Here is a 57671-nt window from a genome sequence, read left to right as displayed (position 1 = left end):
GCATGAATTGGCAAAGAAAAAATATCTAGATTCATTAAATGCGCAGAGAGACAGTAGAAAAAAAGAAATTCAAAAGATATTGGAGTCTATGCTTAATAATGAGCTGGATAAAATGGAAGAAAATATGGATGGTAAGACTGAAGATGAAATGCAGAAAGAAATTGATAACCTGACTGACGAAAAGTTTAAATATGGTATAAAAAAAGGCAACTACAATTTTGGAGAAATTCCTTCTTCTATGTTTAAGATATTCGTCACAAATGAATACGGTAAGGTTAAGTTTGTGAAGAACGAGATAGACGATAAAGATGAAGAAATTGACCGAAAAGTATTACTCAGGTTTGCACTACACACACTAGGCAAGAAGGCGCTCAAACATGAATATTGGCAATATGTAGAAATGCTTCCGGAAACAGATTACAGGAATATATTTTATAAAAAGCTTTTGGAAGCCTTACCAGAGGACTCTTATAAACTTGGTGATGCACAAATGCTTTATTTTGATAAGCTTTTTGAACATATTGATGATTATTCAAGTCCAAGGCAACTTAGAGATAGAATGTATGAACTTGAGAAGGAGTTTCCACAATTCTATGAAGGAGGTAAGCTTAAGCGTGGTGCGTTCGAATATTATTATGATCTTATGGATGCATGGAAAGAAGCTGAAAGAGTTGCATTAAATTCTGAACCTATTCAGAAACAGAAATACGACAAATTATATAATGAGTTACATAATCATAAGAAGATGGAAATTAAACTTACAGAGGATGTTTATAAGGATGAGTATCAAAAAAAATGTTATATAAAAAATGGCGATACTTTCGAACCTCAATTTTATGATAATAGCTGTTATGCTACATGTTCTGCATATTTGCTAAATAAGTTCTTTATGGAAAACCCAGATTTGATAGATATCAAAAGATTAGATAAATATCGCAGTAAGAATAGTCCATTTGGAAAGGGAGAAAAGGGTGTTTATGTAAATCAGGAGGATTTTAAGCTTGGAAAATTAGAAATAAATGATATTGCAAAGGCGGCAATAGATGGCAATGGTTCATTGGAGAACGATGAAAATATGATGATTAACGTTGCCTATAAGGACTTTTTGGAAGAATCAAACTCTCAAAATGACCTTGAACGGGACATATATAAAATATCTGATAAGTTTATTAATATGTCTAAGAATGTATGCGTAAACTGCATAGAATTTGAACCATTAGCGGATTTCTATACCGAAGCGCTGAAAAAGGATAAAGAGAAGGATAATCTACCTTTCAGCAACAGCGTTTTAGATCCTAGTGTCGAGAAGCTTGATTATACTCCACAAAAAAAGAAGCACTTTACTCCTTATATGAGAGATATTAAAGCAAATTATTTTCAAACTGTTGTTGGAAAGATAGAAGAGCTTATGAAAGAAAGGCCAAATACTCCTATTGCTCTTTTGACTGCTGATTATGGAAAGGCCGGGCATTACGTTGTAGTAAAGGGAACTACTAAAGATGGCAGACTAATTATTATGAATCCAAAGCATAAAAAAGTGGATGAGCTTAATACTTCAGAATTGATACCTGATATGCTAATGGATGTGAACAAATTTTTTGGCTATGGTGGAGCAAAACCTGGATTTACACTTACGTGGCTGGAGAAATTTGACTCAAAAAAAGCACAAGAGATTGAAGAGAAATGTGATATGAAGGGAGCCTCTTATAACGAAAAAGGAGAACTTGTTAACTCTACGGCAGCTGAAAAATCTAATTTGAGTGATAAGGCTTCATGGCTTGCACATAAGAATGGTGTTTCTTTTGAGGTTAATAAAAAGTTAAAAGGAAAAAATGGAGATTTGTTCAACCATCATATTTATGTTCCAAAGACCTATGATCCAAATGTGAAGTAAAGATGAAAAAGTTATCATAAAAGTGTATACTTATAATAGAGGATAACGCACATATGGTTACTGAGATCTATAAGCAGGATGTTAGGAAATTCATACACTTGGTTGATGACCGTATATGGAAAAAGGCGATTGAGAAAAAATACCATATGCTTGGAAGCATATGGGAAACAGAGATTGGCATGCTTCCGGCCGGAGTTATGATCTACGATATCATAGATCATCCAGAGCACGTAGGAAACTCTTTTATACACATTAAATGGGTATATGTTTCGGTTGCGGCTAAGAGGCCGGAAGCGGTTTACGATGATTTTTTTGAAGAAATTTATAAAGTTGCTGTTAGACGTAAGATAAAGCAAATATCAATAACTATTCCCAAAGTTAAGGAGTATAACTTTGAACTGTTGTCTTCTTATATTGGGAACAGAGGCTATATCTTAATGGAAGGCAGTTCAGGAAATGTAAATGCTATTCTGAAACTGCCCTAATGCAGGAGGCATGCTGAATGCTTGGTGGTGACGATCAAAACAGTTTAAATAAGTTCAAAGAAAATAATCAGAACATAGTTGCTCCAGAAAATCAGAATGTAGAACAAAAAGCCCAGAACGTTGAAATGCTTAATAAGGGCCTGTATTCTTATGCCGAAGGCAAAACAATAGACAAAATGAAAAAAAAGTTTGGCCTTGATTCGGAGTCGGGATCAGAGCATAAGGAAAACGAGCTAAAGCATGTAGTAAAGGTTCCAAAAGAAATTGCAGATGAGGATAATAGCAATGTGCAGGTAGCAGCAAATGCTATGCTTGCTAAAGAGGTGCTCACTGCACCAAAAGAGATAGAAAAAATAATACAAAAATTTAATGCCGATGGGTTTATTGACCTCATCTCTGATTGTAATGTCCTTATAGCAGACAAAAACAAGATAGACACAAATGTGCTTGCAGAGTTTAAAGAAGCAGCAGATGAGCTGGGTGCTGTTGCCAATAAATATATGAAAAATACTGCTGCAGCAACACCTGATGACTATGATGCCTTTGTAAAGGGGCTTATGCGCCTTTATGAGGCTGTTTCAGGATTTATTAGTGTGACCGGTTCAAAATCAAAAAATAGAGAAATGGCACAGAATATTTATAGCCATATTACCAGTATGCTTTTGGCAGCTGATGAAAATGAACTTGATGCCGTTGCTAAAGATAAATCTCCTGAAGGCGTAAAAAAAGCACAGCGTGCAAAAAAAGTACTTATCAATTTAAATGAAAACTATATCAGATTTACTAAAGAGCTTGCAGAGAATCCGTATGATACTCCTGAAGAAAAGCTTAATAGAAAACTGAGTCTTTTTAATTCCCACAAAGCATATTTTGATGACTTTTTAGCCGGGTATAAGGGTAAAATGCCGGCAGAAATAGAAAGTCTTTTGGCAGAAAGGAAAAGACTTTTCTGCGAACTTAAATTTATGGCTATGTGCACTGAAAAAAGCACGGCTTTAAAGAAAGAAGAAAAGAAATCTCTTTTTGATAATAAAAATGAAATAAAAGAAAGAAATGAAAAGCTTGATGAGGGCCTTACCAATGAACAGGAGAGAGCAGTTGCAGAAATCGACAGATGGCTCCTTAGAAATTATCAGAATGGTGGCATAGTAGGCGGTTTTAGAAATAAGGTAAAAAAGAACAGGTCAGAATTTATACTCAGCCTCTTATCCATGTCAAAGAGGGAGAGACTCTTTGTCTATTTCATGGTGGAGTCAAGAAAGCGTGTTAAGCCTGATGAAAAGGGCAATGACATGATATATTCTCAAAAGCATTATGTTCCTGATCTTGATAAGTTTAAGGGCAGGATGATAGCTTCAAAGTGGATCTTATCCAAGCGTTTTACAGGAGACTATGTTTATTGGGATAAGATTGACAAGGCTGTTTCTTTGCTTGGAAGCGAGAGTAACAAGAAGGTACTAAATGAGCAGTACCTTGATAAGAGTGTCGAAAAGGTCGATGTTGACGAGGATTATGAGCCGGTTAAAAAGGAAAGCTTTTTCAAAAGTAAGCGGGTAAGTACTGCAAAAAGTGAATCAAGGGAAACGAAACAAAAGGCTGCTTACATTAACCTTGTTGCAGATATCCTCAAAAAAAATAATATTTCCTTTGTTGAAAAGAGCGGAGTACAGTTTGGAAAAAGTATAGTGAATTCGGCGATTTACACTCCGTTTTCATTGTTTGGTCTTTTAGATAAGGTAGTGGAACAGTGTAAAAATGGTAAATACTCCGGTACGCCTGAGCTACTGAATGCCATTATTGACGTTTTGGTCTCGGGTGGTAGAACAGTTAATTCTGTTCTGTCATCTGTGAAGAGCATTGGAAATCAGATTGCTAAAGGCGGCTTTAAGAAGTTTAAATTTTTGGAAAAACTCGGCAAGGTTTTAGGTATTGTCGATGTCGGTAACAAATTATTGCAGGGCGGAGTATTAAAGTTTAGAAGTAGTAAGGCTACAAGTGCTGTAAAGGCTATAAAAAATAAATATAAGGATCAGCAAGGGGATGAGAATCTCACCAATGAGCAGAAAAAAGAGAAAAACTATGACCAGAAAATCGCAGAGCTAAGTAAAAAAGTAATGGGGTATAAAGCAAAGACTCTTGTTTGCGGATCAATAACTTCAGGTCTTGCTCTTGCATCATCTTTTCTTCCGGGGTTTGGAATACCGCTTGCAGCAGCAAGTGCTGTTTATGCAACAGTTACAAACATACTTGATGCTACAAGAGAGAATAGTATAGCGAAGTGGATTTTTGATAAATACTATGACATAGAAAACAGGTATAAAGAAATTGTCCAAAAATATAAGTATGGGCGTCCCGATGAATACAAACTAAAGAGAAGACTCAGGGAAAAGGTTGCGGCTGAAAACAAGTTCACATCAGTTCATTCGGCAGTTTCATCTATTGGAAAAGACTATGCCAGATTCATTATCGATAAGGTCTTTGACGGGACAGATATGAGCAGTCAGGAGAAAAAGCCTTATATAAATATCATTAAGGCATGTGGCCTTAAGATACACGAAGCAAAAAAAGATGGCGAAAAGAATAAGCCTACGGTAGAAACTTTGTCTAAAAAGATTATAGGAAAATAAATAGCGGAGGGCTAAATGGATAAAGAGAAAATCAGGCAGCAAAGAGAAAAGCTGTTACAAAGAGCAAACGAAGAGCTTAAAGATGAGCTTATACCATCTGTGCTAAAAGATAAAGAAGAATCCGGAATTGAGGATGGAGTACTTGCTATTCTTTTTGATGAACTTGGCTTAAATGATGATGAAGCCTTTGGAGAATTCTTTTTCTCACCGGTGATCACAGACGATGATGAAGTTCAGTATTTTAACTGTGTCATTGTGCTTACTCAGGACATTGACAGGGAAAAGCTCCCATTATTATATGAGGCATTTGCTTATATAAACTTTTACATTCCCTATGGCTCTTTTGCTATTGACGGAGATAATGAGAGCATAGTTTACAGATACACTCAGGCCCTTCCGATCAGGATGAAGGATGAAGACCTGTATGCGCAGATACAGATTGCAATGGGAAATGCTATTTCCATGGCAGACAGCAATATAAATCTTGTTCTTAGTCTTGAGGATGGGACTATGGATCTTGAAGATGTGAGGGATATTTTTATTTCAAGCGGCGACGAGGAATGATTTTTCTTTTTCTTATGAGGATAAAAAATGCCTGGATTTGGTGAAGATCAGGAAGATAAACAGGTAATTGATAATAATATAGAGAATGTTGAAGAAAATGAGCAGCAAGCCTCCCTGGAAAATGAGGAGGCTGATTTTGCTGGTCAGGAAAATGAAAATGAGAAACCTTCTGAGAAGGAAGGCTCTGCTGATGAAGCCAAAGAAAATAAAGTTGAAGTAGAAGCTCAGATTGAAGAGGACATTGAGGTAGACTCCGGCTTTAACCTTGATGCAGGTCAGATCATGGAGTCTGAACTAAAGGGAGAAAGTGAGCCTTTGGAGGTGGAGGACTTTAATACTGAAGGCAAGGATGGCGAAACACTAACCGCTGCAGCTAAAGGCATTTGTGAAGATATCAATGAAGAATCAGAAATCATAGATGATGTCAAAAATTCCGCCGAGTACAGCAGGAAAAAATCGATTCTTGAAGACAAGATACAGGAACATGAGAAAAATAGGAAAAAGCTAGAAGAGTGGGCTAAAGGGAAGGATGAAGATGAAGTTTCAAAAGGAATCTTTACTTACTACAAGGAGCAGATAAAACTTGATGATATATCAAAGGCTTTTGACACTCAGGCTGAGATAGAGGCCAAAAAGAGGCTTGCAACGAAAGACGCCCTTCTTGATTTTGAGGATGGGAGACTTAAAGAGGCACGGAGCGGTGATAGCGAAGTAATAAAAAAGCTCTTTGACTATGCCTATGATAATGGGATCAAGAACTTTGAAGAGGTAAGGCCCGATTTTACAACTTACTGCTATACCATTGCAAAGCCGCTGGTGGAAGGTAGAAAAGTAGAGGATGTATCTGATGAAAACATTATAAAACGAGAGAGAGAGAGGATAGACAGGGAGACCTTTGAGGGAAACGAGAGAATAAAACTATATGAGAAAAAGCTTGAAGAGCTCGGGATAGCAGATGACAAGCTTGATACTCCCAATAAGGATTTTGCCAGATTTTATAAGGATAATGGCGGTAGCCTGTTTTTTAAAGAAGCCATAATAAACGGCCTTGTTGATGTTGAAAAGATAATCGACATAGAGCTTTCGGAGCTGAAAAGGGACAGCGCTACAAAGAAAGCCTATGATATCTACCAGATGCTCTTAGAACAAAAAAAAGAGTATGAGACTTTGGAGGAACCGTACAAAAAGTCGAGCCTTGAAACTGCCAGAAAGCGGTTTTTTGGAACGGAAGGATTTAAGCTTTCGGATGTGGTCGCAGAGGCCTACAGAATGGCTAGTTCAGAGGAAATTATCGATTATGAGGAAAGAAAGGTCGATCGGATTGAGAATGACCTGTTTTCAGGCAAAAGAGTAGATGAACTTCTTGCAAGTATTGATTATACGGGAATCAGCCAGAAGGTCTTTTCACCTGATAATAATAAAAGAAAAGAAATAATAAAAAACAATGTTGAAATTGATACACTCATAAAATATGAGGATGAGCAGATAGCGTATTTTGAACGTGTCAGAGATGTAAAAGAGGAACAAAGACATCGCAGCAGACGAGGATATTTATCAGGCCTTTATAGTGATATTAAAAAGCTTGAAGAGGGTGAGATAAAAGATGCTGAGATAAATGCCTTAAGAGCAGATTACTTTAAGGGAGTTTTTGACTATAAGGGCGAGAATATGGGGGATCTGAAAATAGCCCCTATAAAGGACTTTTTGGATGCTGCTGTGGAGGGAAGATATATAGCTGATGATCAGCAGATATTGGAGGCTCTTAAGAAGGAAATAATAGATAGTCATTATTCCAAAGAGTTTATTTTTTCAGACAATCACGTTCTTATTTTGAAAAAGTTAAAAGACCTTAAGGCAAACGGAGCTTCAGAAGATGAGATTATGGACTTTTACAGAAAAGAAAGGGGTATGAATATCTCGCATTTTTCTAAAGATATAATGTGGGACAGATTAGATCTGAAAGCATTTATTTCTTTTGATGAAATGATCAATTTTACCAGGAGTAAGTTAAGAGACCTTTCAAAGCTGTCCTGGGCTACCCGCAAGAAAAAGGGAATTGGGGATAAGGAGATAGCAAATCATTTTGACAGGATAGAGGCTCTGGCAAAGCTCCGTGACAGTAAAGAATATACAGAGCTTCCCGAGGATGAACGCAGAAAGAGGCTTAAGGAGTTCTATATTGATGAGCTTAAAGCTGGTGGAGCTTTGAACAAATTTGTTAGTGATACCGACAATACGCAAGCTACTCCGAAAATGATAATGGATTATGAAAGAAGGCTTGTCCATGAGGAAAATGAGAAAAAGCTAAAAGAGTTTGAACTATTGGTGAGCGGAAGAAAAAGGGAGTATAAGGCCGCTGCTGAGGGGGATGATAATGTCTTTGTAATATGGGCAAAAGATGTATTCAGGAAGACTCATGGCGAGAAAGAGCTGCTAAAGATCGAGCCAAAGGATATAATCGATAACTTAACACCACTTGATATTCTGGAATATCAGTATGATTATTTCAAGGATGCAGGCTCTGAATACAGTAAGAGAGTAGCATTTCTTAAAGGCAGTAACATAACGCAGGAAAATGCCTATGAAGAATATGATAAAAAATTTGGAACCGGGGATTTCTTTAAGGCAAAGGCAGAGCAGCTCCAAAAGCTGAAGGTGTCTCTTTCAAAGGCGTATATGAAGAAAGGAACCTTTGGGCTTGATAAGCTCGTTAAGTTTGAACAGGACAGAGAAAATCTCTACAAAAAAGAACTGGAAGCACTCCCTGATAAAGAAATCGCAAGGAGTAAGGAAAGGTTACAGAAACTAAACAATAATTATGAAAAGATAAGAGCTGCCATAAGAAAGCTTGGTGAATCAGGTTCCAGTGAGGAAAAAAATAAATCATAAGGAGAAACTATCAGATGTTTACATGGGGTAACTTAAGCAGGGATCAGAAAATTCTACTAATTTCATCTTGTGTTTTATATGTACTTGTAATATTTGGCTTTTTTAATTTTGATCTTTACCTGATCATAGTTCTTTTTGTTCTGCACAGCATTTCGCTTATTCTTTTTACATATGTGTCACTAAGCACCAAAACGGATGAGGATGACCTTGATGATCTCAGACAGGAGATCGGAATAATGCGTGCTGAGAATGCACAGACTGTAAGGGACTGCGATGAGAAGGTTGCATCCATCAAAAAAGAGATGGATGATCTTGAGCTCTGTCTTGAGGATGAGAGAAACAAGAATAAGGAACTGTCTGATGCTCTTGAAAAGGAAAGAAATAATAAAGAACCTGAGAGAGTAAATAGTTTTAATGATGATGCTTTTTCATCACTCCTTCCTCCGGCAGCAGATGGAGAGGAAAACCGGGTAGTGGATATTATCGCCATTGCAAAAGAGACAGCTGAGGAGTTTAAAGAATCTGCCCGTCAGGCAGGACTTACAATAAATGTTGTGGCCACAGAAGAGACACTTGAGGTAAGAGCAAGTGCCAGACGCATTAAGATCATGTTCAAGAACATCATAGATAATTCTATAAAGTACATGCAAAAAGAGGGTACTTTAGTTATTACGATCTCAACTATAAATGACGATATATTTATAGTACTAAAAGACAGCGGAAATGGTCTTTCAGAAAATGAAACGAAGCATATATTTGAACTCAATTTCCAGGGAAGTAACAGGATAAGCGGAAATGGGCTTGGTCTAACTCAGGCAAAAGCGATTGTAGATTATTATGGTGGCAATATTTATGCAAGAAGCAGCCAGGGAAAGGGTATGGGCGTCTATATCCAGCTTCCTGCTGAAACTGCAAAAGAAGAATGAGGTAGGCTATGAAAAAAAATCAAAACTATTTAATATTCATGATTGTTTTTTATGTACTTGTTGCTTTTTTTGCATTTGCATTTCTTAGCAGGGACTTGTCTGTATTCAACAGAAAGTACGCAGATGAAGTCATAGAAGCCAAAGATACTGAGACAGTAGTTGGAAGAGTTGAAAAGGCCGAGGAAAGTACAAAAGAGGCTACAGCTGAAGTTGAAACCAAGACAGAAATTGAGGAAGTTGTAGCTGCAATTGAAGCTACCAGTCAGGCGCCTGTAGAGCCTGAGGCAGAGGCTGCAGAAAAACCTGCAAAAGAGCCCGAGCCAGAGCCTGCAACAGAAGCAGAAATTGTTTACTACTCCTATGTAACAAATAATACAGAATCAAATCTAAGAGTCAGGGAAGAACCTTCTTTAAATGCGAAGGTTCTCAAGAGGCTGTACCCGGGCTCCAAGGGGTATGTTCTTGAAAAAGGCGATGAGTGGTGCAAGGTTGTTGCATCAGGAGATACTATAGGTTATTGCTCGACAGAATTTTTAGACTTGGAGGAAATTGCAAAGGAAGACTTTCCGGCAGAGTATGTTGAACTTGTCACAAGCACCAGATGATCAGGAGGAGCTTTGATGAACAGAATTAATATGCTGAACAAGAAAGCTAAAAAAGCCTTAGCCATATGCATGGCCACAGCGCTTGCCTGCACGACTACAAGTATAGGGACATTTATAGCGGAGGCGGATGATCCATATGAGGATATGTATATTACTGACTTTGATACACTTCCGGAGTCAGTTGCATATCAGAAACTAATGGTTGGTTCATCTGAATCAGACATAGTTTTCCCAACATCACTTAGTGTTACTTTTTTATCTTTTGGTAAAAAAGATTCATCAAGTGGTGCTTCAAGTGCAGCATCAAGTGCGTCAAGTGAAGCTTCCAGTGCAGCATCAAGTGCATCTACAGAAAGTTCAAGTGCGGCAGGTTCTTCATCAAGTCAGGAAAGTACAGAAGGAACGAGCGAAAGCTCTTTAAACGGGGCATCAGCTGCAAGCGCTGCAGATAATAGCGGCGAAGTAACAAATAAAGAGGCAGCATCAGGTGAAGCAACAGTAAATGAAGATGCTGCAACATCAGGTAGTGACGTTGATAACACCGGATCTGATACAAATACTGAGACAACTGCAGGACCTGCTAGTAATTCTGAGACTCCTGTAAATGGTGCAGAAACTCCTGCTAATACAGAATCAGGTGATAATACAGAAACTCCCGCAAATACAGAGCCGGAGACGACCTTTGAAACTGAACAGGAAGTGCCTGCAGAGACGCAGCCTTCTTCTGAACCTGCACCTTCTACAGAGGAGGTTCCTTCGCAGCCTGAAAATGCAGAACCTGAAAATTCAGAACCTGAAAATACTGACGGCACAATAGTTGGAAGTGCCATTGAATCAATTAATAAAGTCAGAGCTATGTCCGTAGTTTATGCTATGGAAGATGAAGATGACTTAGAAGAACTATCAGAGGGAACAAGGGCAATACTTGAAGATATAACCTGGACTTTGGATGAGAGCGCAAGTTCTCACAATCAGTTCCTTTCTTTTAAAGAAAATGTGGGCGATTATTACACTTATGTGCCAGTTCTTGATGAATACGAGATTTCAGAAAATGCAGTTCTTCCTCGCATCAGGGTAACTATTATCACTGATGAAACTGAAGAAGAAAAGCTGTACCCATTTAATGAGAGTGTGACAATTGACGGAATCACAATTTCAGTATCAGCTCCTGAGGGAGTATTCCCTGAGGGCGCTTATCTTGAAGTATCAGCCCTTGGCGGAAGAGATGACCTTGAGTATATAGAGGGCGAGCTTTCAGGACGAATTTCTGAAGATAAGGAAATTGAGGATCTGATATCTTTTGATATAACGATATTTAATGAAGATGGAGAAAAAATAGAACCTGATACAAGTTATGGAGATGTAAGTGTTACATTCTCTCAGCTTGGTATGGCCCAGGGTGTTTCAGAAGATGAAAATGCTGAGCTTAAGGTGTTTCATTTTAGCGATGACAGCGGCAGTGTAGATGAAGTTGGAGCTGATGTAAATGGCGATACAGTAGAATTTACAACAAGCAGTTTTTCTACTTATACCATAATCAAGATCACGGATTCAAAAACAAATGCGGAAATAGATATCTCTGTTACAGGAAATGACTCCATTTATGACGGCCTTGAGCACACTCTTGTAACAATAGGAGATTATGACGCTAGTAAGATCACTATTTCAGATTTTGCTATAAAATATACTGACACTTCAGGTAAGACAACATCTACAACTTCCCAGAGTATTCCAAAGGGCATAGCAGCCGGGCAATATGATATTACTATCAATTGCAAGGACAGCGCAGGTAAGACCTCTGCCAATGTAGTTACAGCCAATATTGTGGCAAAGAGTATCTCTACGACTACAATGGAGCTTACACCCTCTGATGGAAGCAATCAGTTCTTTAAGTATAATAACGGAAACGAAGTAAAGCCTAAAGTAACTGTTACAGACTACATTGACGGCACAGAATATGTTTTAAAAGAGGGAACAGATTATACTGTAGCTTTTTCTAATAACAAGGAGAAAAAGCTCTCTACCGATACTGATGCGCCCAAGGTAGTAGTTACTGGTAAGGGCAATTATACAGGTTCTCTATCGCAGACTTTTTCGATAGGTGATGAGATAGCAGCAAGCGAGATCCTTGTAACAGCCTGTGACGCTGAGTATACAGGAGCATCAATACCTCTTGTTACATTAAATGGAACTTACCCTTCGGGAAATATCACAGCTGTAAAGTACTCAGTTGAAAAAGAAGCAGAAACTGATACAATTCCTGAAGCCATTAATGCGGATATATATGAAGTTAAGGTAAGATTCTGCGGTAAGGAAGGGTATTGCGACTATGTAAAGACACTTAACTGCCGGATCAGGCCCAAGGACATATCAGGTATGACGGTAGTACTTGTAGAGTCATCTGAATCTACAAAGCCTTTAGAGGAATATGCCTACACAGGGTCCCCGGTTGAGCCTATTGCCAAGGTGACTGATGGGACAACTGAGCTTTCATCAGGAATCGACTATATCATTTCCTATGAAAACAACACTGCAGTTGCTAAAAAGACTGCTGCCAAGGCGCCTACTGTAGTAGTGACAGGTAAGGGCAACTATACAGGAGTTATCAAAACGAAATTCTCAATTGTTGGAAGCAGCGGCGATATCACTGTTATGTATAACAGCAGCACTACCAAGAAAGACTGGTACACCGGTGACGTAGTAGTAACAGTTCCAGGGTATAACTTATCTACCGCATTTGATGGTGCCTTCCAGCCTAAATACACCATAACAGGCGAAGGTATGGTAATAGGTGCGGGGCTATATCTAAAGAATACTTTGACAGGTGAGGTTCTTTCATCGCCTATAACAGCCACCGTCAACATAGACAGGACTGCTCCTAAAGGAAAAGTTGTTGTCGGTGACCATACATCAACAGAAATCAATACTTCCACAGAAATTGCTTTCTATACAAGAGAAAGAAAAGAAATCAGTATTTCATCTGAGGATGTTTTGTCAGGCATTTCAATAGTTGAATACTTTACTTCTCCAAAGCTTTTGTCAGATTCTTCTGATATAGAAAGCCAAGGTAAAAATAAGTGGATTAAATATAACGACAGCAGTAAACCTAAGCTATCTGACAACGATGCAAGCTTTGTATGTGTCAGAATGCAGGATGTTGCAGGAAATATCAGCTATATTTCTACAAAAGGTATTATTCATGATACCCAGGGACCGACCATTAAGACTATGGCGGTGGTACAGGATGGTGATATTGCTCATATCAAGGTTGTTGCAGAGGATAAACTAAGCGGTGTTTCCAAGTACTATCTGATCCAGTATGAAACAACAGCAGCTCCCACAGATAAGCCCAAGGCAAGCGCTGTAAGAGAAGGGTATTCATCTGAAAAGGGAGAGTTTGATATCCCTGCTTCCAGCACCAAGAATTATATTTACTATGCTGTGGCTGAGGACAAGGTTGAAAATCTTGGAGAAGTATATAAAAAGGGTAAGAATGGCAGCGGTGCCAGTACTGCCTCATCAAAACCAAACAGTGCTGCTACATCTCTTGCAGCAACTCCAAATGGTATAGCAGGAGGTGGCGCATCAGGTTCAGGCGCAGGCGGAAGCTCGCAGGGCTCTAAGACTTCTGGAAATAAGAACAGCAGTAAGGAAAAATCTTCAGGATCGTCAGATAGCGGAAAGCTCGACCTTAGTCAGATTGAGATAAAACGTGATCCTTATATATATGATGCCACAGGCAATGTCCATATCGGAGAGGAGCTTACCAGCACCTGGCCTTCAATTTCATCTGAAGTTAAAAGAGCTGATGAAGGTGCAACAATTTCTATAGATATGAGGGGAACAAGCAATGTCCCTGCTACATTTATCTCAAATCTTCAGAATAAGGATGTGGATGTTATCCTTAGGATGTCGGACGACTATAGATGGACCATTAATGGAACAAGTGTTACAGAAATAGAAAGTGATGGAGTTGACCTTAGAGTTACAGCCAATTCCAGAAATATCCCATCCAGCCTTATCAGCCAGATGGCAGACAGCTATCCGCACTATGAATTTAATGTAGCCCATGATGGTGAGTTTGGGTTTACCGCAAGACTTACAATGAATGTAAATAAGGTAAATGCAGGTCTTTACGGAAATCTGTATTATTATGATCCTTCTAAGGGAGAACTTAATCTTGTAGATAGCTGCAAGGTTGATAATAACGGAGATGTATCCTATGAGCTGGGACATGCCTCTGACTATACAGTAATAGTAAAACCAACTGTAGCAGGAGCAATAGGTGATCCACAGGAACTTGGAATAGCAGGCACTATAGAAGACTACACCAATGTTCCCACAACCAGGAGCACAGGACTTCTTTCTGCAGGCAAGAAGTTTGAGGGAATAAGAAACTGGCTTATTGCGATTACTCTTATAAGCATAGCACTTGGTGCATCAATTCTCTTTATTCCGGCAATGCAGGATGAGAATTTCAGGTTCACAGACCTTTTTCTAAATACTGCTAAAAGATTAAATTTTAATAAACAAAAAAAGGACCCTTGGGATCAAATGCTGGATGAATAGCAGAGTACAAGCGATTTTCAGGCAAGGCGCGCATTAAAATGATGCGCGCCTTGTTTATGCTATGACAAACATAAAAACGCTTAATTATGATAAAATATATATGTGATTTTGCATTAAAAAACGGTATCGAGGGCATATTCTTGGAACAAAAAACAGACGACTGGCGAGGATTTGTGCTTGACCTGATATCTTTTGCCAATGGAGGGGTAGACAATCGAAAAAATAGGGATTCGCTTCGAACTTGTTTTGACAGTCTCTACGAAAACAGTAAAGACCTGGGACTGTCAAAGATAAGTTTTTTTGCGCTTATTTTCTATGTCTGTAAAGACCTCTATGAGTCGGTAGACAATGCCTTGTCCAAAAAATCCTTATCATATAGAGACATTTGCCTTTATGCCGGATTTATCTTCCCAGAGAACTCTTTTGTATGCGAACTCCTATCGGAAAACAGCCTTATTAATGAAGTGTTTATGGAGCCGATTAAGGAATCGGAAGGACTCTCACTGTCGGCACCAATGAAACTCGAAAGTGGGATAGAGAGCTTTATATGTGAAAAAATGATACCTCTTGGTGAGGCAGAACTTTGTTGCATAGAAGAATCCTATGAGGATCTTTTGAGCATTGATCTTGAAATGCTTTCCCATAAAGAAGAGCTCTTTAAAGCCTGGTCTGTTGTGCAGATGCTTGGTTTTCGCAGGGAAAAAGGAATCATTTTCTTTGAAGGTACAAAAGGCATTGGAAAGAGATTCGCAGTAAGGCTTCTTGCCTTCCAGATGAAAAAAGGCCTTTTGACACTAAACCTTAAAAAATATCTGGCACAAAAGGAACAGATAAGGCAAAAGATACTAAAGAGAATTCTTCAGAAAGCATTTCTTGAAAAATATCAGATATATATAGACTGTAATAGCGAAAATCCAGATGATCAGGGAGTTTTAAGGGCTCTTACCCAGATGATCTCTTACATGCAAAATAAAGCAGATATCCTTATGGCAGGATGTGAAAAGAAAATTCAGAGAAGTATTTCTGATCTTGAGTCCTATGTGATCAGCCTTCCCGGACTTGACGAGACAGAGCAGATTGCCATGTATAAATATTTTGCTCAAAGCGAAGATATTTATTTTGCTGATGACGTGGATTTTGACAAGATTACCTCGAAGTACAGGTTAAATTCCGGTCAGATAAAAGAAGTTTTAGTTAATTGCGTTAAAGATGTGATAAGCAAAAATGATGCCGAGGAATCTTTTGAGGACGGATTTATTGTTGAGAGACAGGTCCTTGAAAAGAATATCAGAAGCGCCTGCAATGTATCTTTTAACGGCCTTGCGACCAGACTTGAAAGTGCATATACCTTTGAAGATATAGCCCTTCCGGATGAATCCTTAAACAAGCTAAAAGAGGTGATAGACAGGGGTATATATAGAAACACGGTTCTTGATAAGTATGGTTTTTCCAAAAAGCTTCCCTATGGAAGGGGTCTCGTACTTGCACTCTATGGGCCACCTGGCACCGGAAAGACCATGGCTGCCAATGTTCTTGCCAATGAACTTGGGCTTGATATATACAGAATAGACCTCTCGCAGATAAGCAGTAAATATGTGGGAGAGAGCGAAAAGAATCTTGGGGCAGTGTTTGAAGCCGCAAAAGATTCAAATGTGGTTCTTTTCTTTGATGAGGCAGATGCCCTGTTTGCCAAGAGGACAGAAGTTTCATCCTCTAATGATAAATACTCTAACTCAGAGACGGCTTTTCTTTTGCAGAAGATGGAGGAATATGAAGGAATTTCGATCCTTGCAACCAATGTAATGCAGAACTTTGATAATGCATTCAAGCGAAGGATAACCTATATCATAAGTATCGAAGCTCCTCAGGAAAAAGACAGACTCCTTATGTGGAAGAAGGTATTTCCAAAAGAAGTTAAGTTGTCTAAAGACGTTAAGTTTGAAGTATATGCAAGATACGCAGATATGCCGGGAAGCAGTATAAAATCTGCTGCCTTATCTGCAGCTTACAAAGCGGCCGCAGGAGATGGAATCATAAAGCATGAGGACCTGTGCAGCGCTATTGATGAGGAATACAAGAAAACCGGTCATACCAGTATTCTTAGAGAACTATTATATGGGACTTTGTAAATAGGAAAAAATAGAAAGGACTAAATAATGGGTAATAATCGTCTGTATCCATTTGAAAAAAACCGTTACTACAAGGGAAAAGAGCTTGCCAGCGCTGATTTTTTGGCAGAACAGAATTACAGCGTCAACAAGTCCAGATTCATGAACAGCCTTATGTATGGATCCGGTATTGTTTGCGGACTTGGAGTGTTTAGTCTTGATGATCTGTCTATCCTGGTTGAGAGCGGAGTGGCAATCGACGGGATTGGCAGAGAAATTGTAGTTGACAGCTCTGTTGTTTTAAAGCTTTCATCCATAGAAGGGTATGAAAATCTTAGAACTTCATCTGCCAGTCTGATCATTAAATACAAGGAGACAGAGGTTCATCCTGTGTATTCCGTGAGCCATAAAAACGGTGAACAGGAATATGAGAACAACCGCATAAAAGAGGGATACGAGCTGTCACTTATCGACAGTGAGGACTATGAGGAAAATTACGATCTTGAAACAGAGTTTCTGGCTACAGAAAATCTCTTTTCAAGTGAGAACTATATTGGAAATATCATCATTCCGAACACAGCCTGTAAGGGACGCAATTTCAAGATAACTGTTGAGATCAAAAAGCTCACAAATAATCCTTGCAAGATCTCATGCAAGGGAGTGCTGGAGCTTCCTGCTTTTACAACTCCTGATGATGAGAAAACTCTGGATATAGATATTGATGATCTCAGGCTTTCAGCCGGAGAGACCTTCGTAAAAGAGTACTGGGTAAGACTTGATAAGACAAGTGCCATCGATTCAGAGATTATCTTAAAGAGCGGGTCATGCTCAGCTTTTGAAGATGACAGGGCAGTGCCTTGTGCCAGCAGCTTTTCCATAAAGTTAAAACTCACAGACGCTTCTCCGATGGAGCTTGTAAACAGAGCTACGGCCATTATGAACCTGGAAATGAGGAGTGTTGAAGCAGGCGAAAACATCAAGCTTGCAGATATAAGCCTTGTCAGATCTGAAGGCACCTACATTATTGATAAGATATCCGAGATAGGTATCAAGAACTATATATCAGCGCCATCACAGGAACTATTAAAAAACAGGTATCTTGAGTACTTTGTGAAAGACGTTGACATTAGAGAAAAGAAAATAAAAGAAAGCTTTGTAGCTGATACAAAAGATAGTTCGGCTCAAAATGCTGACCTTGGCAGATATCTTGCAACAGGAATACTTGAGATTCCTCTTGGCAAGAATGCAAAGGCAGGCGATATAAGGTATTCAGGAGAGATTGCTCACGGGCTTGGAAAGGGAAATATCTATGTTTCTATAGGTTATGAGTATATTTCACAGGACAAGACTCTTGGAGCCAATGCCAGAAATACGATCTACGGTAATCCGGAGCTCTTTTCCAAAGAATCAGGCCAGTCGGTTGATGCTGAAACTGCCGTAAGGGTTCTAAATGACAAGGGAAGCTTTGTAGTTGCAGCAAGACTTTTAAGAGATGTTGAATACCTGGTTCTCACCTACAGATGGATCGCCATTAAGTTTGCATCAGGCGATGAGAGTGATGTGGTTGATTACTACTATGACAAGTCAATTACCGCTGAGACTCCGACAATTGTTATGGGACCTAAGACCAACCACTTCTTCGGAGTAAGGTTTAATAACATGAAAAATTGCAGTATAACCTATGAACTTACGTCCCCTGGAAGCGGCGAGATCACTGCGGATGGTATTTATACTTCACCTGCCAAAGAGGGCGTATACGAGATAAGAATCTATTGCACTGATATGCCTGTTATCTGCACATACGCTTATGCAATTGTTAAAAAGGAGCAGGAAAATCCCGATGCTGAGCCGGTAAGTGCCCCTGCGTCGGAAAATAAGGTAGCTGAAGGATTTACGCTGGATGTACCGGAACTAAAGATGAAATAGTTCTTAAGGAGTGCCAATGATTTTTGAGTCTTCAAAAATGAAATTGGAAGTCATTAGTACAAAGCTTATAGGAGAAACTAATGACTGCTACATATGTAAAGACTTAAAGTCTTCCGGTGGAAGTCTTTATACAGTTATTGTGGTCAAGGACCATGAATGTATAAAGAATGTTCTGGAAGCTTTCAGGCGCCTTGACCTTGTTGAGAACTCCGCCCTTGTTGACAGCTTTGCCTGTGAAGGAATCCATGTACTTGTTTTCCCATACAGGAGGGAAAGAAATCTATTTGATTTCTACGCAGGAGATCTGTACAGCTTAAAGGTATGTGAAGACATATGTATCAACACGATCATAGCCTGTATGCAGCTGGCACTTCCTTATCAGTTGTTGTATCTTCTTTTGACCCAGAACCAGCTTAATCTGTCTTCGGACAACAATATATTTATGAGCTATGCCATAGACCTTAAGGATTTTGACCTTAATATCACTGAGAAGGATTGCGTAGTAGAGTGCGCGAGAATAATCCTTGTACTTCTTGAGGCAAAGGCTTCACAGAAGGCCAACAGCTTTATTCTTCTTCAGAAAAAGAGCGCCAACAGAAGCTATTCAAAGTTCTCGGAGCTTTATAGGGATATTACTATAGCGGCAGTTGGAGATAAGAGAATAACACTGTTTGGCAGAATAAAACTATGGCTTTCACTGTATTCGAATTATATATTCGGTGTTCTCTTTTGGATATGTGTGATACTTGGTATTGTTGCACTGAGTCTTATCTTATCAAGATTTGTGCTTGGAAATGGCTCGTGGCTTAGGGTCATATTCAATAATTTCAAGAATATTGGAACAGAATCGCTTGTACAGTAATTCGTGGTGAGGAATAGCATGAATATAAGAAAGAGGTTGTTACCAATAATTTATATAGTGAGTATAGCTGTATCAGCGGTTATCTTTGCGTTTGTCATGTCCAAAAACGTCCATGATACAGAATACACATCCTATACCAGATCTCTTGTTACAAACGAGGGAATCTATTTTAGTGAAAATCTTGAGGATTTTGCGCTGCTGTACAGACTTACCAGCAAGGGCAAAGTCAAAAATGTTTATAACAGCGCAGATATCGATCAGGAAAGGATCCTCGCTCTTACTGTTTATGACGGAAACCTTTATGCTGCTTTTTCCAAGACTGAAAATGAAGACGAGTACCAGGATGGCAAGCATTACGAGTACTGCATCGGAGAGTTTAATACAAAGCTGAATCTTTTACGAATTTCTAGTGAATTTCATTTGGATGAAGATATACTTTCATCCATTACAGTAGACAACAGCGGAATTTATGTGACTGCAATCTCAAAGGATGGCGGACAGGTAAGGGTAGTATCTTTTTCACATGACAAGATGGCAAGCCCGTCAGAAAGAGGTCACGAGATCCATGTCACAGAAAATGTGATGATAAGAAAGGCAGATCCTGAGAGATTTTTTGTATCTGCAATTTATGAAAACGGCGGCCTTACTATCAGAACCGACAAGGATGAACCATCAGGCTATTTTGCGCAGGATGAAAGAGTTTCAGCTGCAGTATCATCCATGTCTTTGTCAGCACCTGCTGAATTTATAATGTACAGAGCCTACTTCATCATATGGATAGCGGGTACTATCATCTGGCTCATCATTGTAAGACTTGTTTACAACATGCTGAGAGCTTCGAATAGGACCATGTACTCCTTTGTACTGCTTGAGTTTATTCTGGCAATACTTGTTGGATGCAGTATCTATTACATAAGCGGTCAGTACATGGCAGCCAGAAAACAGGAGCACGTCAGGTTTGGAATCATTTCAATGCAGGCTCTTGCAGATGAAGCCGGACTTACAAGGTTTATTGATTATGGTGCGCAGGACTATTTTGATAGTGATGATTATATTCAGACACAAAATGCTCTGACAGATTTCCTTAAAAGAGATGGCAATTCTTCAGTATTTTACGATGTTCTTATCGTAAGGCTTGCTGATGGAATGGTTGTTACAAGCGGAAGCGGAAGAAACAACGAAAGTGCGGTATTTCTTTTCGGCAATGCAATTTCTGATGTTATAGATGATCTTCATAACAGCACAGCAATGTATTCGGTCTGCGAGCTGTACCTTGGAGGAGAAGACGGTTTGGCAATAGGTGTAGCGGATGATGATTTCATCTCTGACTATGCAATCGTTGGAATAATCGATGATACAAGGGTGAATGAGAGATTTAATAAAAGTAACTTTTTCTACATAGTTCTCTTTATAGCCCTGTTTGCTGTTGGAAGTCTGATACTTTTGGGTATTTACTATCTTAATACAAGAGACTTTAAGCACCTCGAGGATGCCCTTCGTGAGTGTGCACTTGGAAGAACGATTCCTGACAGACCTGCGACTGTAGGAATTGATCTTAAAAATATGTGGGATTCTCTTTTTGAAATTGGAAAGAGAGTAGATGAGATCAACTATAAGAGATTTAAGGTATTTGAAGCATATTTTAAATATGCCCCAAAGAATATTGAATTTGCTTTGGGCAAAGAATCAATCATGGATGTCAAAAACGGTGAGAGGACAAAGATTGACGGAAGGCTTTTGACGATCCAGCTTGGTGAGGGACTTGAAAAGGATCTGCTTTTATCTGTGACAACAGCCCTTGAACAGAGACAAAAAGGAAATGACTGTATCATTGTAGGAAATAGTACAGACCTTTCAAGACTGCAAATGCTGTTCATGATGTCGGATAAACCTATGGTGGACTACGCAGCAGAGATCATTCATGACATTAACATGCATGGAAATGTCTTTAACTCAGCCTTTGTTTTCTTTGACACCTTCGAGTTTGGAATAGTTGGAAATGACGGGCTTGCACTTACATATCTGGACGGTGACATATCAAAAGAGTTTACAGGTTATGTTGAGTTCTTTAACAGGCTCCACTTAGGACTTGTTATAACTGAGTACATCTATCTTAGAGAGTATGAGGACAGGTCAGTCAGGTACATAGGCTATATCAAGTGCGAGAAGTACACAGAAAATATAAAGCTATATGAAGTAATGGATGCCTGCGGACAAAGCGAAAGGCATGCCAAGATCCACACATCAAGACTCTTTAAGGAAGCTCTTGAGACTTATGAGAAAAAAGATTTTTATCTGGCAAGAAATATGTTTTCAGATCTGCTAAAAGCGGCTCCGGGTGATGAACTTTCAAGATGGTATCTGTTTGAAAGTGAGAAGTACCTAAATAACGGAATTGCTGACGAAGCTACCTTTGGGGCACTTCATTTGTAATAGAGGAGAGGGTTCTTAGTGCAAAACCTTTTTACTGTTTTAGTCCAGACAATTAAATCAAGATGGGCCGGCCTGGTATCCAAGTTAAAACTTCTTACTAACTGGAACTTTATCAGGACCAAGATAATAGCCAAGATCCGTGACTTCTTTTACAGTTTCCTTAACTTAAAGCCACGAAACAAAAATGATTATATAACGATCTTTGGCTGGATGATATCAAGGCGCCTTGTCCATGCAATGATCATTGTGATAGGTGTTTTAAGTATTTATTACATTGCATCGGAGACCTCCATTTTCAGGCAGTTCGGACAAAACGGAGGTATCAAGACCTACAAATATGATTCTGTGAGACTAAGGCTTGTCAGTGATAACGTCAGGATTACCGGAAAGTCAGGGTATCTTGCCTATGAGGGGCAGGTCGAAAAGGGATATGTTACAGGAAAAGGTACCCTTTATAGCAAAGAAGGAAATGTTGTCTATGAAGGTGATTTTGTAAACAACAAGTACGAGGGACAGGGACTTTTAAATTATTCAAGCGGCAATACCATGTACACAGGGCAGTTCCACGATAATCTCTTTGACGGAGAGGGAACCTTATACAGAGAAGATGGTACCTTTGAATACATTGGAGAGTTTGATCTTGGTGAAAAGAACGGAAAAGGTGTCCTTTATGACAACGGCGAGAATGAGATCTACTCAGGAGCATTTTCAAGCGACAGCATAGTTTACAGTGAACTTTTGGGCAAAACGGTTCAGGAGGCTGCGGACTATTACAAGGGCAGTCAGGTTCTATATCAGATGAACGATGACATTGCCGTATATATGAAGCAGATCGGCGGTGTCTATTACGGAAAGGGAGAGGATGATTCCCTTGATGACAGCATCAAAATAGAATCTGTCTATGTTTTAAAAGATTATTTTGGTTATGGCAATAACAATATCGATACCATCACAAAGCTAAAAAGTATTTTTGGAGACCCAATATATGAGGGCAACTCCACAGTTGTTTTTCCTGAGGTTGTATGTATAAACAAGCTCAACGAATCAGAAAATTCCCTAAGCGGAAGGGTAACCGTATCCACAACTGAAATCTATTCAGATGTTATCGAAGTAAATGAATTTGATAACAAGTACGTTGTGTATATCTATTCCTTCAGAAGAGGAGACCTTATTTATTCCTTTGTCTGCAAGGGACAGGGCGAATACTTTGATTTTTACTACGTTTCTGCAGCAGATGCTTAACATTTTTTGTTTTCGTTCGTATCAATATAAAAGTTTTTTGATTTTGAGGTATACATGATAAGAAGCAGGGGAAAGAGGAGCTTAATATTATATCTGGTAGCTACAATATTTTTCGTGGCTGTTTCATTTTACCTGCCCTCAGGAAGCGAAACTTCTTTTGCCAAAGATAAAACTCTGACCCTTAAAACCTGCAAAAATCTGGCTATCAGAAACAGCAGTAAATATGAGTCTGCAGAGGACCAGGTGGAGGCAAAAAAGGCTAAGTATGAAAGCTCTGTAAAGTCACTGAAACTAAAAAAGAAGAACCTTACAACCTTTAGATGGTCACCTTTATTAAACCTTAAATTTCCTGAAAAGCTGACACTTGATCAGGACTCAGAGTTTGAGTTTAAGCCCATCTCTCTTCAGTATGATATTGACGTTGCCAAGCACAACATAAACGATGTAAAGCTCACTGAGTATCAGGAAGTAAATAATCTTTATGTGGAAATAGTAACACTCCAGAAAATGATCTCTTTTAACGAACTTAGAGTAGAGACCTTAGAGGACGGAGTAAAAAGAAACACAGCAAAACTTAAGCTGGGACAGGCCAATCAGGCAGATGTAGACACCATGACAGCAAAGCTTAAGTCTGTAAACAATACGATAGCTTCTGACAGACGAACACTTGAAGCGGATTTAAAGAAAATGACAAAAAAGGTCGGAATGGATGTGACAACTGGTTACATCTTTGAAGACCCATATATAGATACAAGGCTTAACAGAGACATGCTTGAACCTCTGATCGAGTACACCCTTGACAGAGACGAGACCTATTATGAGGCCTGCATTGAGGAAACAAGAGCAAGAGTGCAGCTTCAGACCAATTTTGATCTGATGAAAAAGCACTACGGCGGCGATACAAATATGATCGCATCCTATGTGAATATGGCAATAAGTGGCCAGGAGGTCAATAAAAAGGGCTTTAAGGCTGATTATAAGAAATTTCTTGAGAAGGTAGACAGCTACTGGACGGGCAAGAAAAAGATCTGCTGGTTCATCAAGATCCCAAGGTTATGGCTCAAGGGATCAATAGACGGAACAAGATATGTTGAAGATGATCCAAATGTTCTTTATCAGGATGTTTTAGATTATGTGAGCGCCTACAAGGACAAGGAAGCGGCCGAAGATGATGTAAGGCAGGCTGTAACTGATTCTTTTAACAATTATGTATCAGTTAAAAACTCCTACGCCCAGTATCAGACAGATGTTAAAGATGCAAAAGAAAACCTTGATAAAAGTTCTCTTCTTAATAAGACAGGAAAGCTCTCATTTTCAGAGTACGATGCGGAAATGAATACCTATGAGGAACTTCAAAAGAGCCTTATAGACACCATGAAGTTATATACAAATACACTTCATGCTCTTGACAGAACAACCTGCGGCGGAGTGTCTGCAATCCTTGATGGAAATGACGCAGATCTTCAGACAGCAAAGCCCGGTGAGAGCTATATAGAAGAACAGACAGCAGAGGGCGCTTACTACTACATCAAACAGATCATTCAGAAGACGGAATTTGAAGTAAATATATATATTCCTGAGGACTTTGATGTGGAAGTGACTGATTACGAGCTTTGGGTAGACAACATACAGATTGGAAGCAAAACTCCAAAGGATGGAAAAATAAGACATCTGGCACTTACGCTTGATGATATAGAGCAGGTAAAGATAAGGCTTTATAACGGTGACGAATTCATAGATGACTGTGAAATAGATCCCCAATCGGTTTCGGGGCCTTTAAATGTTGTAACAGGCTATGACATTAAGACTGTTGAGCTGGAAGAATACGGAACCTATGAAGCTACGATAAACGAGGGCACGGGCCTTGTGGATATAACCATATCACCAACTTTAGATGATATACAGTTCTTTGTCGTTAAGAATGAAGAGGGCATAGCCCTTGGAAGCGGTGAGCCTGCAAGCATCCAGAACGGCTTAAAGCATTTACAGCTTGTGGCATTTGACCTTGATAAACTCACAATTGAACTTATGAATGAAGATAAAGAAGTAATTTATAATGCAAGATTTGATACTGCAAACCAGAAGGTGGTAAAAGCCATCACCCAGTAAAGGGCTGTAAAGTATGAAAATGCATGAGTTTAAGAGGAAAATTTCATACCTGATAAAAAGACTTCCGGTGGTCCTTGCTGTGATCCTTTTGATCACCAGTATTCCATCTGTAAATTCAAAGGCAATCTTTGATGAGAAGGATGCCATTAAGTTTCGTGTGTTTAAGAGCAGATATACCATCGATAATTCAGTTCTTTTCATCGGAACCTATGTCCTTCATATAAATGCCATGACAGATGATCTGTATGAAAAGGCCTCTGAATCAGCAAGCCAGTCGGGACAGTCAGAAGTTTACTACAAGTCAGAACTTGCAGACGGAAGCTGGTTTGACATTGGAGATATACAAAACGGTGTTGAAGGAATATCAAACAGCGGAGTTATCGTGCCTGAAGAAGAACTTGATGAACTCTATGTTCGCTACTATGCAGGAGCAGATGGCATCCTCATTGACCTGTTAAATGACAAGGGAGTTAATCCCTTTGATATTCCCGATCCTTATGATCTAAAACAGCTTGAGGAGCTCAATCCTTTGTGGCTTCAGTATACCTACTCTACTGAGAGCCAGGATATTTCCCAGGAGGATTTCCTGACAACCAGAAACTCCAAGGATAGCGGGAATTTAAGAAGTGACGTTTATTACTATCAGATCCTTAGTACATTCTTTAACCTGAATCTAAGGGATGAAACTACCAATAAGTATGATAAGCAGCTGGCAGCTCTAAACAGTATATATGCGGGCTACAAAGCAAATGACAATCAGGATGAAGCAGAAGTTGTATATAAGCTCATGAAAAAGGTCGATTCTGCAAGAAGAGCAATTGTTTTTGAAAAGCTCTCTCAGCTTGATGTAAATGCTCTTGATACTTTGTTTTCGCTGGCAAACGGAGCTTATTATACAGCATCAGGAAACTTTAAGGATTCGTCATCAGAAAACAATGCAGGAAGTGAGCCATCTTATGTGAGAGAAATGCAGGATTCTCTCCAGTACGATTTTGAGGCATCATCGGGTGCAAGCTGGTTCCAGGGATGGATGAGGAGCCTTGGACTATCCCAGGACAGTGAGGGATGGTGGAGAGTACTTGAAGAAGCAAATTCAAGTGACAGCGATGAAGACGACGATGAGGATGAAGAAAAGAGTAAGGACAAAGGAGATGCATTTAAGGTTGACAGCGGCATTACCGAGGCAATAGTTACTTGTATTTCCAACTGTTCAACAAGCTATATCAAGTATTCTTCAGACGGATTAAATGACATAGATACAGTTCTTGGACATGCAGAATATGAATACAGCACTCAGGTTTTAGAAAATACAAGCGGAGCGGAGCTTGGAGGACCTGTAGAGTATCTTAAGCACATATATAACATAAATGACGGAATTATAGCTGACGCTGATGGAGAGTGTTCTCTTTTGGAAAATTCTCTTTTGGGACTTGCAAGGAATAAGTATTCTTCAATGGTAAATGGCGGAATCGATCCTGAATACAATTCAGTTCAGGGGGAGAGCGCAAAGCAGTCAGTACTTGAAAACCAGACAGCAAAGACTGACGGATTATGTGCTGAACTAAAATTTATCCTTGATGCCATAAAGAACAGAAAGGCAGCTGCCGACTCTCTGACGCTTGTATATGAGGTCACGGACTGGGCAGAGGGACTAAAAGCAGGAGTTGTGCAGGATGATTACAGCTCTGCAGCGTATCTTTCCATCGAAACATTTTTAAATTATCTAAAGAAACTTGCAGAGGAAATAATAGCTTCAGATGAGAGCCTTCGCTCGGAACTTGATAAGCTGCGGGATAAAAAGAGCGAGCTTCAAAAGGAGCGGGATAAGTGCCTTGATAATAATGATCTTGCGGGAGCAAAGAAATATGATGCCATGATAGCGGCAGTTGATAAGGATATTGATTCACAAAATGGCAGTGGAAGCGGCGATGGTAGTGGCGATGGCAGTGGTAATGGAAGCGGTGGAAGCGGCTCATCAATTTCAGATGACCTTTTGGCAAAAGCCGTTGATTCTCTTCAAAATGATGCCAATGCAGATCTGTCAGATATAGCAGAGGCTTTATCAGACCTTGGAGAAGATGAGGCTTTGGACGATCTCTTAGACCTTGCTGAAAAGTCAGGAGCAGGAGATGACACTTTAGATGGTATCAGGAAAGCCAAAGATAAGGATATGGCCGGAGGTTCTTTATCTGAAGATGATCTTTTATCTCTTTTGGAGAGCTTTTTTGGCAAATCTCTTGATGATCTTGATATGAAGGAGCTTGCAATTGTTACGGTAGCTCTTTCAAGGTTCTACAGGATGGGAAATGCACCGGCTGCGGCGATTGCTTCAAGGCTTGCGACCAAGGGAGTAACAAACAATAACATTTATTTTTATAGTCAGTGCAAGGGAACCCAGAGCAGTGAATACGTAAGTCTTAAATCCATAGGAGATGTGACTGCTTTCAGGTATTTCTACGATGATACAAAGAAGATATCGACTATGACAAGTGGTGCAAAGATATACATCTTTACCAACGGAAGTGATGTGATGTACAAAAATTCTTACGGCGAAGATGAGGAGAAGATGAACAGCCAAGTTAAGCTTTCAGGCGTTCCTCACATATCAGAAGCAGATTCAGTCGTTTATTTCAAGATAGAGACCGAGTATGTTCCAAGCTCATCCTACGCAGTATGTTACACAACGCCTATGAAGGCAAGGGCAGAAGAATTTTTGGAACTTCTAAATAGTCAGTGATAGGAGCAGTGTATGGCAGATTATCCGATCATAGCAGATGTAAGTGCATATATTGTAAGGACTCTCAGGGAAAAGATGTGCCCTGAACCTATACCATCCCCAAACAATATAGAGATTTCTTCACCTGCATCTCAGGACGTTGACTATATTGTAGGACTTTACCTTTACGACATAAGGGAGGCAGTTCAGCTGTCTACTCCCAACTATGTGCAGAGAGGAAGAGTCCAGTTATCAAAGCCGCCAAGGCCATATGAACTTTACTATATGGTCTTCATAAACGGTTCCTCCCAGATGGGACTAAAGGCACCGGATATACAAAAGATCATTGGTCGTGTTGCTCAGATCGTAAATGACAACAGCTCTGTACGACCCAATGAGTTGCAATCCTGGCTGGATACCCAGGAACCTCCAATAGTGCTGTCTCAGGCGAAGATAAGTCTGGAGGAGAAAGTAAGGGTGTGGCAGGCTATCAGCAAGCCCTATCAGATAAGCCTGTTTTATAAGGCGGCACCCGTAATGCTTTCAAGCGGTGAGATCATCACCACACCTCGTGTATCTGAAGCTGAATTTGGATTGTATTCAGTAGGAGAAGAAAGGAGGGAATAGCGTAAGTGAGTGCTTCTGTTATTCGTGTAAAGATTGACCTTGTGCTAAGGCTTATCGACACGACCACAGGGGCGGCAGCCTCAGAAATGAACGTAAAGTTTATTGAAAAGGGCTGCGAGATCAAGCCCTTATACAAGGGCGATGGTACATTCATATTCATAAATAAAGGCAGAGAGAATACTCTTATGCAGATCAGGGCTTATGGATATGAGGATATAGATATTGCCGTGAATTATGAAGAGCTTGATGAAAAAGCCCCTACCTGTGATGTCTTCCTGATACCATCAGAGAAAGTCATTAGTGGTGAGCCGGTGCTTGGCATATCCGGAAACCTCCCTTCTCTAAAGTCACTTGATGCAATAAACATCATGCGTCCTGTATGCTCATTAAACGAGTTTGAACCCAAGAAAAAGCTACTTTCAGTATTTAGCTTTGTTGCAGGTAAAAAGATAACTCTCGATGATGTGTACTATGGACTGGCATCAACTGATGAAAAAAGCTATGAAGAGTTTGTTGTTACAGATCAGAGCGGTGACAACAAAGTGGTTTTGAAAGATCTTATCCAGACTGAAGTTAAGCCCAATCGAAAAATATTCAGATTGCTCTATGGCAATGTGAAGGAAGATGGAAGCTTTATTTTCAGGATCAGAGATGATGCGACGGTACTCAAATATCTTATCCGCTTTAGGGCGGGGGATGAGACGTACTTTAGATTCATCGATTTCAGAGAAGAAAATGGAAAGATCGATCTCATGGAAAAGGCCGAAAGATTAACTGATCCGGAGCCAAAGGAGGTGGAAAGTGAGTGAACTAGTAACGGCTGGAGCTACATGCATGTGTTCCTTTGGAACAGCACCTGCTCCACTAAAGGTTACCTCGCAGCTAAAGGTTCTTGCAAGCGGCAAACCTGTGGCAACTATACAGGATTGTCAGGGACTTGCAAACATAGGACCCTTTGGAATGTGTACAACTCTTACCAATCCAATGGTGGCATCAGCCACAGCAGCTGCTTTGGGTGTACTGACCCCCCAACCCTGCATTCCTGTTCCGGCAGGAACATGGATACCAACTCATCCCAAGGTATTAAACAGTGGTAAGCCTTGTCTTACATCTGACTGCAAGATGATGTGTGCATACGCAGGGCAGGTTTCAATTGTTAATCCAGGCCAGATCAAAGCTACAGCTAACTAAAAAATAGAAGGAGAAAAACTATGCCAGAATATTTATCACCAGGTGTATATGTGGAAGAATATGATAATTCTCCACGGAGTATAGAAGGTGTGGGCACCAGTACTGCAGGATTTATCGGTCTTGCTGAAAAAGGTCCTATAGAGGGGGCACCACTCCTTGTAACCAACATGAAGTCTTTTAAACAGCAGTTTGGCGGATTTCTTCCTGAATTTCTCTATGGAGAATATAGATATCTTGCAAACAGTGTTGAGCAGTTTTTTGATAATGGCGGAACAAGATGTTATGTAATGCGTGTTGCTCCTCCAAAGGCAAAAGTAGCAAAGAAGAAAATGGGTATTTTATCTGTTGAGGCTGCTAACCCCGGTAAGTGGGGAGATAAGATCCAGGTCTTTTTCTCAACCGGCAAAAAACATAAGATGCAGCTTATCAAAAAGGTTGATACCGGCTATATTGCAAAGAGCGTTGATGGATTCAGAGAAGGAGACATCGTTGAATTCAATGGAACCTACAACAAGATAAAGACTATCTATGACAATGTAGTAGCTTTTGAAGAAGATATGCCAAAGGGCGTTGTTGACGATGCTATCGTTCCAAAGTCACTTGTTTATCTGGTTACTGTAGATGTTAGTGTCAGATATGGCGATGATGTTGAGAATTATTCAGAGCTTTCTTTTAACAGAAAGTCCACAAGATACATCGAGTCAAAACTTTCGCTTAGCAATATCGTAAAGATCACCGTTGAGGACATGAAGGGCATTGGTAACCCTGTAGAAGCAATCCTTGGAGATGGCAATACTGACGGAATGTTCTTCCTTGAGGGCGGTGATGACGGCAACATTTCAGGTGTAAATGCTGCAACATTCATAGGTGAGGACAATGGCCCCGGAAAGAGGACAGGTCTTCAGGCATTTAAGGAAAACAACGTGATAAGCATGCTGGCAATCCCGGGTGTAACAATTCCTGAAGTAATTGTTGCCCTTGTTGGTCACTGCGAGAACTTAAAGAGCAGATTTGCAGTTATCGATATGCCGGGTGACATGTATAAGACAGCTGATCTTATCGGTTACAGACAGATGATCGACAGCTCCTATGCAGCTATGTATCATCCATGGATCCAGGTATTTGACAGATCCTCAAATAAGCCTGATTTTATCCCACCATCAGGTGCAGTGATGGGTGTTTACTCAAGAACTGATATCAACAGAGGTGTTCATAAGGCTCCTGCTAATGAAACAGTCTTCTGTACAGGACTTAAGGTTAACTACACCAAGGATGAGCAGGACATCTTAAATCCTGAGGGCGTAAACCTTATAAGAGCTCTTCCCGGACAGGGAATCAGGATCTGGGGTGCAAGAACAGCATCCAGCAATACCAACTTCAAATATGTCAACGTCAGACGTCTGTTCATATTTGTTGAAGAGAGTATCAAGGCAAATACCAACTGGGTTGTATTTGAACCAAACGATGCTTCACTGTGGCAGAGAGTCAGTCTTACAATTTCTAATTTCCTCGATACCTTGTGGAGAAACGGAATGCTGGCAGGAGAGTCCATTTCAGACAGCTACTTCGTAGAGATCGGACCTTCTACTATGAGCCGTGAGGATATTATGAACGGAAGACTTATCTGTAATATCGGTATCGCTCCTTCAAGACCTGCAGAGTTCGTAATCTTCAGGATTACACAACACACTGCAGAAGCAGGCGGCGAATCTGAAGAATAATACAAAGAGAGGATAACACATTATGGCTGATGCATATAAGAATGATAAAAACTCTGATTATCCGTTAACCAAAATGAACTTCCTTGTCACAGTTAATAACATCGCAGGAACAGCAGCTTTCAGCGAGGTGACAGGAGTAGAGTCAACGGTAGAACCAATCGAGTTCAGACAGGGTAACTCAGCTTCACTGGCACCGGTAAAGATCCCGGGACTTGTAAAGCACGGTAACGTTACTCTTAAGATGGGCTATATCATCAACAGCCCGTTTAAGACATGGATCCAGGAGTGTGTAAGTGAGACAAGAGGTCAGATTCCTCGTCAGAATGTGACTATTGAGCTCATTGACATAAATCCGGGAGCACCGGCTCAGCTTGTTACAGCTGCAACCGGAACAAGGCAGTGGACACTAACAAATGCCTGGGTAACCAAATACTCAGCACCTGATCTTGATGCAAAGACAAGTGATGTAGCAATTGAGAGTGTTGAAATTGCCTATGAAGAACTTGTAATACCTAACTAAATTCATGGAGGCAGGGGCCGTTTTTGGTCCCTGCCAATAAACACATATAGAGGAGGCACATGATGGAAACAGTATATGAATTCACACTCCCTAAGGGATATGTTGATGGAAATGGGGATGTTCACAGAAAAGGCAAGATGAGACTTGCAACAGCAGGTGATGAGATCACCGCTACAAGAGACCCGAGAGTCCTTGCCAATCCGTCCTATCTGACAATAGTTATTTTGAGTAAAGTCGTAACAGAAATAGAGGGACTTGATGCTGTGACGGCTACTTCGATCGAGAGGCTCTTTACTGCAGATCTTGCTTTTTTGCAGGATATGTATCAGAGAATAAATGATATAGAACCTCCTGTAATGCAGTGTGTCTGCCCTGACTGCGGCAAGACCTTTGAGGTTCCATTAAATTTTACTCAAGAGGGCTAAGGCTTTATCCAAAGGACGAGCTCTTTAAAGAGATGTCTTTTATCTCATACTACTTCCACTGGAGCGAAAAGGAAGTCCTTGAAATGGACCATTCAACGCGCCGAAGGTGGTGCAGTGAGATATCGGAGATAAATAAGAGTCTTAATCCCTCTAAGGAGAAAAAAGAAAAGAGTATTTTTGAACTTAAAGCTGACAGATAGAGAGGTTAGTTAATGGGTGTATTAGATACTATTGCTAAAGGCATAGATAACATAACAGGTAATAATAAAGCTGAATTTGATCCCATACCCAGTTTTAACTTTGTGCTGTGGGTTGAGGGTGTTTATTTTCTTCCGCTTAAGTCTGTACATGTATTTACCAAGGAAAATGAGTTTGAATACATTCAGGAAGGCGGGGTCAATGACTATGTTCAGATGAAAAGAAAACCTGTGTCCAAGCCCTTTACATTTCAGGTTGAAAGATATGTAGATACGGGCTGGTCTAAGTTTTTGGACCCTTTGGCAAACGGTACCGAAATGATGCTCCCTATGTCTCTTTTTGTATATAAATCCAATGCCAAGCAGGGCTTTGCCAGTGAAAAGAGTGCAGAGGCCTGGGCTTCGAGGTTCTACGTTTTTACAGGCTGTGTTGTGACAGCAAAAGAGTATGGAGAACTGAATGCAGAAAAAAGCGGACTTTTAGTAGAAACAACGACCATAGCCTACAGAGAGCTAATGGTTGTAAATAACCCTATAGATGACTCCACGACGGATGGAAGATGGGATAAGTTTGACGATGACAGCGACTTTAAGAACAGCTTTGATCCGCTTACCTGGAGAGGGAAAGATGGCAGATTTGGAAAGACTCTTGAGCATACAGACAGGGTAAGGGTTTCTAAAAATGATATAAATCAGGAGTTTGGTGCTGAAACTATAAACGGCGGAGAGCCAAGAGTAGAAGCTGATGGAACCATAAATGTATCCCCATATGCGATGCCGGATGATTTTGATGCTTCCAAGAAAACAATAAGTACTTCGCAGTTTGCACCAACAAGTCCAAACATTGTGACATCAAAAAATGATGTTACTGAGAGAAAGATAAACGGAGAAAAACAGTCAAACGGAAAAACTTTTGAGATGAAAGGTAAGGCGGATACGTCACCGGTTTCAGCCCATATTGCAGTTTCAAAGCAGGATAAGGAGACCTGGAAGGTAAATGATCAGGTGGCACAAGGGGCCTTTGACATGAAAGATGTCGATTTAAAAAAGCCAAAGCCACATACAAAGAACGTAGCAACGTCGCCTGTTGATGGCTCAAAGCCGGCACCGGTTAAATGGCCGCCCACAAGAAGAGCTCTTATGGCAGATATGTTATCCAAAAAGTAAGGGAAAAAGATCTAATGAGGGGAAGCAAAGGTAAATGCTTAAATTACTCGCACCAATTGAAATAACTGCAAAGACTACAATTGTAAATGATAATGAAAGCTTTACTCACAGCATTATGGCAGGCTATGACCTGATGAAGACAAGGCTTGAGAAGACAGATCTTTTGCATGTGGTAAATACGCCTCCTGAAGTGTACATAGCAGAAGGGGATGGCTTTACCAGCATCCTTAACCAGAATAGTTCCAATCAGGTCAATTATGAAAAGATAGAGATAATAAACAATCTCATGAACAGCATAGTAAACAGCGCAAGTGTGGATCTTACTTACCAGATGAGGACCTTTGTGACAGATGCGCTCTACAAGCTTGGAATCCGGGATGACAGGAAATTCATGAAGAGCTTTTATGAGATTGTTAATGAGTATAAGGAAAAAAACAAGCTCGTTGATATGTTTTTTTCTGAAAATACTGAAGTGGAAAATATTAGAAACTCCCTGACTGAGCTTATAAACAACAGGGAGATGAGTGACAACAGAAGGTTTGAAAAAACTGAGAATTTAAATCTTTACGAATCAATTTTTAACAGACTTCAGACAGGGGCAATCTACCAGATAGTTTCAAACTTTGCACATACTCAGGAGACGAATCAGATAAGTGCAGAGGAGTTTTTAGTTTCAGAGCAGAATAATACAGCTCTTAACATGCTTATAAACAATATTGCTCAAAGTGCTGAGTTTAAAAGCCCCGAGATCATATATAACTATGAAAATGAATATGAGCAGGAATACGCTGAAGGAAATGTTACAAATGAGCAAAATACCAGCCTTGTAACTTCTGCGGTATTTCTTGATATGATAAGAAACCTTTATAACACAGGTTATGACAGATTCAGTACCAGTAGTAATACTTACTATGATTTTACAAGCACCATCTACAATTCATCAAATAATACCTTTCACAGGCTTTACAATGAGACCTTTGTGGACAGGACAAGTAACAGACTTGTAGAGGAGTATGAAAATACCAATAAGGCAGAAATCGTAAATACTTACGAAGATAAGTCACAGATGAGCAGCGATGAGGTGCTTGTATCGGTACTTAATGAGATAAACATACAGAATGAGGAAAGACGTAAACAGTACACTCAGCTTATAAATCAGATAGAGAGAAAGTATAAAAACAAAAAGAAAAAGTTAAGCTTCAAAGAGACAATAAAAGATGCAAAGCTAGCCCTGAATGACAAGGACAGACTCATAGAAAAGCTTGAAGAGAGGGAAGAGGAAAGTGCCCTTCTTGATGATCAGATGAGGAAAGAAATTGAGCTTATTTTCCCTGATGAAGCAGGAAAGATATTTGAGACTGTTGCTAACTACTATAAAAATACCACAGAGGCGGGCGTATCCCAGATGACCCAGCAGAGCATCAGTATGCTGATAAGCAATATCGAAGAAGTACGTCACCTTAATGAAGCAAGCTATCAGGAAAATGTTGAGATAAAAAATGAGATAAGTGAAGGGGCAAAGATAGTACACAACATCATTGAAAATGGCAAAGAGAATATCAGAACAGTTGAGACTGTAAAAGAAAATGTACCAAAGATAGAGAAAGTCCACAGAAAGAGCGAGACCATTTCCAGTGAAGATATAGCAGAGACACTAAATCAGTACAGAAGAAATATTACAAGAGAAATAAAAAATGAGGTGAAGCAGGAAACAGAGAGCATACAGAATACAACTACAAACAAGGTAATAAATACCATAAACACAACGAAACAGGAAATAGAAACTCCTGATATCCGCAGGATGGTACAGGAGGGAGTTAACGCTTCGCTGGGAACCATAAGCGATAAGGTATACACAAAAATAGAAAGGCGCCTTGCGAGCGAGAAAAGTAGACGAGGTTACTGATCATGGGTTTTGCAGATTTTATAGGCAGTGCGGCGAGCTCAGTTGGCAACTTTATAAAAGACAATACTTCTACAAAGAAGGCAATATTGTGTATGGTCAATCCTTCTTTGGCCAATGAATACAATACTTTTTCCATAGGACCTCAAAAGCAGAAAAACAATGTAAAGCTCTTTGAGCTTGCTGAAAAGGCCAATGAAAAGGAAAAAGAGCTTTTGGCAAATGCAGAAAGCGCTTTAAAGATATCCGATGTGGCCGGGAAGCTGCCAGGTTTTCTAAAAAAAAGTGATACTTTTGTGGAGTTTGAGGTTCAATATAATCCCAATTCCCTCAGGTTTGAGGCAACTGCAGGAGAACAGGTCTATATTCAGAACACTCAGAAATCAGCCTATGCAGATGAGCTTAAAAAGATCAATTCAAAGACCACCATATCGCTTGATTTTCAGCTGGTTTTTGATGATCTTCAGATAGGCGATGCCTTTTCACTGGATACAGGAAGTCTTATATCCAATACAGCAGCAGAAAAGGTAAAGGATTTTACCAAGGCGGTTCAGGGCAAGAGCACTAAGCATACGGTGCAGCCCCAGATGGATATGCTGGTGGCAGCCATTGCAAGAGCATCAACAAGGCAGGTTATCTTTTTCTGGTCAAATATGAGCTTTAGAGGCGAGATCACAATTGTAAATGCCAGATATACCATGTTTAACACCAAGGGTAATCCTATAAGGGGCGTCATTGACTGCAGAATTGTCCAGAATGCTGAGATGGCCGAACTTAAATATGATGACAAATACTGGAATAAAAAATTTGACAAGGTGTTTAAAGAGGGAAGTCCAATTTCAGCTTCAGCTTTAAATGATGGCGGAGAGATGATGAAGAAGGCTCAAAAGGCTACAAAGTTAAGCTCCGGTAATTTTTTAAACAACAATTTCTTTAGCTTTTAAGATTTTTGTAAGGAGATGCCTATGGGTTTAGGAAGCATACTTTCAAGTGCGGGAAGCGCCATAGTAGATTCCCTTGAAGATATAGCGGGATTTAATGAGAAAGCCATTATAGAAATCACAGATATAAGTGACCGCAATCTAAAGCAGGAGGAACTGGAGAAATATAAGACCGGTTCTATGAATACAGGCTTTAGCAGCAGCTTTGCGGCCAATTATATTCAGTCTGACATTATGAGCAATGTATCTTCCGTACAGGGAAAGCTTTCTCAGATTGCAGGAAATGTTTTGGAACTGTCAGATGAACAGCAGATAGCATCGTATCTGAGTGCAGCAAAGAGCAGGCAGTTTGTTGTTATGTTTAATCCCAGCGAGATATCTCTTTCAGCTCATGGTGGAGGTCAGTTTCCAAGTGAAATTTTTGAAGATTCACCCACAAAGCACACAGATCTTCGAAGCTCATCAATCCTTCCTGCAAAGGCCAGAGTTGAGTTTTCAGTCAGACTTCTTTTTGACAGAACAGATATAAGGGAAGCATTTATGGCAGATAAGGCAACTCTTTCAGGTTCAGGACTTGTTAAGGAAGGAATAAATCTGGTCAAGAAGGCAGCAGGTAAGAAGAAGGAGACTTCGGTTCAGAAGGAAGTGGAAGCCTTTATAGGAGCCATTAGAAACCCTAATACGAGACTTATCTCTTTTAACTGGGGAGATATGTGCTATGAGGGAATACTATCAAGAGTAAATGCTGATTACACCATGTTCAATATGAATGGTGAGCCATGCAGAGCCTTTGTGACAATAAGGATACTGTGTGTATCTGACAGGTATAAAGAGTCTGCGAGCGTCTTTGGTCAGAGATATGAAAAGTACTGGGGCAAAGATGATTCTGTATCAGCTGTGGCAGGAGCTATCAGCAGCATATTATAGGGGGTTACTTGGGTTTGGCTACTTATAACTACAAAGATCTGTTTGATAAGTACGAGTCTTTTTATGATTCCATATACTATGTGTACGTAGGGGACAGGGATATTGTCAATTCCAAAAAGAGCATTTATACGATCGATGATCTTTATGTGGAGCTTTCCTGTGAATATAAGGCTAATATTGCGACTTTTACCATAATCGGAGCTTTTGATGAGGAAGGCAAATCCTTTGCAGTAGATGAAGCCAAAAAATATATCATGCTCGGTTCTTCTGTGAAGATTGAAATGGGGCATGGAACTTCTGTAAGAGAGGTATTTAGAGGGTATATAGCAAGAGTTGCCTTTAATTATGACAAAGATTCAGCCAGAGCTCCGGGAATAGCTATTACGGCCATGGATGTAAAGGGCATCATGATGGTCAACTGTTATTCAAAGAGATTATCGGCCAAGTACTATTCTGATGCGGTGCAGGAAATATTTAATTCCATGACTTACCAGTCTCTTATTACCAGTCAGATAGTTACTTCCTATGAGGTTTCGGCAACTCCCGATAAGTCGATGATCCCGGGCACGGGAGCTCTTGGTGGGGCAGCAGGTGGCCTTGGATCTATGGCAGGTGGCCTGGGAGGCGCTGTAACTGGTAGTCTTGGATCTATGGCGACAGGAGCACTGGGGTCAGTAGCCCAGGGAGCTGTCAGTTCAGTAACAGGAAATCTTGGGAGCGGATCTATACCGGGAGCCGGCAGTCTTCCAACTTCTGGATTATCAAGTGTCACTGGAGCTGCGGGCGCAGCAGGTGCAGCAGGTGCGGCAGGTGAGGTTATACCTGACCTTCCAAATGACAGAATAGAGATGAACTGTGAGAGTGACTATGACTTTATCGTAAAAGCTGCAAAGAGGTTTAATTATGAGTTCTTTTCACTTGGTGGTTATGTGTATTTCAGAAAGGCCAAGGAAAATGCAGCTGTACTTATGGAGATAAATCCATCCTGCGTTATCTATTCCTACAATATCGAATATGATCTGACAGGAATAGTAGGAGCAGTTGAAGTAAGAGGAATAGATGCAGCAAAAGGCAGCGTTATTACTGCCAAAAGGAAAAACAGCAACAAGCTTTCGCTCGGAAGCAAGGCAAAATCCCTTGTTTCAAAGCAGACCAAGGTCTATTTTGACCCCAGTGCAGATACAAAAGAAAGTGCGGATCAAAAGGCCGAGTCTTTGATGGAAAGCATATCCTACAGACTGGCAAGTCTGGAGATGGAAATAGCGGGACTCCCGGAGATAATACCTGGAAGTTACATCCAGATAAGCGGGATAGGAAGTGCAATTTCGAATACATATTACATCACAGAGACCGCGCACTATATAAACCATGAAGGAACCTATATTACAAAGATAATAGGAAAAGCGGCCACAATTGCTGATGGCAACAGTCCTCTTGGCGGTATAGGAGGCCTCGGAGCAGCATCTTCAATTGCGGGCAGTATAGGAAGCGGCCTTGGAGATATAGGTAGTATGGCAGGCAGTTTACCATTCTGACAAAAACTATTTTTAGCAAGGAGGAGCAAAAATGCCACTTTTTGATATTTTTGATGAAGTAGCTCAAAAGCAGATAGAAAAGACTGACCTTGGAGAGAACAGGATGCTGGGGGTATATCTGGGAAAGGTTACATCAAATTTTGATATGACTCTTCCGGGAATGGTGAGGGTTACCATCTATGCAAGGGACTATGACCAGGAAAAGCAGGTATGGGCAAGGATGAGCTATCCGTACAGCGGCAGCAACTGGGGTGAGTATTTTTGCCCTGAAGTAGGAGATCAGGTTCTCATAGCCTTTGAAAACGGCAATATATCAAGGCCCTATATTATTGGCAGTGTTCCAAAAAGCACCGACAGGTTCGCAAAGGGCTGCATAGATATGAACAACGCCAATAAAAAGATAAGAACGAAAAATGGAAATTCCATTTCCTTTGTAGATAAAGCTGTAGGAGAAGGCGCCATGGATAAGATAACCATCTCAACTTCTACAGATGCCCATCAGATTGAACTGAACAATGAGGGCAAACAGATTGTCATAACAGACAAGAGTAAATCCAACCAGATAGTTATGAAAACTGAAACAGGTCAGATGGAGATAAAGGCACAGACCAAGCTGACAATAAAGGTCGGAGAGACAATAGAGCTTACCATGAATGGCAATAACGGCACGGTACTTCTTAAGTGCAACAAGCTGAAAACAGATGTTACCAATCAGGTCCAGATATCGGCAAACAACAACACAAAGATCGAGGGCGGCAATGTGTCACTGACAGGTAATTCAATGCTTAAGCTTGAAAGCAGCGGACCTGTAAATATATCTGGAACACCAATAAAACTTGGATGATCGGGGTAAAAAGATGGCAGATAATGGAGCACATTTAGGGACAGGTGCAAAGTTTCCCTTTGAAATTGATAAGGCAACAGGCAGGTTCATGACAGTATCGGGCAATCAGAGCGTTAAGGAATCAGTCTATATTATTTTGATGACACAGCTGACTGAGAGGATCACAAGGCCTGATTTTGGCACGGATATCATGGGCTATACCTTTATGGATGTGAATCTTACAAGGATCAATATGATGAGACGAAGCCTTACCAATATGATATCAAGGCAGGAGCCGCGTATCAGCGATGTGGAAATAAATATAGAGATGTCGCCAAGTCAGGAATATCTGATGATAAATATCGATTACTACGTGGCCCAGACCAACACAAGAGATAATATGGTATTTCCATTTTACCTTAATGTTTCCGAAGAGGAAGAGCTTGAAGAAGAATATCACGAATCTGAAATAGAGGAAGAGATTGATGGATAAATTCAAGGGACATACTGCTGAAGAAATAGAAAACAGGATAATAGAACTAAGTCACAGCTATACGCCTGAATGGCACTATGACAAGGAAAATCCGGATATAGGTGCAGCAATAGCCAGGATATTTGCCTCCCAAATGGAGGACAATGTTGGTATTTTGGATGATGTCCTTGAAAGATATCATGCGGAATTTGTAAATTTCCTTGACCTAACTTTAAAGCCTGCAAAGCCTGCCAGCAGCATTGTTGTATTTAACAGTATCGACAATGGCGGTGACGGGACTGAGGTTGTGCGTGGAACAAAGCTTCTTGCAATGTCTGACGGAGGAGAAGGCCAGGATATTGTCTTTGAGACAACAAGGAATCTTTTTGTGACCAATTCCAGGCTTGACCTTATCTTTATGGTCGACTATGAGGATGGGTCAGTTATTCCTCTTCTGGGGCAGATGGCTCCGATTGAGATTTACGAGGGAGAGCTTAAGGCTGATCCTTTGGAAGAAGGAGAAATTGAAGAAGATGTAATGCCGGTAGAACCGGTACTACAGCCGTTTACTTTATTTGGAGAAAAGGAAGGCTCTATAAGCAGGAGCGTTTTGTCTCTTTACCACAGTTCGCTTTTTGATGCTCAGGACGATCCGATTTTTATCAGGTTTTCAGGTGGAGAAAAGCTCTGCAGTCTTATAAGTGAAGGAAAGGTCGTTTTTAAGTATCTTACAAAAGATGGCGGCAGGGAATTTGATGAAGTAGCTCTTTTGGATGATAAGGTTACCTTCAGACTTGTTAAAAAGAATGAGTGTGAAAAGGTAGAAGTTGGTGATAAGGAGTTTTCTCTAGTATATCTTGAGGCTCTTGTTCCTATAAGAGAAATATTGAAGGCAAATAGCATTGGCATTTCATCAAGCGGTGCAGAGCTTGAACCGGAGTTTGTTACTGACGGAAATCTTGAGTACAACAAAAAATCTTTTGATATGTTTACAGACACTATTGCAATTTACAATGAGTGTTTTATTGGCCATGACAGATATTTTAACAAGCCGGGAGCTAAGGTGAACATATCTTTTGATGTGTCCTTTTTGGAAAAAGAGCTGTATGTCACAGCGAAACAGGAAGAAGAGGAGCTTAGTATCATCAAGAGAAAACCGAAGGCTGTCTGGACAGATAAGGTTGTAGATTCTGTTATTAATGAGATTTCTTTTGAATATTATAACGGCCTTGGATGGAAGAAGCTTTCCTGTGATTATGATGTTTCAACTATATTTGAGCAGTGTAAAGACGGGAAATATGAGATTTCTTTTACCTGTCCTGATGATTGGGAGCCAGTGGAAGTGGGGGCTTATTCAGGCAGATGTATCAAGCTTCAGATCTTAAAGGCTGACAACTGTTATCTTAGACCTGCTATTCATCATTATCCGCAGGTTAAGAATATGCTGATGTCCTTCACATATGAGGGAAAGTATGTAAATCCTGATAAAGCTGAAATGATATGCGGAACGAAAAAGGTTGATATCACAGGAAATCTGGATGAAGAAGAATTCGAGGTCATGGCAGGCAGTGACTACACAGGTGATGCTCTGTATCTTGGATTTTACAGGGCGATGAAGGCAGGGCCCATAAGCCTTTTCTTTGATCTTGAAGATGCCTTTGGACTTACAGGGATCAAGTGCAGATATGAATACAGCACTATTGATGGTTTTAAGCCTCTAAGAGTACTTGATTTTACAGATGACTTTACAAGACCCGGAATTATCAGATTTATTCCACCTTCTGATATGCATGAAATGATTATAGAAGGGCAAAAGAGATATTACATCAGGATTGTCAGGAATGAAAGACAAACTGATCCGGACAGACTGATGTTCATGCCAAAGATAAGAAATATCATGCTGAATGCTATTTCTGTTGAGAATATTTATACGAGTGATGCCAAGGAATTTTTCATTGATGAAAGCATCCCTGATATGCATTTTTCCCTTGGGGCAGGAAACATCCTGGATGCGGAAGTCTGGGTAAATGAAAAGGGAGATATTTCAAAACAGGAAATAGACTTTTTGCTTAATAACTCACCGGACAGGATAAGGATCGATTACAACTTTGTTGGTGACGTTGCTGCAGTATATGTAAGGTGGCAGGAAACTGAGAATTTTGAGAGAGCCATATCTGACAGGTGCTACGTGATAGACAGGCTTCTTGGTGAAATCATTTTTTCAGATGGTATAAAGTGCAGGATACCGAGGGTTACGGATGATATAGCTTTCGTTGCGGTTGTGAGATGCACTAATGGAACAGAAGGAAACGTTGAGGCCTTTCGTATCAATGACCTGATGGGACAGGGAGTATTCATCGATTCGCTCACAAACCCTGTAAAGGCCTACGGCGGCTGCGCTATGGAGACTATTCAGAAGGCCTTAAAGAGAGGGGCAGGAATCATTCATTCAAGAAACCGCCTTGTGAGCATCGGAGATTATGAAAATATTATCCTTAACTATTCTGATTCCATAGACAAGGTTAGTACTGTAGTCGGAGAGACTATAGATGGCAAAAAGAATCCGGCAGATATAACCTTTGTGGTTCTGATGAAGGATTTCATGAACGGCTCATTTTCTTTTCACAATATCGAGAGACAGCTGAAGATGCACCTTCTTAATAACTGCGAGATGGTGGTAAAAGAGGACAATGTCCATATTGTAGAGCCAACATTTGTAGACATTTCGGTTAATGCCTGGGTTGAAGTTACAAATATCGATGACAGCTTTGAGATACAGAATCAGATAAAAGCAGTGTTGTCTGAGTACTTGAATCCTGTAACTTACATATCACATGCGGGATGGAATATAGGAACCATACCTAAAAAATCTCAGATACTCATGAGGCTTAATATCTTAAAGAGCAAAGCTATTGTCAAAAGGATAGCCATTATCTGCAAGTATACAGATTACATGGGTGAGAAAGAAGTTGATCTTACAAAACTTGAAGTTACGCCATTTATGATATGTCGAAGCGGTGATCACGCTATCAACATCATCTATGACTGAAAATTAAGTAAAGGTTGGGAAGACTATGCTGTTTGTAAAGGAATTACAAAACAAGCCCTATGCAGAGCGAATAAATGAGGCAATGATGAAATTGCCTTTGATATCTCCTGAGTGGACCAATTATAATCCTTCAGACCCAGGTATAACTGTGCTGGAGAATCTGACGGCTTTTAACACTCTTCAGGGCGAGTCAATCACGAATATTTCCTACAGGGCCAAGGCAGCACTTTTAAAAATGGTATCAATTACGCCTAAAAAGGGTAAGTGCGCAAGACTCCTTTTATCTGCTGACAAGCTGGATAAACCAATCTACATAAGAACAGGTCAGAAGTTCAGATTGGGTGATCTGTGCTTTGAAGCCGGAAGAAATATGAATGTGGGCGGAAGCAAAGTGGTTGGTGTGTACTCAAGATATGGTGATGCATTCCATGATTATTCCTACTGTGTAGACAGGGAGGTAAGACTTGGTGCAAAGATCTTTGGCGATAAGCCCAAGGTAGGCGATGAGCTTTACTTTATCATCAATTCAATTCCCGATGATATCAAGGATACTTACTTTTACTTTGAAGTGGATGGCAGCAACAAGCGCAATCCCGTTGAAGACAGAGCTTTAAATATTTTTGCGGATGCAAAGTGGGAGTACTATACAGAGCATGGTTTTGAGGAATTGAAGGTACGAGACTATACAGGCACTTTCCTATATAGCGGAGAAGTGAAGATTTCTTTTGGGAGTTCAAAGCCTGCAGTTTGCAAGGAGGCTCCGGAAGAAGGGTATTGTATAAGGGTTACTCTTACGAAAGCTGATTTTGATGTAAGACCAAAGCTCCTGGGAGTAGAGGGATTTCTTTTTGAGGTGTGGCAGAGGGAAACTGAAGGTATATGCTATACCATAAACAAAGTTGACGGTATTGAAATAACATCAAATTTCAGCGATAATGAATATATAGCAGTATTTGCAAAGGAAGAGAAGGGATCTGCCTATAGAAAGTACGAACTCACAAGGGGTGACGGACACGGACGGTATTGCTACTTTGAAGAGACGGGCAGCCGCAGTTTTCGTATCTCTTTTGACAAGGAAAGATATGGGTATGAGCCTGTTAAAGTAAAGGACTGCGTAAGGGTCATTATCTATAACGAGGACATGATGCGCACATACGATGTGGGCAGTGTTATAGGATATGATGATCAGGAAATAGAACTTCCTGTAAAACATATAGTGCGAGACAGTTTCTGCCTCATTGCCAGAAGGGATGACGGAGAAGGTGGCTTTATCTATGAGTTTGTAAGACCTGAGAAAAATGAAGAGGATGCTCTTTATTATCACCTTCTTGAGAATGATGGAAAGATAATCATTGAAGATGCAGGGGATTATATAGGTGCAAGGCTCTATATCGGCATGATAGCTGTAAGTGAAGGCGAAAAGGGAAATATCCTTGCAGGAAATGAGCTTATAGCAGATAACATACCGGGTGCTTATTTTTATAATCCTTGTAACGGCGTTGGAGGGGCCTTTAGAGAGAGCCTTCAGAGCATGAAGGAAAGATTCGTTGAAGATATAAACACTCCATATACAGCTGTTACTGAAAAGGACTACGAGCAGATAGTAAAGACAACGCCGGGGCTCTGTATCAGAAAGGTTCACGCCTGCATAGATACAGCGGAAAATATGGTAAAGGTAATAGCAATGCCTGACACCGGCGATGAGAAGCCCTATTTGTCTGATATTTACATTGAAAAGATTACGGAAAGGCTTGAGCAGAGAAGACTTATTTCTACAAGAGTTGAGATCATACAGCCAATTTATACGCCGGTTGCAGTAAGAGGCACGGTATACGTAAAGAGGCACTATAACGGGTGCAAAGAAAAGATATTAGAGGCTCTTGGCAGAGAGATTGATTATATGAGGTCGGACAAGAATTTTGGAGATGTCCTTATCTTTGAGGAGGTTTTCCATAGTATAGAAGCGCTGGACTGTGTTCAGTTTGTCTATGACCTTTCGATAACACCTGAAAATCCTAAGGTTGCAACACTTAAGGATTCTGATATTTATCCAAAAGAGAACTGCCTGTTTAGTCTTGGTAATGTCCAGATTGAAACAGTTACCTACGAAGACTAAAGATGGCATAAAGGAGTTTTGATGGCTCAGATGGTGTATTCCATAAAAAAGAATAGACTAAAAAGAAGCTATATCAAAGGCTTTGACTTAAATGGTGATACAGAGCTTGTTCTTGATAAGAATAGTCTTTTTCACGAGATATTTTTATCGCCTTTAGACGGCGTTGAGAATGAGAGATACTGGGGAAGGCTCCATTTTGATATCAGGCTTTCAGAGGACATGATCTACTATGTCCATGTGCTTGCAACAGACCAGGATCAGTATTATGACGACGATGGAAGGCTTGTTGATATAAGCAGGTATCTTCTTGATGAAAGTATTGATGTCACCAGAAAGGCCAGATTTATATCGGAACTTGGCGGCAAAAGATTTGTTGGCCTTAACGATATTCTCTTATATGAATTAAAGGGCAGATATCTGTATGTGGGAATTGAGTTATATGGCACAGAGAGAGCCGTTATTTCCAATATAAAGGTAGATGCAATAGGCGATAATTTTATGAACGCTTTCCCGGAGATATATAAGGAGAGGAATAGTTTTTTCCACAGGTATATGTCTCTGTTTTCAAGCGTTTACAACGATATGCAGGATGAGATAGACCATGTCTATGAGGTGCTTGATCTTGATACCTGCAGTACAGAGCTTTTGGTTACCTATGGAAGCTGGCTTGGAATCGACTTAAGTGGCGGCTTTTTGCCTGATGATGTTCTTAGGACCTTGGTAAAAGAACTTTATTATCTCAGTAAGATAAAGGGGACAAAAGAGTGTCTGACAAGGCTTTTGGAGATCTTGATCGGTAAAGAAATTATCGTAATTGAGCATAGTTATCTAAAGAATTTCGCACAAAATGTCGATACACATATATCAGAGGGAATTGGAAGTGGCTCGGTTTATGACGTTACTGTGCTGGTAAAGGGAAAGGTTTCCGAGGAGCTTAAGCATCAGGTGTCCTTTATCATAGATCAGTTCAAGCCGATCAGATCTAATATAACTTTGGTTCAGATGGATAATTCGGCAGTGCTCGATTCTAATGCGTTTATGGATATGAATGCAATGATCCCACAGGAGAAGCAGATTATCCTGGACGAAGATGTATCTTTGGATGGCATTATTACCCTTAAATAACAACTGGAGAATCCCATGACTATTGAAGAAATCAAATATGATGACCAGATCCAACTGAATATTTCAGGAAAAATAGATACCATCACATCTGCTGACTTCCAAAAAGCTGTTCTTGGTTCCTTTCAGAAGAGCAATAAGGTCATACTGAATTTTCAGGATGTGTCTTATATCTCAAGTGCAGGGCTGAGGGCTTTGGTTCTTGGTGAGAAAACGGCTATTTCCAAGGGCGGAAGCATGAAGGTTATTAATACAAATTCATCTATACAGGATATTTTCAGAATGACAGGCATGAACAAGATATTTGATTTTAGCTAGGAGTGACAATGATAAGATTCGACGCTGTAAAAAAATGTTACGGTGAGGAGACAAAAGTTTTTGACAATTTGAATCTTGAGATTGAAGAGGGGGATCTTGTATTTCTGACAGGAGAGAGCGGAAGCGGCAAGACGACTGTCATTATGATGCTTCTTCGGGAAATAGTTGCTGATAGCGGGGAAATTACATTTTTTGGTAAAAACATAGGGAAATTTAATAAGGCGCAGATTCCTTTTTTCAGGCGGAAGATAGGAGTTATTTTTCAGGATTTTAAACTGATAGAAGAGCTTACAGTATATGAGAATCTGTATATGGCTTATCTTGCAATTGGCGGCAGGAAAAGAGATGCCGAAAACAAGATAACAGATGTGCTCACAATGATGGGAATTGACGGTTTCCACAAAAGATATCCTTCACAGCTGTCAGGCGGCGAAAAGCAAAAGGTCTGCCTTGCGAGAGCTCTTTTGAATAATCCAAAGCTTCTTTTAGCTGATGAGCCAACAGGAAACCTTGATCCGCAGTCTTCCGTTGAGATATTAAAGCTCCTTGAACTTATACATAATCATGGGACAACGATAATCATGGCAACTCATGATATATCGAATGTGAAAAGTACTTTGAGTGAAGATATATACAGGATGATCCACCTAAAAAATGGCTGTGCGTACGAGGTTTCAGGGAATAAAAGTGAGAGCGTGTTAAGCTATGGGACTTGATAGCAGATTAAATGCAGATATCAGGAATTTAAAAAGAATTATCGAGCAGAAAAATGCTGATACGACTGACGAGATCGATCTCGATGAAGAAACCTATATGTATGCAGACAAAAAGCCTATGGAATTCATCAATGAAGGAGAAGGCGTTTTTGATATAAAAAAGCAGACAGGAATCAATAGTAAAAAAAGCGTTTTCGACAGAACTGCTTTGTTTAAAACGAGTAATGGAGATGACTGATGGCAAAGTATTCAGAGGATTTACGAGATAAGCCTTTTGAAAACTATAATGAATATATGCAGTATATTTTTGACTGTGTAAATACCAGCCTTGATAAGTACATTACACACATGAAATCGATCTATTCACAGGGTGAAGGCAATGGCTACAAGAATGTTCTTTATCCTGATATTGAGATAGCCGGAGACAACGTGCATACGAAGCTGGAACAGTTTTATACTGAGGGTGAAGCTGACAATGTTCAAAAGTCTGACGATGATGAAGACTCAGATTTTTTTGATGACCTTGATGATGAAGAAGGCGAAGAGGACGAGGATCTTGATGAGTCAGTGACTGATGAAGACGATATAGACGAAGAACTCTTGGCTCTTCTTGGCTCTTTTTCCGAGTCAAATGTAGATAATTCACTTGATACTTCAGGCGGTAAAGCTAAACTTGCAGAGAAGATCGCAGAGGATAAGCATGTAGGCGTCTATGACAGAATAAAAATGATAGAGGAAAGAGCGGAGCTTACTATTGAAAATGGCGTTAAGCTGCCTTTCCATACGCTCTGCAAAAAGCTTGAATTTGAGCCCTTTACACTGTTTTGTTTTGCCTGCGGAATTTTGTCATCAACCCAGACAGATTACGCCGGAGTATTCCAGATTGTTAACGAGAATGGTAACCTTTCAGCACCTACTATAGAATCAGCCGCAAAGGTATTTTATGGAGCGGATTTCTCTATTACCGGTGCTTACGGAGATATGTCCACATGTCTTGAGCAGCTGCTTCCCATTCTTTCTCTGGATGTGGTTCCAAGCATGCCTTTCTCCACAGCTGTTTCTCCTGATAAGAGGATCATCGATTTCCTTTTTGGTCGTGACCCGGATAAACTTGATGAGAACTACATAAGATTCTTTAGCATGCTCACCAAGAAGGAAGAGCTTAATCCAATAATGGCCAACAGCGGAGTCATAGAAGCCATGGAAATTTCCTATGATGAGGGCTGCAGGATATTCTACTACTTTGGTGATGATGGAAGCGGCAGGAAGTTCTTTGTTAAGAAGTTCTGTGAAAAGAATGATCTGAAGGCAGTTGCCATCAACTGTAAAAAGCTCTTTAACTATGACTATAAGTTTGTAGAAAAGGCTCTGTGGTCAGTTACAAGAGAATGTATCCTTATTGGTGCATGCTGTTGCCTTACAGACCTTTCATATCATGAAGAAGAAAAAGAGAAGTTTTTTGGATATATGGATCTTGCTTTTTCCAAGCTCACGGAAAAAGATATTTTAGTTTTTGCCATGAGTAAGGAAAAGATTGATTTTAGAGAGATCACCAAGATGCAGTTTACAGAGCTTGAGCTTCCTACTCCTGATACGGGGGAAAGAGAAGCCTGCTGGAAGTATTTTTCCCAGAATTATCAGCTTGAAGATGGCATTGATCTATTGGAGATGGCGACAAAGTTCCTGTTTACTCCTGGTAAGATACACGATGCTCTTGATCATGGAAGAAGGCTTTCTACCATGAAGAAGGAAATACTGATAAGCCGTGATACTCTGTTCCAGGGGTGTTACGCACAGATGAGTTCTGAGCTGACGCAGAAGGCTACAAAGATAAAGGCAAACTTTGGCTTTGAGGATATTGTTATGAATCCAAGCCAGAAGGAGACTTTGCTTCACGCTATTGACCAGATGAATTTCAGAAAGCATGTATATGAGAACTGGCACTATACCAAGAAGTACCCTTATGGTAGAGGCCTTTCAATACTTTTATTCGGTGCGCCCGGAACAGGTAAGTCCATGTGTGCGCAGGTTATTGCCCATGAACTTAATCTTGAGCTTTACCGTGTAGACCTTTCAAAGGTTATCGATAAATACGTAGGTGAAACTGAGAAATCTATTTCAATGATCTTTAGAGAAGCCAAGAAGTGTAACGTCGTATTGTTTTTTGATGAGTGTGATACTCTATTTGCAAAAAGATCTGATGACGGTGGAAGTAACCAGGCCTCCAACAATAACAAGACAGCTCTTTTGCTGCAGGAAGTTGAAGGTTATGACGGGGTTTCAGTTCTTGCCACAAACTACAAGCACAATATCGACCCGGCTTTCTTTAGACGTATGAAATATATTGTAGAATTCCAGTTCCCGGATCCCGATACCAGAGAGATGCTTTGGAAAACTACAATTCCAAAAGATACACCACTTGCAGATGATGTTGATATCAGATTTCTTGCCGAGAAATTCGAGTTCGTTGGAGGTAATATCAAGAACTGTATTCTCAATGCAGCTTTTTTGGCTGCAGCTGACCCTGAAGCCGGTGATAAGGTGCATATGAAGCATTATCTTTTAGCTATTAAATATGAATTTGTTAAGGTAGGAAAAGTATTTACTAAGTCTGACTTTGAGCCATATGCGGATCAGGTTGGTCTATAAAAAGAGGTAAAAAATGTCCTATATTAAAGAGATAAACGGCAATGAGATGGACAAGTTCATAGAGTATATCCCTAATTCCATTATCATCGATTCTCTGACTAATGATAATTATATCTACTACGGGATAGTTGAAGATAATGAAGCCATAGGCGTTATTGTTATGGAAACAGACAGTGAGAACGTCGAGCTTACATATGCTTATGTGCTGCCGGTGTACAGAGGACGAGGGATAATGTCCAGGGCTTTGAATCAGCTTATCGTTGTTTATTGGTATAAGGGATATCAGAATCTCCATATGAGCTATAATCCCAAGCTTGCGCCCTCTATAGATAAATATGCGGATACAAATGAATTCGTTAAGATAGAACTTGATAATGCTTACTTTGAATTTAGTCTACAGGTGGCTTCAGAGAGTAAACTCTGGAGTAAGAAAATCCTTCACACAAGGAGAATGTCAGAACTGGATGAATCTCAAAAACAGATTCTTTATGCTGCAATAGAGGATCTTGGAATTGAGATATTTAACGAGATTGATACGGACCGCGGTTACCTTATAAATCAGTCAATTGTATATATGAATAATGAGGTGCCAGAAGGTCTTTTGATAGTAGGTCAGGATGAAAACGGAAAGCTTGATGCAGAGCTTGTTTATTTAAAGTCCAAGGATGTTATGGCGCCTTACTACATGATCTCTGCTCTTCATGAGAATTTAGAGAATGACTATCCACTTGAAACTATAGTTTCTTTTTACTCGAAAAATGGCTATATGACAGGTGTTCTTGAAAAAATCCTTGGCACTAAGGGTTACCGCGAGATCATCGCAAGGTATGACCTTAGCAGAGTTGCAATCTATAGTGATATACCGATAGTGTGATTTGCTGGCAGAAAAGCACTGTTTTGCATAAATTCAATCGCGTCTTATGAGAGTATGTCGTAAACGACATGCTCTTTTTATTGAGAAAAGTTGTTGATTATAAAATAGAAATGCGTTGCCTCTTATGATATATTGTAAGCGTATGCTAACATAAGAAGGAGGCAATTTATGAAAGATTATTTACAGATTGTACAGGTAATTGGTAGAGAAATCCTTGATTCAAGAGGAAATCCTACTGTTGAGGCAGAGGTTACTCTTGCTGATGGGACAGTAGCAACAGGTACAGCACCAAGTGGTGCATCAACAGGTGAGTTTGAGGCATTGGAGCTCAGAGACGGAGATAAGTCAAGATACCTTGGAAAGGGCGTAACAAAAGCTGTTGAGAATATCAATACCATTATCAATGATGCTATCGAGGGACTGGACGCATCTGATACATATGCTGTAGATGCAGCAATGATAAAGGCTGACGGAACAAAGGATAAATCAAAGCTTGGAGCAAACGCAATTCTGGCAGTTTCTATTGCAACAGCGAGAGCAGCTGCAAAGAGTCTTGATATTCCTCTTTACAGATTCCTTGGCGGTGTATCAGGAAACAGACTTCCTGTCCCTATGATGAATATCTTAAATGGTGGAGCGCATGCAGATAGTGCGGTAGATACACAGGAATTTATGATTATGCCTGTTGGAGCTCCTTCATTTAAGGAAGCACTTCGCTGGTGTGCAGAAGTGTTCCACAACCTTAAAAAACTTATTAAAGATATGGGAGATGTTACAGCAGTTGGTGATGAGGGTGGATTTGCACCAAATCAGCTAAAGAGTGATGAAGAAGCTATCGAGAAAATCCTTGAAGCTATAAGGGCAGCCGGCTTCGAACCCGGAAAAGACTTTATGATCGCAATGGATGCTGCTGCATCAGAGTGGAAGAGTGAAAAAGGAAAGGGCTTCTACAAGCAGCCTAAGTCAGGTAAGGAGTTTACTTCAGATGAGCTTATTGCTCACTGGGAGAGCCTTGTTGACAAGTATCCGATCATTTCAATCGAAGACGGACTTGATGAGGAAGACTGGGAAGGCTGGCAGAAGATGACAGCCAAGATCGGCAATAAGGTTCAGCTTGTTGGAGATGACCTTTTTGTTACAAATACTGAGCGCCTTAGCAAGGGTATTTCTCTTGGCGCAGGTAATTCAATCCTTATTAAGCTTAACCAGATTGGTTCAGTTTCTGAGACACTTGAAGCAATCAAGATGGCTCACAACGCAGGCTACACTGCAATCTCATCTCACCGTTCAGGCGAGACAGCAGATACTACAATTGCTGACCTTGCAGTTGCTCTTAACACCTGCCAGATTAAGACCGGTGCTCCCAGCCGTTCAGAGCGTGTAGCCAAATACAATCAGCTTCTCAGAATTGAGGAGATGCTTGGCGACAGCGCAGTATATCCCGGAATGGATGCATTTCATGTGAAGAAGTAATTGAATAAAAAAGGATAAATGCCTGAAAAAAACAAGCATTTATCCTTTTTTTTATTTAAATGCAATCTGGGCAAAGTTGTAAAAGCCAAGATACCAGATTCTAAAATCGTGGCCGCCGTCCAGTTCCTGCCAGGTAAAGTTTTCTCCGTCTACAAACTTTTCGCTTAGTGCTGGTAGTGTTTTGGCTGCGGCTGAAGCACTTTGGTATGCGATATTGTCCTGAAGACCGCAGATGTTGTAAAAGTAGTATATAGGATATTCCTTATCTTTTATAATTGATGCAGTTTTTGAAGCAATATTGCTGGTTGGAGCAGCTGAAAATGCTCCAAAATAACCAAATATATCTACGCATTCTCCAATTCCTATGTTAATTGTCTGCATTCCTCCCATAGACAGACCAGCAATAGCCCTGTGTTCTCTTGCAATAGAGAGGTCATAGCCGTCACTGTAATCAGCGTAAGTGCTGTAGTGGGAGTCTATATAAGGAATCAGATCATTTCTGAGTTCCTGTCCAAAAAGATAAAAAGATTCAATACCTGAACCTTCTTCACCACCAAGCTTGCAGGCTCTTCCGTTTGGTGTTACCACAATAAAGGAATCAATGTCTCCGTAATAGGAAAGATTGTCCATTATGGCTTTAACTCTTGATGTACTTTTTGTTAATCCCCATTCGTTTTCATCACCGCCTATACCATGCATTAGTATCATGACATTGTACTTTTTGTCTTCACTATAGCCGGCGGGCAGATATATGTTAGCTTCTTTGGTAATCTCGCTTCCATCACCTGCATAGTCATGACTTGGATAAGTTATGTGCTCAATTGTACCTGCTTCTTCGCTGGTTCTAAGCGCTGTGTATTTTGGAAGGACAATATTACCAACTTCCGCAGTGGCTTCTTTGTCGGATTCCTGTTCCTTGGAAGAAGCAGCAGTAGCATCTTCCATGTAAGAATGTTCCTGCATGATTGCATCTGATATGCCATTATTAGCACTTTCTGCAGGCGTATTATTTGACGCGCCGCATCCTGACAATAAAATGCTTGTAGCTATTATTCCCATAAGTATTCTTTTTTTCACAAATTACCCTCCATTTTTGTTCTGTCTTTTAGATTAAAGCAAAATCAAGCCATATGCTTATCAGATTGTGACAAGTTAGAATCACTTATTGCGTAAAAGAGGAAGTTTATTATAATTGAAAATGTGGCTAAAATTGATTTTAGTTAGAGAGTGTTTTGGGGGAAGGAAAAGAAATAATGATAACCTACAAGTGTAGAAATTGCGGGGCACAGCTAAATGTTTCTGACGCTGGTGGATTTAGCTGCAGTTATTGCGGAAGCAGAGCCTTTATGTCTGATTCGGAACTTAGGGGTAACGAAGCATTCAGGCAAAAGATTCTTTCTTTTTATATGGCAAAAGCAATGGCCAAGGAAGATGATTATTCTGGGGATGATCTTTGGGAAGAGACCGGTAACGTCTCATTCGTCATGGACAATTCAAAACCACTTACAATTGCATATATGGATAAATACTCATATCCGCGCATGGAATGTTTTTTGGCAAAAAAGAATGTTGTCTATGTATTTGATAATGGCAACGAGGCAGATCTGTTCATGAAAGGACTTCTTAGTCTGACATTTCCTGAAGCTGATATGAAGCTGGACAGGTGCTTTCCGATACTGACGCAGAGGCTTCATCTGAATGACGGCAGGGAAGTGCTTGTTTTTGTACGTAAGCCCTATTTTTATCCGGTTGAAGTTTTTGCACCTTTAAAGGCAGAGCATCTTGCCTGGGTGATTTCCCGTATGGAAAATATCTGCTGCGCATTGGAGTTTTCAGAAATTTCACATGGGGATATCAGTACATCCAGCGTATTTGTAAATCCTGTAACTCACGAGGGAATGCTATTTGGCGATTACAGAAATGTAAGGCGCATCCCAACACAGGGAGATCTTAAAAAGATCAGGGAAACAGCAAAGCAGGTAATGGAAAGAGGCAGTGGCCCTTCGGAGCTTTTTGCTTTCCTTGATTCAAAACCAAGAGCAAATGCATATGAAGACTTTGAGTACTGGGATACTGTTATTGAAAAGGGTTTTGGCGGCCACAAGTTTGTAAGGTTTTAAGCCTTTGTTAATAAAAATGTATGTTGATCAATGATCAAAAAAGAAAAGTATGAAAAAAGGGGAAAAAGAAAATGGGATATGGAAGTTATTCAGCATCAGATTGGGTTAAGCTAAAAAACAGCAGAAATCTGTCACGAAATCAGAGTGTAGAAGAGGTTTTTACAAAAAAACAGTGCGATCCCAAATATGATCCAAAATATATAGGAACAAGAGAGTGCTTCGATTCAGAAGATCATCCAAATACAACACCTATCGTTGTTGGCCTTGATGTCACTGGGTCTATGGGATATCTGGCAGTTGAAGTTGCTACAAATGCTTTAAATGAGCTTATCACAAAATTGTACTCTACAGGAGCTGTAGAAGATCCGGCTTTAATGTGCGCAGCATACGGTGATTATCTGGACAATTCACCACTTCAGGTTACTCAGTTTGAATCTGATATCCGTATTGCGCAGCAGCTTTTGGATATTTATTTTGAAAATCATGGCTATGGAGAAGTAGTACCTACCTGCCTTTGGGAGTTCCTTGCACATCACACAAACATTGATGCCATCAATAAGAGAAATGAAAAGGGATTTCTTTTTACTATTGGTGACAAGGCAACAATCAGAAAAGAGTATGTAAAAGATACCATTGAAAGAGTTATCGGTGATAAAACCGGATATATTTCAAGGGAAGCGGTACTTGCTGCTGTTCAGAAAAAGTTTAATGTATTCCACATAATGATTGATCAAGGAAACATTGAAAATCAGAATCTTTTACCGGGACACACGATGATTATAGAACGCCAGCATATCGGTAATATTCCTGAGATCATTATCAGCACTATACAGATGCAGAAGGGTAAAAAACTTGAGGAAGTTTTGGAGCAGTGGGAGGAGCTTGACAGACCTGCTATAGGTGCTGTGCTTTCACGACTTTCTTTTGAAGATAACGGAATCAGTTTATGAAAGCAATTGCCGTCATTGGTAAAAACTTTGGAGATGAAGGTAAAGGCCTTGTCTGTGCCTCTTTTGCCAAAAAAGAAAAAAGAACGCTGATCGTAAAGCATAACGGAGGCGGCCAGGCAGGGCATACCGTGGAGGATGAGAGCGGAAAGCGGTTCATTCATCATCAGATAGGATCCGGGGCGGAATATGGCGCAGATACACTTTTAGCAGATACTTTTTTGATCGACCTTTTTCAGCTTGGAAATGAGTTAAAAGAGTTTGAAACTTTATATGGCTTTACTCCGAAGATATATGCCGAAAAGAATACAAGGATCACGGTCATAGATGATGTGCTTCGAAATATGTTCATTGAATCTGCCAGAGGGAAAGACAGGCATGGCAGCTGCGGAATGGGCATTAATGAGTGTCTGAACAGACACGAATGCGGACTGGTCCTGACTGTCTGTGATGTGCGGGATAAGTCTCTAAAGGAGCTTATTGATACACTGATTGATTTTAGAAATAAATATGGTCAGAAAAATCTGGATTCTATAAAGAGTCTGTTTGAGGAGAATAACCCGGGTGAGAAAGCAGATTACTATGATATGCTTACAAACAGCGATGTACTTGCGAACTTTGCGGAGAGTATAAAAGAGACGGTGAAGCATATTGAAATAATAGATGCTTCAACCGATTTCTTGCTTGGGTATAGTCAGGTTGTTTTTGAGACCGGGCAGGGACTTTTACTTGATAATGACTATAAAAAGTTTGCTCCATACCTTACACCTTCAAAGACAGGACTTTGGAATATAGCTGCATTTCTCGAAAAAAGAGATCTAAAGCTTGATTGCGCCGTCTATGTAACCAGATCCTATGTGACAAGGCATGGCAATGGACCACTTCCCGGAGAGTGCGACAGGGAGGAATTTCCAGGGGTTACTAACGACCTTACCAACATAGATAATGAGTGGCAGGGTAGCATCAGGTATGCAAGGCATCAGGATATTGAAGACTTTGTACTACCTGTAAAAGAGGATATTACTAGCGTAGAGCAGTTTAGAAGCATGAAAGAAACGGAGTTTTCTATCTTTATTACACATCTTAATGAAACTGACGACTCCATTTTTTTTAAGGGTGAAGAGATTCCTTTTGATAAGCTAAAAGATATTCTGAAAACTAAATATGGCTTTTACAATGTATGTGGCATTTGGGAAAGATACTAAAATAAAATTTAGAGGCTGTGAAAGAGAATAAAATCAATCACAAGTTCATTTTTTTATTACTGTAGATTAGGGAGAGGATTCTGATGGACGCAATTAGCATACATCGGAATCCTCTCCCTTTGTATATGCGTAAGTGAGTTGGATACGTATATGACCTTCTGAGAAAAGTTTATGTTGTGGCTCCGTCCGCCACCATTGACTGAGCCTGAGGAAAACGCCATGGTATGCGAGCCGACGGTGAGGATGATGGGAACAGTAGATTCTATCTCACCGTCGGATGCAGCATTGTAGCGTTTCCCTCAGAACCCGTCAATGGCAAGCACCTACGGTGTGGCTGGGTGTTATTGCCTCGGGCTCTGACTCCGAGAACAGTAGGGGTGGCTGAAATTGAATCAGCTGGAGACTTGGGATATTGAAAACATAAAGATTTACCTGGCTATAGCATGCTGCGAGAGATTTTTCTCGATTTTCATGCCTTGTGCATAGGCTTCTGACATGATTTGGAGATTTTTTGCAAGTATCACATGCTTTGTATAGAGGTTCAGACATGTTGTTAGTGATTTTGACTCAGATACCATGTCTTTGCTTAGTAATTCGACATGCTGTGTCAGATTTTTCTCATAATTTCATGCCTTGAATAGAATCGTTTGGCATGAAATCTGGCATTTATTCTATTAT

The 57671-nt window shown here is 40.1% G+C and carries 42 protein-coding genes (1 of these 42 running past the window's edge); 41 read left to right on the top strand and 1 reads right to left on the bottom strand.

What is annotated here, in order from left to right; translation table 11 throughout:
• From G585_RS0110415 to eno, 38 genes are all read left to right on the top strand, one after another.
• Positions 1–1894, top strand: partial view of a hypothetical protein gene (locus tag G585_RS0110415; RefSeq protein ID WP_155827805.1) — the end only. The gene continues 5693 nt to the left of window position 1, outside the view; only the last 1894 of its 7587 coding nucleotides appear in the window; its start codon lies off the left edge, out of view; the stop codon is at positions 1892–1894.
• Positions 1895–1947: 53 nt separating this feature from the next.
• Positions 1948–2379 (top strand): hypothetical protein, encoded by a 432-nt coding sequence (locus G585_RS0110410; protein WP_022774845.1) that lies wholly within the window; start codon positions 1948–1950, stop codon positions 2377–2379.
• A 17-nt stretch (positions 2380–2396) separates the two neighbouring features.
• The gene (locus G585_RS0110405) at positions 2397–5006 is read left to right on the top strand and encodes a hypothetical protein (protein WP_022774843.1); all 2610 of its coding nucleotides are present in this window, start codon (positions 2397–2399) and stop codon (positions 5004–5006) included.
• A gap of 15 nt (positions 5007–5021) precedes the next feature.
• Positions 5022–5570: a hypothetical protein gene (locus G585_RS0110400; RefSeq protein ID WP_022774842.1), complete on the top strand. Its 549-nt coding sequence runs from the start codon at positions 5022–5024 to the stop codon at positions 5568–5570.
• Positions 5571–5597: 27 nt separating this feature from the next.
• On the top strand, positions 5598–8459 hold the full coding sequence (locus G585_RS0110395; protein WP_022774840.1) for a hypothetical protein: 2862 nt from the start codon (positions 5598–5600) through the stop codon (positions 8457–8459).
• Between the two features lie 14 nt (positions 8460–8473).
• Complete coding sequence (locus G585_RS0110390; RefSeq protein WP_022774839.1) at positions 8474–9385, top strand: sensor histidine kinase; 912 nt, start codon at positions 8474–8476, stop codon at positions 9383–9385.
• Between the two features lie 8 nt (positions 9386–9393).
• Positions 9394–9990, top strand: a complete 597-nt coding sequence (locus G585_RS0110385) for an SH3 domain-containing protein (protein WP_022774838.1) — start codon at positions 9394–9396, stop codon at positions 9988–9990.
• Positions 9991–10005: 15 nt separating this feature from the next.
• Positions 10006–14559 carry a hypothetical protein gene (locus tag G585_RS0110380; RefSeq protein WP_022774836.1) on the top strand — a complete coding sequence of 1518 codons (4554 nt, stop codon included), beginning with the start codon at positions 10006–10008 and terminating at the stop codon, positions 14557–14559.
• A 140-nt stretch (positions 14560–14699) separates the two neighbouring features.
• On the top strand, positions 14700–16688 hold the full coding sequence (locus G585_RS18975) for an AAA family ATPase (RefSeq protein WP_022774835.1): 1989 nt from the start codon (positions 14700–14702) through the stop codon (positions 16686–16688).
• 27 nt (positions 16689–16715) lie between these two features.
• Positions 16716–18593, top strand: a complete 1878-nt coding sequence (locus G585_RS0110370) for a hypothetical protein (RefSeq protein WP_022774834.1) — start codon at positions 16716–16718, stop codon at positions 18591–18593.
• Between the two features lie 16 nt (positions 18594–18609).
• On the top strand, positions 18610–19455 hold the full coding sequence (locus tag G585_RS0110365) for a hypothetical protein (RefSeq protein ID WP_022774832.1): 846 nt from the start codon (positions 18610–18612) through the stop codon (positions 19453–19455).
• An 18-nt stretch (positions 19456–19473) separates the two neighbouring features.
• Complete coding sequence (locus G585_RS0110360) at positions 19474–21888, top strand: hypothetical protein (RefSeq protein ID WP_022774831.1); 2415 nt, start codon at positions 19474–19476, stop codon at positions 21886–21888.
• A gap of 18 nt (positions 21889–21906) precedes the next feature.
• Positions 21907–23130, top strand: coding sequence for a hypothetical protein (locus G585_RS0110355; RefSeq protein ID WP_022774829.1), 1224 nt, complete (start codon positions 21907–21909; stop codon positions 23128–23130).
• Positions 23131–23184: 54 nt separating this feature from the next.
• Positions 23185–25239 (top strand): TolC family protein, encoded by a 2055-nt coding sequence (locus tag G585_RS0110350; protein ID WP_022774828.1) that lies wholly within the window; start codon positions 23185–23187, stop codon positions 25237–25239.
• Positions 25240–25252: 13 nt separating this feature from the next.
• A complete protein-coding gene (locus G585_RS0110345; RefSeq protein ID WP_022774826.1) occupies positions 25253–27976 on the top strand; it encodes a hypothetical protein in 2724 nt (907 codons plus the stop codon).
• A gap of 12 nt (positions 27977–27988) precedes the next feature.
• Positions 27989–28582, top strand: a complete 594-nt coding sequence (locus G585_RS0110340) for a DUF4255 domain-containing protein (protein WP_022774825.1) — start codon at positions 27989–27991, stop codon at positions 28580–28582.
• Positions 28583–28587: 5 nt separating this feature from the next.
• On the top strand, positions 28588–29391 hold the full coding sequence (locus tag G585_RS0110335) for a hypothetical protein (RefSeq protein WP_022774824.1): 804 nt from the start codon (positions 28588–28590) through the stop codon (positions 29389–29391).
• Positions 29384–29773 (top strand): DUF4280 domain-containing protein, encoded by a 390-nt coding sequence (locus tag G585_RS0110330; protein ID WP_022774822.1) that lies wholly within the window; start codon positions 29384–29386, stop codon positions 29771–29773. Before G585_RS0110335 ends, G585_RS0110330 begins: the two co-directional genes overlap by 8 nt.
• A gap of 20 nt (positions 29774–29793) precedes the next feature.
• On the top strand, positions 29794–31494 hold the full coding sequence (locus G585_RS0110325) for a phage tail sheath family protein (protein ID WP_022774821.1): 1701 nt from the start codon (positions 29794–29796) through the stop codon (positions 31492–31494).
• Positions 31495–31516: 22 nt separating this feature from the next.
• Positions 31517–32014 (top strand): phage tail protein, encoded by a 498-nt coding sequence (locus tag G585_RS0110320; protein ID WP_022774820.1) that lies wholly within the window; start codon positions 31517–31519, stop codon positions 32012–32014.
• Between the two features lie 62 nt (positions 32015–32076).
• Complete coding sequence (locus G585_RS0110315) at positions 32077–32439, top strand: hypothetical protein (protein ID WP_022774818.1); 363 nt, start codon at positions 32077–32079, stop codon at positions 32437–32439.
• Positions 32415–32639, top strand: coding sequence for a DUF6760 family protein (locus G585_RS20055; RefSeq protein WP_026663926.1), 225 nt, complete (start codon positions 32415–32417; stop codon positions 32637–32639). The genes G585_RS0110315 and G585_RS20055 overlap by 25 nt, the downstream gene beginning before the upstream one ends.
• Before the next feature lie 12 nt (positions 32640–32651).
• Positions 32652–33803: a hypothetical protein gene (locus G585_RS0110305; protein ID WP_022774816.1), complete on the top strand. Its 1152-nt coding sequence runs from the start codon at positions 32652–32654 to the stop codon at positions 33801–33803.
• A gap of 34 nt (positions 33804–33837) precedes the next feature.
• Positions 33838–35709, top strand: coding sequence for a hypothetical protein (locus tag G585_RS0110300; RefSeq protein WP_022774814.1), 1872 nt, complete (start codon positions 33838–33840; stop codon positions 35707–35709).
• 2 nt (positions 35710–35711) lie between these two features.
• Positions 35712–36650, top strand: coding sequence for a CIS tube protein (locus G585_RS0110295; RefSeq protein WP_022774813.1), 939 nt, complete (start codon positions 35712–35714; stop codon positions 36648–36650).
• Positions 36651–36671: 21 nt separating this feature from the next.
• Entirely contained in the window at positions 36672–37574 is a 903-nt protein-coding gene (locus tag G585_RS18970) for a CIS tube protein (RefSeq protein WP_022774811.1), read from the top strand.
• 14 nt (positions 37575–37588) lie between these two features.
• Positions 37589–39109 carry a phage late control D family protein gene (locus tag G585_RS0110280; protein WP_022774810.1) on the top strand — a complete coding sequence of 507 codons (1521 nt, stop codon included), beginning with the start codon at positions 37589–37591 and terminating at the stop codon, positions 39107–39109.
• Between the two features lie 31 nt (positions 39110–39140).
• On the top strand, positions 39141–39953 hold the full coding sequence (locus G585_RS0110275; RefSeq protein ID WP_022774809.1) for a phage baseplate assembly protein V: 813 nt from the start codon (positions 39141–39143) through the stop codon (positions 39951–39953).
• Positions 39954–39966: 13 nt separating this feature from the next.
• A complete protein-coding gene (locus G585_RS17820; protein WP_022774807.1) occupies positions 39967–40425 on the top strand; it encodes a GPW/gp25 family protein in 459 nt (152 codons plus the stop codon).
• Positions 40418–43453, top strand: a complete 3036-nt coding sequence (locus G585_RS0110265) for a hypothetical protein (RefSeq protein WP_022774806.1) — start codon at positions 40418–40420, stop codon at positions 43451–43453. The genes G585_RS17820 and G585_RS0110265 overlap by 8 nt, the downstream gene beginning before the upstream one ends.
• Positions 43454–43478: 25 nt before the next feature.
• A complete protein-coding gene (locus G585_RS0110260) occupies positions 43479–45569 on the top strand; it encodes a baseplate J/gp47 family protein (protein ID WP_081644814.1) in 2091 nt (696 codons plus the stop codon).
• A 21-nt stretch (positions 45570–45590) separates the two neighbouring features.
• On the top strand, positions 45591–46694 hold the full coding sequence (locus tag G585_RS0110255) for a phage tail protein (RefSeq protein WP_022774803.1): 1104 nt from the start codon (positions 45591–45593) through the stop codon (positions 46692–46694).
• A 15-nt stretch (positions 46695–46709) separates the two neighbouring features.
• Positions 46710–47009, top strand: coding sequence for an STAS domain-containing protein (locus tag G585_RS0110250; protein ID WP_022774802.1), 300 nt, complete (start codon positions 46710–46712; stop codon positions 47007–47009).
• Between the two features lie 8 nt (positions 47010–47017).
• Positions 47018–47725 carry a cell division ATP-binding protein FtsE gene (locus G585_RS0110245; protein WP_022774800.1) on the top strand — a complete coding sequence of 236 codons (708 nt, stop codon included), beginning with the start codon at positions 47018–47020 and terminating at the stop codon, positions 47723–47725.
• On the top strand, positions 47715–47963 hold the full coding sequence (locus tag G585_RS0110240; protein WP_022774799.1) for a hypothetical protein: 249 nt from the start codon (positions 47715–47717) through the stop codon (positions 47961–47963). The genes G585_RS0110245 and G585_RS0110240 overlap by 11 nt, the downstream gene beginning before the upstream one ends.
• On the top strand, positions 47963–50374 hold the full coding sequence (locus G585_RS18965) for an ATP-binding protein (RefSeq protein WP_022774797.1): 2412 nt from the start codon (positions 47963–47965) through the stop codon (positions 50372–50374). The genes G585_RS0110240 and G585_RS18965 overlap by 1 nt, the downstream gene beginning before the upstream one ends.
• 13 nt (positions 50375–50387) lie before the next feature.
• Complete coding sequence (locus tag G585_RS0110230; protein WP_022774796.1) at positions 50388–51248, top strand: GNAT family N-acetyltransferase; 861 nt, start codon at positions 50388–50390, stop codon at positions 51246–51248.
• 168 nt (positions 51249–51416) lie between these two features.
• Entirely contained in the window at positions 51417–52721 is a 1305-nt protein-coding gene (gene eno / locus G585_RS0110225) for a phosphopyruvate hydratase (RefSeq protein WP_022774795.1), read from the top strand.
• 51 nt (positions 52722–52772) lie between these two features.
• Here eno and G585_RS0110220 read toward each other — a convergent pair whose 3' ends face one another.
• On the bottom strand, positions 52773–53798 hold the full coding sequence (locus tag G585_RS0110220; RefSeq protein WP_022774793.1) for an alpha/beta hydrolase: 1026 nt from the start codon (positions 53796–53798) through the stop codon (positions 52773–52775).
• A 155-nt stretch (positions 53799–53953) separates the two neighbouring features.
• Here G585_RS0110220 and G585_RS0110215 point away from each other — a divergent pair, with 155 nt between their 5' ends.
• The 3 genes from G585_RS0110215 to G585_RS17810 all read left to right on the top strand — a co-directional run bounded on the left by G585_RS0110215 (position 53954) and on the right by G585_RS17810 (position 56993).
• Complete coding sequence (locus G585_RS0110215) at positions 53954–54841, top strand: hypothetical protein (protein ID WP_022774792.1); 888 nt, start codon at positions 53954–53956, stop codon at positions 54839–54841.
• Positions 54842–54912: 71 nt separating this feature from the next.
• The gene (locus G585_RS0110210; RefSeq protein ID WP_022774791.1) at positions 54913–55791 is read left to right on the top strand and encodes a hypothetical protein; all 879 of its coding nucleotides are present in this window, start codon (positions 54913–54915) and stop codon (positions 55789–55791) included.
• The gene (locus tag G585_RS17810; RefSeq protein ID WP_022774789.1) at positions 55788–56993 is read left to right on the top strand and encodes an adenylosuccinate synthetase; all 1206 of its coding nucleotides are present in this window, start codon (positions 55788–55790) and stop codon (positions 56991–56993) included. The genes G585_RS0110210 and G585_RS17810 overlap by 4 nt, the downstream gene beginning before the upstream one ends.
• Positions 56994–57671 lie beyond the last annotated feature (678 nt).

It is taken from the genome of Butyrivibrio sp. AE2015, assembly GCF_000420825.1.
Lineage (GTDB): Bacteria > Bacillota > Clostridia > Lachnospirales > Lachnospiraceae > Butyrivibrio.
Note: the sequence above shows the minus strand (reverse complement) of the source record. Positions and strands in the feature narration are given on the sequence as shown.

Bases quoted from the DNA above. Each gene is read 5' to 3' on its own strand.
- G585_RS0110320 (WP_022774820.1), top strand. From the start codon at position 31,517: ATGGCTGATGCATATAAGAATGATAAAAACTCTGATTATCCGTTAACC.
- G585_RS18965 (WP_022774797.1), top strand. From the start codon at position 47,963: ATGGCAAAGTATTCAGAGGATTTACGAGATAAGCCTTTTGAAAACTAT.
- G585_RS0110380 (WP_022774836.1), top strand. From the start codon at position 10,006: ATGAACAGAATTAATATGCTGAACAAGAAAGCTAAAAAAGCCTTAGCC.
- G585_RS0110400 (WP_022774842.1), top strand. From the start codon at position 5,022: ATGGATAAAGAGAAAATCAGGCAGCAAAGAGAAAAGCTGTTACAAAGA.
- G585_RS0110295 (WP_022774813.1), top strand. From the start codon at position 35,712: ATGGGTTTTGCAGATTTTATAGGCAGTGCGGCGAGCTCAGTTGGCAAC.
- G585_RS0110350 (WP_022774828.1), top strand. From the start codon at position 23,185: ATGATAAGAAGCAGGGGAAAGAGGAGCTTAATATTATATCTGGTAGCT.
- G585_RS0110405 (WP_022774843.1), top strand. From the start codon at position 2,397: ATGCTTGGTGGTGACGATCAAAACAGTTTAAATAAGTTCAAAGAAAAT.
- G585_RS0110365 (WP_022774832.1), top strand. From the start codon at position 18,610: ATGATTTTTGAGTCTTCAAAAATGAAATTGGAAGTCATTAGTACAAAG.
- G585_RS0110305 (WP_022774816.1), top strand. From the start codon at position 32,652: ATGGGTGTATTAGATACTATTGCTAAAGGCATAGATAACATAACAGGT.
- G585_RS0110325 (WP_022774821.1), top strand. From the start codon at position 29,794: ATGCCAGAATATTTATCACCAGGTGTATATGTGGAAGAATATGATAAT.
- eno (WP_022774795.1), top strand. From the start codon at position 51,417: ATGAAAGATTATTTACAGATTGTACAGGTAATTGGTAGAGAAATCCTT.
- G585_RS0110410 (WP_022774845.1), top strand. From the start codon at position 1,948: ATGGTTACTGAGATCTATAAGCAGGATGTTAGGAAATTCATACACTTG.
- G585_RS0110210 (WP_022774791.1), top strand. From the start codon at position 54,913: ATGGGATATGGAAGTTATTCAGCATCAGATTGGGTTAAGCTAAAAAAC.
- G585_RS0110370 (WP_022774834.1), top strand. From the start codon at position 16,716: ATGGGTAATAATCGTCTGTATCCATTTGAAAAAAACCGTTACTACAAG.
- G585_RS17820 (WP_022774807.1), top strand. From the start codon at position 39,967: ATGGCAGATAATGGAGCACATTTAGGGACAGGTGCAAAGTTTCCCTTT.
- G585_RS0110345 (WP_022774826.1), top strand. From the start codon at position 25,253: ATGAAAATGCATGAGTTTAAGAGGAAAATTTCATACCTGATAAAAAGA.
- G585_RS0110385 (WP_022774838.1), top strand. From the start codon at position 9,394: ATGAAAAAAAATCAAAACTATTTAATATTCATGATTGTTTTTTATGTA.
- G585_RS0110315 (WP_022774818.1), top strand. From the start codon at position 32,077: ATGGAAACAGTATATGAATTCACACTCCCTAAGGGATATGTTGATGGA.
- G585_RS0110240 (WP_022774799.1), top strand. From the start codon at position 47,715: ATGGGACTTGATAGCAGATTAAATGCAGATATCAGGAATTTAAAAAGA.
- G585_RS0110260 (WP_081644814.1), top strand. From the start codon at position 43,479: ATGCTGTTTGTAAAGGAATTACAAAACAAGCCCTATGCAGAGCGAATA.
- G585_RS0110360 (WP_022774831.1), top strand. From the start codon at position 19,474: ATGAATATAAGAAAGAGGTTGTTACCAATAATTTATATAGTGAGTATA.
- G585_RS0110395 (WP_022774840.1), top strand. From the start codon at position 5,598: ATGCCTGGATTTGGTGAAGATCAGGAAGATAAACAGGTAATTGATAAT.
- G585_RS0110275 (WP_022774809.1), top strand. From the start codon at position 39,141: ATGCCACTTTTTGATATTTTTGATGAAGTAGCTCAAAAGCAGATAGAA.
- G585_RS0110255 (WP_022774803.1), top strand. From the start codon at position 45,591: ATGGCTCAGATGGTGTATTCCATAAAAAAGAATAGACTAAAAAGAAGC.
- G585_RS0110300 (WP_022774814.1), top strand. From the start codon at position 33,838: ATGCTTAAATTACTCGCACCAATTGAAATAACTGCAAAGACTACAATT.
- G585_RS0110340 (WP_022774825.1), top strand. From the start codon at position 27,989: ATGGCAGATTATCCGATCATAGCAGATGTAAGTGCATATATTGTAAGG.
- G585_RS0110250 (WP_022774802.1), top strand. From the start codon at position 46,710: ATGACTATTGAAGAAATCAAATATGATGACCAGATCCAACTGAATATT.
- G585_RS17810 (WP_022774789.1), top strand. From the start codon at position 55,788: ATGAAAGCAATTGCCGTCATTGGTAAAAACTTTGGAGATGAAGGTAAA.
- G585_RS0110265 (WP_022774806.1), top strand. From the start codon at position 40,418: ATGGATAAATTCAAGGGACATACTGCTGAAGAAATAGAAAACAGGATA.
- G585_RS0110390 (WP_022774839.1), top strand. From the start codon at position 8,474: ATGTTTACATGGGGTAACTTAAGCAGGGATCAGAAAATTCTACTAATT.
- G585_RS0110245 (WP_022774800.1), top strand. From the start codon at position 47,018: ATGATAAGATTCGACGCTGTAAAAAAATGTTACGGTGAGGAGACAAAA.
- G585_RS0110230 (WP_022774796.1), top strand. From the start codon at position 50,388: ATGTCCTATATTAAAGAGATAAACGGCAATGAGATGGACAAGTTCATA.
- G585_RS18970 (WP_022774811.1), top strand. From the start codon at position 36,672: ATGGGTTTAGGAAGCATACTTTCAAGTGCGGGAAGCGCCATAGTAGAT.